This is a genomic window from Flavobacterium sp. FG19 (assembly GCF_057809475.1).
The window spans coordinates 115,344-173,014 of record NZ_JBMDKA010000014.1 but is presented as its reverse complement, the minus strand read 5'-3'; the positions used below and the strand labels follow the sequence as shown (position 1 = coordinate 173,014).

The following is a 57,671-nucleotide window of genomic DNA, read 5'->3' as shown; positions in this document are numbered from 1 at the left end:
GGATTTTACAGCAACCTCAACAACAAGGACAAAGAAGATATTATCAACCAATTGACAGCACATGAAATGTCGCACGAATGGTGGGGAAATGCGCAGATAAGTCCGGAACAAAAAGAAGGAAGCTGGCTTTTGACCGAAATGCTCGCGCAATACACCGAATTAATGCTTTACGAAAAAGAACATGGTTTGGAAAAAGCTTTGGAAACTTTAAAAATTCATCTCGATTTGTATTTAAGCAGCCGCAGTTACGAGCCTGAAACACCTTTATATAAAACCAATTATGAAACTCCACATCTGCCTTATGATAAAGGTATGCTGGTGATGCACCAATTAAGAGTTTTGATTGGGGAAGAAAAAGTGAATCTGGCTTTGCGAAATTTTCTAAATCATTCGAAATATCCAAATCCGATTCCTGATGCTGAGAGTTTATTAAAGGAAATTTATGCTGTTGCAGATGTTAAACCGCATCCTAAATTGGATGAAATGTTTAAGCAGATTATTACGTATTCTTCTAAAATAAATTCGGTTGAAAGTCAGAACAAAAATGGTTTTTATGAAATTTCTTTTAAAGCTGTTTCTGAAAAATTCAGAGAAAATGCTACTGGAAAACGTACTTTAATAGTAAATGATCCAACAATAGATATTGGAATTTATGATGAAAATGGTAAGCTGTTTCGTTATCCTTTCGCAGTAAAAAACAATAAAATTGAAGGAAAGATTAAACTGAAAACAAAACCTCAGCGAATTGTAATTGATCCGTATTTAATGAATATCGATACTTTTATAAAGGACAACGAGAAAGAGATTAATTGATTTTTTTTTTGCCACTAATTCCACGAATTTTCACGAATTATTTTTTTTAAGCCACAGATTAAAAAGATTAGAAGGATTATTTATTTTGAGAGATGAATCTTTGTGATGATTTTTAGCACAAGCCAAAAAATCATTTTAATCCTTTTAATCTGTGGCTAAACTTTTATTTCAATTGGATTAAAATCTGTTTATGAGTTGTTTTTCCGTCGTCTTTTATATTCAAATCTTTGGGTGATTCGATTTCAAATTTCGATGGTGTTTCTATATTTAATGAAATATCTCTGTGTCGAAACACTTCTGGAATTTCAGGAATTATAATTGTAACTTCTATTTCTTTTTTGTTTTGTTTATATTCGATTTTGATTCGGTCTCTTAGCCAAATGTATTCGTAAACTTCCTGCCACGGTGCCATCCAGATAGAATCATTTCCTTTTGCACCATATTTATCTGCTAGTGTTGTCATATAATATTTGAAATCTGGGAAACGCATGCTTAAATTCCACAAATTTCCGTTTCCTGTTCCGTGTGTAAAATCATTGAACCAAACATTTTCTGGTTGTTTTACAATCGAATCTATGGTTTTTAAATAACGATCCATCGTTTTAAAACTCGTTGTATCTTTTGAACTCAAGACAAAAGTTCTGGCCGAAATCAATTTATCTAAATCGACTTTAGAATTTACCTTATAAACTGGTCCTTCACCTTTATAGGAAGCAACAGAAAGATGTCCGTTTGCCAAAGCTTCCTTTTCATATTCTAAATGATAATCAGGATCGCCTTCTCCACCCGGAACTACAAAATGAGACATCGTAAAATCTAAATTTTGTTGAATTGAAGCTTTATTGTCAATTACTTCTGTCTTATAATTTGTTCCGTGTTTGGTCGCATGATGAAAACTATGATTCAGAATATCCCAGCCCGCGTTGTACATTTCTTTTATTTCTGTCCATGAAAGATGCCCACGATTTTCCGGAGAATCATGAATAGATGCGCCATTGATAGCTAATGCCAATTTAAACGGAATTTCATTTCCAAATCCGTCCGAATAAAAAAGACCTTTTGAAGTTGTTCCGTCTCCTCCCTGATCGACTTTCCATTCGTTCTTATCCGGATTACTGATTTTTCCGCCATTCAATAACGGGAAAGCGGTTAAGTAAGCTGAACGATAACCATCATCAAGCGTAAAACTGTAAGCAAAATGTTTATTGAATTTTAATGGAGAAGCTTTTATTTCTACTTTACTTTCTGATTTTAGTTTTATTTTAAAGGAAATCTTTTGCGAATAAACAGTATTGAAAAAACATTGAAGTAAAAGAACCAAAATGAATAAAAGTGTTTGTATTCTGAAATGTGGTGTTTTCATTTTTTAGGTTAGTTAGATTTTTTAAAGGTACATTTTCTTTAAAAACAAACTACTAAATGCTGTAGAATCGCACACGGATGAAGCAGATTTGCTATCGCAAAGACACGGATTTACACGGATTTTTTTTAAGATGCGAATGAAAAACCCGTTTTTATCCGCGTTTTCGCAAAGCGAATCCGTTTCATCCGCGCCTAATTTCCCATTGTGAACATTCAAAAAAATGATATTTCAATACATTAAAAAGTATTTAACGAAATATAATAATTCCAATTGAGTCAAAACCTCATCAGCTCAGTAATAATAAGACTTTTTCAAACAGGCATATAGATTGTATTTTAAAATATAACGTAAAAATTCCTGCTATGTATCTTTCTAATACAAAAACGATTGTGTTTATTTCGGGAGCTTTTGTGAGTCATTTTTATTGGGAAGCATGGCTTGCTTTTTTTGAAAACAAAGGATACAAAGTGGTCGCTCCGCCCTGGCTTCATAAAAATGATTCGGTAGAAAATTTAAGAAAACAGAATCCGTGCGTAAAAATTGGATCGATTACTTTATTTGATCTTTTGTGTTATTATACGGAAATCATTGAAAAACTTCCTGAAAAACCTATTTTAATAGGACATTCTTATGGCGGACTTTTAGTGCAATTACTCATTCAGAAAGATTTGGCCGAAGCTGGAATCTGCATCAATTCTTTTCCTCCAAAAGGTTTTACGGCTTTCCAATTTTCGTTTTATAAAACTATTTTAGGTTATACGTGGAATGTTTTCTCTCCTAAAAAAACAGTGATTCTACCTTATAAAGACTGGCAAAATAACTTCTTTATTAATGTACCTGCCAAAGAACAGCAAAAAGAATACGAGAAATTAATTATTCCGGAATCTAAAAAAGCGCTTCGAAATCTATTCTCAAAAAATGCTCAAATCAATTTCAGGAAAAAACATGTTCCGCTCTTTTTTATTTCTTGTTCAGAAGATCAAATTATTACTCCAAAACTCGTTTTGTGGAATTTCAAAAAACACAGAAATGTGCATTCTATAACTTGTTATAAGGAATTTAAAAACAAAAATCATTTTGTAATTCTACAGTCTGAATGGGAGGAAGTCGCAGAATGTATTTCAAAATGGATTGAGAAAGTTACTTGATTATTTTTTTAAACACATAGAAACATAAATATTTCTTTACAGTGAAAAGATAACTAAAAGAAACTAGTTTCTAACACATAGCTATGTGTTTTATTAAAAGTGAAATGCCTTTCAGCAGTAACAAAAGCTATGTTTCTATGTGTTTAAAAACATTCGTTACTATAAATCAAACTAACTGATTTCTCTTTTAATTTCTAATTTCTTGATTTTCGAATTTAAAGTCGAAGGATGAATGTCCAGAATTTCGGCGGCACCGCCTGCTCCTGAAATTTTTCCATTACATTTTTTTAGTATATATAATATGTAGTCACGCTCATTTTCCATGATGGTTTTAATCGAAAATGAATCGGTGCTTTGCTGTTGTGCATGTATTTTGGAGGAAGGCGAAAACTCGATATTTTTAATCGTATTGCCTTCGGTGAGTAAAATGGTGCGTTGAATAAGGTGTTCTAATTCCCTGATATTTCCGGGCCAGTCGTAATTCATAATCTGCTGTAAAGCGTTTTCTGAAAGTACAGGAGCTTTTCGGTTCATTCTTTCGCTGTAGATATTTATAAAATGGTCTGTCAATTCCGGAATATCTTCTTTTCTTTTTTTTAGAGACGGAACCATTATAGGGAATACATGAAGTCTATAATACAAATCCATTCTAAAGCGTCCTGCTGCGACTTCTTCTTCCAGATTTTTATTGGTTGCCGCGATAATTCGGACATCAATTTTTATCGGCATTAATCCGCCGACACGTTCAATTTCTCGTTCCTGCAAAACACGCAATAATTTTACCTGAAGTTCCAGAGGCATCTCTCCTATTTCATCTAAGAAAATTGTTCCGCCGTTTGCAAGCTCAAATTTCCCAATTCGTTTTTCAGTTGCTCCTGTAAAAGCACCTTTTTCATGTCCGAAAAGTAACGATTCAGCCAGATTCTCAGGAATGGCTCCGCAGTTTATTATAATAAGCGGTTTATCTTTTCTTGGAGATAAATCGTGAATGCTTTTGGCAATTTTTTCTTTCCCTGTTCCGCTTTCTCCTAAAATCAAAACAGAAGTATCCGATGGTGCCACTTTTTTGATGTAATTAAAAACCGTTACCATTTGCGAACTGTTTCCAATTATACCTTCAAAACCTGATTTTATGTTTTCTGCTTTTTCTTTTTTTACAGGAATCTCTTTAGGTTCAGTACGAATTATTGGCTCAGTCAGATAAAAACGGGAAATAAACTGAGAAAAAGTATTTTCAAGATTGGATAATAATTTCAGATTTTCATCTGAATACACATTAAAATTACGACTGTAGAATGTAAAGCAAAAACGCTGTGAAACAGCAATAGAAAGTGGGAAAACCAAATACGATTTGATTCCGAAATTATGCGAAATAATTCCTTTTATCGGCGCAGCCTGAAAATTATTTATCAGAGATTCTTCGCTGTAAATAATTGGTTTAATATCAATTTGCGATTTTATATAGGTTTCGTTCAATTCCCGAATGGATATTTCGGCAATCTGCGAAAGCTTTTCTACATTGATAATTTGGTATTGATTGATATTTTTTCGGATGATTCCGAGGTTTGAATATTTTTCTGCATTTACAAATCCGGCTTCCAGATAATCAAAAGAGATAAAAGTCTGAATGATTTTAGCGAAAGCTAATAAAGCATCTTCTAACTTTAGATTGGAATTGATCAATTCCGTTATCTCATTTTTCAATTCCAATTGTTGCATTAACTGCGATTCCAAGCTATACTTTTGTCTGTAAAAAGCAATTTCCAGCGTCGTTAAAATATCTTGTTCCCGAAACGGTTTTACGATAAATCCGTATGGATGAGTTGTCTTCGCCTGATCTAAAATTCCTTTACTTGAATTGGCCGAGACAAAAATGAAACCAATATTTTTTTCTTTTAAAATATGAGCAAGCTCAATTCCGGTTTGGCTTCCCTTCAGCATAATATCTACAAATATCAAGTCCGGTTTTTGGATCTGAATTACTTCCAAAGCCTGATCAACAGAACGTACAATTCCAATGACATTATAGTTTGCCTTTTCGAGAATTAATTGCAGATCATGCGCTTCAATAAACTGATCTTCGACAATTAAAATTTGCTTTTGTAAGTTGTTATTTTCAGATTGGGTGCTTTTTTCAGACACAGTTCCCATAAATGTAGTATTTGTAATATTATATTTTTATAATTATCTGGTATAAAATTAGTTAAATAACACCAGTAATTTCAGTATTTCCGAAATTTTATATCAAAAAAATCATATTTAATGTGAATTTTCTTGATATTTTTTAAAAAAGTCAGACTTCTTTCTTTCTATATTTGTTTACCAAAACCAATCCAAAAAACTAATTTATAACCTGTTATGAAACGAATCATTTTCTATTTGATTTTGCTTGTAAGTTATTCTTCACATGGTCAATTATCTCCAACTGTTGCCAAATATAATCTTCCTAAAAAAAGATTACTTATTCAAGCTTGTTCTATGTATTTGTTTAATGCCAACCAAGGCGCTATTGATGTAGACAGCTCGGTAGTTTTAGCTTGTAAAGCTTATAAACTTCCTGTTTCTTTAGCATACGATGAAGGTTTTAACAATGGTTCGTATATTATTGGAAAAGATTTAATTGAAAAAGAAGATACTAATTCTGTTAAAAAACTACTTCCAAAAACAAAAAATGAAGATCGAATCTTATTATCGCTTCAATTAGCGAATTTTTATCTTTTTAAAACTGGGACAAAATTAGAAGATCTTCAAAATGCTAAAATTTATATTGACGATGCTTTGCGCACAAGCAATCAGCTTAAAAATAAAAAATGGAAGCAACAGAGTTTAATTCTTTTAGGCAAATATTATTATCAGGCCAATAATCAAACAGAAGGCAAAAAAATATTTTTAGAAGTCATAGCTGAATGCCGAAAACAGAATGACAAAAAAGATCTTGCTGAAGCTCTTGATGCTTACGGAACGCTCCTGTTTAATCTGGATCCCGAAAAAGAAAAAATACTTCAGGAAGTCGTTTCGCTTTATGCATCCTTAAAACTAGAAGAAAAAAGAATCGAAAATTACATGAAGATTACTACTATCTATTTTTGGGGAGGAAAAATAAATGAGGCCAAAAAAAGACTCTATCAAAATTTAGTTGATTTACGAAAAATAGGTTTTGAACATCAGCAATATGCTGAAACTACTATTTCTTATATTGAAGCGAATCAGTTCAATTTAAAAAATTCTCTTTATTACGCACAAAAAAGCGTTAACAGAATAGAAGAGACAAACGATTATACTTTTGCAGATATCTTTTATATGCGTTTGGCAATGGTATATCTAGGTATTGGTCATTTTGACGATGCAATGAAACTGGCACAGAAAAGTATTGAATACGGTAAAGACAATATTGTAAACAGCGGAAGCTGGTATAAAAGTTTTATAACTTCTGCCGCTTCATTATCTATTCGAGGACAAAATAAAGAAGCTATTACTTATATCAATTCGATTATAAAAGTGTATCCGCCTAAAAATACCTTTGACCAAATGTTGGTTGCTTTTGCACTTGGAAACTGTTATTGGGAATTAAAAAATTATGTAAAAGCCGAAAAATATTTCCTAGAAATGGATTTTTATGCTTCCAAATTAGATTCTCCCGAAACTTTTAGAGATGTTGCCAATTGCTATTCTGCAATTGCCTCTTTCTACGCAGGAAGAAAAAATCTTGAAAAAGCTACTTATTACACTAATAAAGTTTTAGCCCTTTCTAATAAATACGACAAAAATTACAACTCTCAAACTTTGATGACTGCTTTGTATCGAATTGATTCTTTAAAAGGTGATTTTCGTTCTGCTCTTTCTAATTATAAAATATTTAAAAAGTTAAGTGATTCTCTTTATAGTATTTCGAAAAACAGACAAATCGAAGAATTAAAAATTCAGTACGAAACACAAAATCAAGAACACGAAATCAAATTATTAAATCAGGAATCGAATTTAAAAGGTCTTGCATTAAAGAAATCCAAAATGTTGAACAGTGTTTCAATATGGAGTTTAGTTTTGCTTCTCATTACGATTGGATTATTGTACAATCGTTATCGTTTGAAACAACGAAATAATGTCAAATTAGAATTAAAAGAAAAGGAAATCAGCAAAGCAAACGCCAACCTGAGACATTTATTGGACGAAAAAGAATGGCTTTTGAAAGAAATTCATCATCGTGTAAAAAATAATCTGCAGACTGTAATTAGTCTTCTCAATTCACAATCAGCTTATTTGGAAAACGATATGGCTTTGTCGGCAATTAAAAACAGTCAGCACCGAATTCATTCGATGTCTTTGATTCATCAGAAATTGTATAATTCTGAGAATATTTCGACTATTAATATGCCGAATTATATTAAAGAATTAGTCGAATATTTGCGTGAATCTTTTTCACTTGGGCAGAGAATTCGTTTTGAAGTAAAAATCGATCCGTTAGAATTAGATGTGGCGCAGGCTGTTCCGCTTGGATTGATTTTGAACGAGGCGATTACCAATTCTATTAAATATGCTTTTCCAAATGACCAAACCGGAATGATTTATATTACGCTTGAAGCGAAAGACGAAAATCTGTATGAATTGACGATTTCTGATAACGGAATTGGGTTTGATCCAAATGGCAGCGATAAAAAAACAAACTCTTTCGGAATGAGTTTAATAAGAGGTTTGAGTGATGATATTGACGGAAATTTGACCATGGAAAATAATAACGGAACAATCCTGAAAATTGAATTTGCACAAGAATTTCCGCTGAATCCAAAAAGGAAATCGATTTAAAGCTAAATTTGTACATCAAATACCGATTCGGTTTTAGCTTATCTGCAAATGACACACAAAATTTTAATTATAGACGACGAAGAGAAACTGAGAAGTCTGCTGGCACGAATTATAAAATCGGAAGGATTTGAAGTTTTTGAAGCGAAAGATTTGAAATCGGGTTTCAAAAAACTGGAACAAACCGAAATTGATGTTGTTTTGTGTGATGTAAAACTGCCTGACGGAAATGGCGTAGATTTTCTTCAAAACATAAAAAGCCATTTTCCTTTAGCTGAAGTAATTCTTTTGACCGCTTTCGGAAATATTCCCGACGGCGTTCAGGCAATGAAAAATGGCGCTTTCGATTATATTGTAAAAGGCGACGATAACGATAAAATTATTCCGCTTCTTTATAAAGCTGTAGAAAAAGTACAATTGCAGAAAAAAGTGCAACAGTTAGAAAAACGCATTAATGATAAATATTCTTTTTCTACCATTATAGGAAAATCGAAAGGAATCGAACAAGTTATCGATTTGGCTCAAAAAGTAGCTAAAACCGATTCGACTGTTTTATTAACTGGCGAAACGGGAACCGGAAAAGAAGTTTTTGCACAGGCCATTCATGAAAACAGCAATCGTGTTGGAAAATCTTTTGTGGCACTAAACTGCAGTACTTTCACAAAAGAGATTTTAGAAAGTGAACTTTTCGGTCATAAACAAGGCGCTTTTACCGGAGCTTTAAAAGATAAAAAAGGTTTTATTGAAGAAGCGAATGGCGGAACTTTATTTCTCGATGAAATTGGAGAAATGCCAATTGATCTTCAGGCTAAATTATTGCGTGTTTTAGAAACCAGCGAATATATTCCCGTTGGTGACACGACTCCAAAAAAATCAAACTTCAGATTAATTGCAGCTACAAATCGTGATTTAAAAACAGAAAGCGACGAACATCGTTTCCGTTCTGATTTGTATTTCCGTTTAAATATTTTCGAAATTAAATTGCCTTCTCTGCGAGAAAGAGTGAAAGATATTCCGCTTTTGGCTAATTATTACGTGAAGCAATTTTCGGAAAAAACGAATAAAAAAGCCTTGCAGATTGGTGATGATTTTCTTCAGAAATTAGAAAATTATTCCTGGCCGGGAAATATTCGTGAACTTAAAAACGTTATCGAAAGATCGGTTATTTTGAGTAATGGCGATATTTTGACTTCAGATGTTCTGCCTTATGAAATGCAACATCAATCGGAAAATAATTCGAAACCAATGTCGGCTTTCTCGATGCAGAGTGTTGAAAAACTGCACATTCAGAAAGTTTTAAATTATACGAAAGGCAATAAAGCGGAAACGGCTAGATTGCTGGAAATTGGGATTGCGACTTTGTATAGAAAATTAGAGGAGTACAATATTCAGCCGTAATCCTGCAAGGTTTTCAAAACCTTGTAGGTTTAGATTTTTAATAATTTAAATATTGCGTTTAATAGAATACCTACAAGGTTTTGGAAACCTTGCAGGAAACGTAACAACCTTATCATTTCAATAAAAGCTTATCATTTTGATAGGCTTTTTTTATGGCTAATTTTTGGCACAAAAACTCATTCCTTTTATTTACAACACCTTACATACATCTTCATTTTTTCGGAACATCTTTTGGCATAAGGAGAGAGAACATTAAAAATTCATTCCAAATGAAAAATCAAGTAACCTCAATCTACAAACAAGCCGAACGGTTTGCTGAGATAACCAAAAAATCTATTATATCTGGAAATATCGTTCGGGCTAAAAAATGCCTGGCCCTTGCCGAACGGTTATTTATCACCGGAAGCATCGAAACTAAAAACGCCATTTCTAATGTGTATGTTTTCTCGGTTTCGTCTTTTATGGAAATGCGTCATTGCAATATCTCGCATCTTTTTCCACAAACACTTAAAGCAGAATATATCAAACAGGTTAATACCTCTGGTGTTTAGAAAGTTTAATCGGTTAACTGTTTAATTGTTTAATCGAAACAAATCTATCCCGAGGCTTCGGGACTAAAATCTTAAATCTAAAAATAATTATGATTACCATTCTTCTTCTCGCTTTGGCAGTTTTACTGTTTGCGATTTGTTTTTTATCAGTTGAATTCTTTGAAAAAATCTAAATCATGACAGCACTCTTTATTATTTCAATCGCCGTTTTCGTGTATTTGGTTTATGTATTAATCAAACCTGAAAAATTCTAATGTGAAAAGTTAGGAGTTATAAGTTAAGGGTTAAAAGTTTATTCCTTGCTTGTTCCATTTTACAAATCACATCAAAATCTAAAAAATAATCTCAAAATTATGAATACAGAATTAATAGGCGTCATAGGTATTTTTATCCTCACTGTTATTTTAGCCATACCGTTAGGAAAATATATTGCTAAAGTTTTCCTGGGAAATAAAACACTTCTTGACCCAATTTTCAATCCAATTGAAAAATTTATTTTTAAAATCAGCGGTATTAATCCAGCTGAAGAAATGAACTGGAAACAACACCTAAAAGCACTTTTAAGCATCAATATGCTTTGGTTCTTTCTCTGCTTCTTTGTTTTACTGTTTCAGGGTTCTTTACCATTAAATCCAGATAATAATCCATCCATGACACCCGATTTGGCTTTTAATACTGCTATTTCGTTTTTAGTCAATTGCGATTTACAGCATTATTCAGGCGAAAGCGGTGTTTCTTATTTGTCTCAAATGGTTTTAATGTTCTTGCAATTCGTTTCGGCTGGTGTCGGAATCGCTGCTGCGGTAATGGTTTTTACTGCAATGAGAGAAAGAACCACAGACAAACTGGGGAATTTTTACAACTATTTCGTTAAAAGCTGTACACGTATTTTATTGCCACTTTCAGCAATCGTAGCTATTGTTTTAGTTTTCAGTGGAACACCTATGACTTTTGAGGGGAAAGATACTATCACAACTTTACAAGGCGAGAATGTTGAAATTTCTCGCGGGCCTGCTGCTGCCTTTATTGCGATTAAACATATTGGTACAAACGGAGGCGGGTTCTTCGGCGCTAACTCAGCACATCCATTAGAAAACCCAACTTATTTTACTAATGCGGTTGAACTTTGGGCACAAATGATTATTCCGTTTGCGATGATTTTTGCCCTTGGATTTTTCTTAAACAAAAGAAAGTTATCCTATATCATCTTCGGTGTTATGACTGTTGGATTTTTACTCTTGGTAATTCCGACAATCTCAAGTGAAATCAACGGAAATCCTGCTATTGCAAAAATGGGAATCGCACAGACAACCGGAGCGATGGAAGGAAAAGAAGTTCGTTTTGGTCCAGCCATTTCAGGTTTCTGGAGCATTGCTACAACTGTAATTTCTACAGGTTCTGTAAACAGTATGCACGATAGTTCGATGCCCGTTTCTGGAGCAATGCAGTTATTAGCCATGATGGTAAATGCATTTTACGGCGGATGTGGTGTGGGTTACCTCAACTTTTACATCTTTATTATTCTGGCTGTATTTATTTCTGGTTTAATGGTCGGACGAACTCCCGAATTTTTAGGAAAGAAAATCGAAGCTCGGGAAGTTAAGATTGCTGCTTTTATCGCGATCATCCACCCATTATTGATTTTAGCTGGAACTGCTTTAGCTTCTTATTTTGCCGCACATGATACTGCGATGGGTTATTGGTTCAGCGGAAATGCCACTGGCTGGTTGAACAATTCTGGAAATCATGGTTTCTCGGAAATGTTATATGAATATACTTCAAGTGCTGCCAATAACGGTTCTGGTTTTGAAGGTTTAGGCGATAATAATCCGTTTTGGAATATCACAACTGGAATTGTTTTACTGTTAAGCCGTTTCATTCCAATCATTGGACCTCTTGCAATTGCGGGTTTACTAGCCAATAAAAAATACATTCCTGAAAGCGCCGGAACTCTTAAAACGGATACTACTATTTTCGGAATTATGACTTTTGCTGTGATTGCTATTATTGCGGCTTTATCATTCTTTCCTGCATTGGCACTTGGACCATTGGCGGAGTATTTTACACTGAAATAATAAATCATTTTTCAATGCTTAAATTATTTTAAACACATAGAAACATAGTTTTTTCTTTTCCTAAAAAAGATGAATAAAAAGAAACTAGTTTCTAACACATAGTTGAAATAACAAATTGTTCATTCCTATTTTAAATATAGCCCGTGGTTTCAACCACGGGAAACGTATTGTGGAGATACCGAATGTGATATACGTGGCGTCCCAATGGTTGAAACCATTGGCTATGTTTCCATACTATGTCAATATTGTTTAAACGCATAACATCTAACAAATAACATTTAACTTTTTACAAGAAAATGACAACTAATAAATCCACATCATTATTTGAAAGTCAGCAGGTAAAAGAAGCATTTGTGCAGTCTTTTGTGAAACTGAATCCAAAATTGATGATCAAAAATCCGGTAATGTTTACCGTAGAAATTGGAACTGCCATTATGTTTGCAGTCTGCATTTCAATCTTAATGGGCGCAACCGATCAGGGAAGTCTGGCTTATAATATAATTGTATTCTTAATTTTGTTCGCTACTCTTTTGTTTGGAAATTTCGCCGAAGCTATTGCCGAAGCCCGAGGAAAAGCACAAGCAGACAGTTTAAGAAAAACACGTGAAGAAACTCCAGCAAGACAGATTCTGCCAAATGGAGAAATTAAAAACGTAAGTTCTTCAGCATTAAAAAAAGATGATATTTTTATCTGTGAAGCCGGTGATTTAATTGCAGCCGACGGAGAAATTATCGAAGGTCTTGCTACCATCGACGAAAGTGCTATTACAGGAGAAAGTGCTCCAGTAATTCGCGAAGCGGGCGGTGACAAATCTTCGGTTACAGGAGGAACAAAAGTACTGTCTGATAAAATTAAAGTACAAGTGACTTCTGAACCTGGCGAAAGCTTCTTAGACAAAATGATTGCTTTGGTTGAAGGGGCAAGCCGTCAGAAAACACCAAACGAAATTGCTTTGACAATTTTATTAGCTGCTTTTACTTTAATCTTCATCATTGTCTGCGTAACCTTAAAACCTTTTGCTGATTATGCTAATGCTCCTATTACTATTGCAGCTTTTATTTCTCTTTTTGTCTGTTTAATTCCAACTACAATTGGAGGTTTACTTTCTGCTATTGGTATCGCAGGTATGGACAGAGCTTTGCGCGCCAACGTAATCACTAAATCTGGTAAAGCGGTTGAAACTGCTGGAGATATTGATGTATTGCTTTTAGATAAAACTGGAACCATTACAATTGGAAACAGAAAAGCGACTAATTTTTATCCAACAAAAGGAATTTCTTTTGATGATTTTGTGAAATCGGCTGTTTTGAGTTCGCTTGCCGATGATACGCCTGAAGGGAAAAGTATTTTGGAATTAAGTGAAGCTATTGATGTGAAAAGTGAATCAAAAGCAAGTAATTTAAAAAACACTTCTGAAATATCACACACCATCAAATTTACTGCCGAAACCAGAACTTCTGGTGTTATTTTAAAAGACGGAACAAACATCAGAAAAGGAGCTCAGGACGCTGCCAGAAAAATTGCAGAACAAGCCGGAAATACTTTTCCTAAAGATACAGCTGATCAAGTTGTAGCGATTTCATCTAACGGAGGAACACCTTTAGTAGTTATCAAAGACAACGAAATTCAAGGTGTTATTGAACTTCAGGATATTATCAAAACCGGAATGAAAGAACGTTTTGAACGTTTACGCCGAATGGGAATCAAAACGGTTATGGTTACAGGTGATAATCCACTGACAGCTAAATTTATTGCCGAAAAAGCTGGTGTTGATGATTTTATCGCTGAAGCAAAACCAGAAGATAAAATGAATTACATCCGAAAAGAACAAGCCGAAGGACGTCTAGTTGCGATGATGGGTGACGGAACAAATGATGCTCCTGCCCTTGCGCAAGCCAACGTAGGTGTTGCCATGAACAGTGGAACTCAAGCCGCTAAAGAAGCCGGAAACATGGTCGACCTTGACAATGACCCAACGAAACTAATCGAGATTGTTGAAATTGGAAAACAGCTTTTAATGACTCGTGGAACTTTGACTACGTTCTCAATTGCTAATGACGTTGCTAAATATTTCGCTATCGTTCCTGCCTTGTTTATTACAGCAATTCCAGCGCTTCAAGGTTTAAATATTATGCATTTGCACAGTCCTGAAAGTGCGATTTTATCGGCTGTTATTTTTAATGCGATTATCATTCCGATCTTGATTCCGCTTGCACTGAAAGGTGTTGATTACCGACCAATTGGAGCAAGTGCGATTCTTAAAAGAAACCTTTTAATTTATGGTTTAGGAGGAATTATTGTTCCATTTATCGGAATTAAAATTATTGATTTGATTGTTGCTCTATTTATGTAAAAAAAAGGTGCTAAGGTTCTGAGACACTAAGGTGCTAAGATTTCTTAGTCCTCAGAACCTTAGTCCCTTAGAACCTCTAAAAATAAAAGAAATGAAAAATATATTCTCACTCATAAAACTTACAGTTGCTCTTTTGCTTCTATTCATTGTCATCTACCCTTTAGCCATTTACGGGATAGGTCAGCTAGCTCCAAATCAGGGAAAAGGAGAAACTATCACCGTTAACGGCAAAGTTGTCGGTTATCAAAAAATCGGACAAAAGTTCGATAAATCAAATTATTTCTGGGGAAGACCTTCGGCTGTTGATTATAACGCTTCCGGAAGTGCAGGAAGCAACAAAGGCCCAAGCAATGCTGATTATCTGGCTTTAGTTCAAAAAAGAATTGATACGCTTTTACTAGTGCATCCATACTTGAAAAAATCTGATATTCCTTCAGATATGGTAACAGCTTCAGGAAGTGGCTTGGATCCGAATATTTCTCCTCAAGGTGCTTTAATGCAGGTAAAACGAATTGCTAAAGAAAGAAAACTAGATGAAGCTAAAGTAAAAGCTTTGGTAGAATCTAAAATTAATACTGCTGTTGTTGGACCTGAAACGGTTAATGTTTTGGAATTGAATGTGGCTTTGGATGCGCTTCGCTAAAGATGCTAAGGTTCTAAGATTCTGTCCCGATAGCTATCGGGACTAAGTTTTTCTCCTGCAAGGTTTTCAAAACCTTGTAGGTATGAATATGCATCAAGTATTATCATGAAGTAATACATATTATTTGTCATTTCGACGTAAGGAGAAATCCTCGTTGCTAAATCGACACAGATTGATATTCTTTGTGGAGCTACTTGCGAAGATTTCTCCTTACGTCGAAATGACAAACTAAACGATAAAAACTAAACTTTAAAATTAAATACCTACAAGGTTTTAAAAACCTTGCAGGAAGACAAAACACCTTTTTACCCCAAATGTCATAGCCCCGATAGTAGTGGAAATCCTTTTGCTTTTTTCTTTAAAAAGCAAAAGATTGAAACGGATAGCGGGATTAGCTCCTAAAAAATCTACTAAATAAATAATTGAATACCACAAAAATGAAAAAAATAATACTTACAGCTTTAATCGCTTTTGGTTTTAGCAATTTACATGCACAAGAAGAATCCAAAAGTCCATTGACATTTTCGGGATATGTAGACGCTTATTACAGTTATGATTTCGGGAAACCGGAAAATCATACACGGCCAGAATTTTTTTACAGTTATAATAAAAGTAATGAAGTCAACCTGAATTTGGGAATGGCAAAAGTGAATTACGCAACAGAAAATGTCCGTGGAAATTTTGCTTTGATGGCAGGAACTTATCCGCAGTATAATATGTCGGCTGAACAGGGTTTATTGCAAAATGTTTATGAAGCTAATGTTGGCGTTAAAATTTCGAAAAACCATAATTTATGGATTGATGCGGGAATTATTCCTTCACACATTGGTTTTGAAAGTGCAATTGGGAAAGACTGCGCCAACTTAACCCGAAGCATTCTGGCGGAGAATTCTCCTTATTATGAAGCGGGAGTGAAAATTGGTTATACGTCTGAATCTGGAAAATGGTATTTGGCTGGAATGTATTTGAATGGCTGGCAAAGAATTGAAAAAGTGGAAGGCAATCAAACGCCGGCTTTCGGAACTCAGGTTACGTTTAAACCATCTCATAATGTGACATTAAACTGGAGTACTTATGTTGGAAATGAACAGCCGGATATTGATAAAAAATGGCGTTATTTCAATAACTTTTACGGACAATTTAAAGTGGCTGAAAAAGTAAACTTAACGACTGGTTTTGATATTGGTTCACAACAATCGGCTAAAGGAAGCGATAAATATGATGTTTGGTTTTCGCCTGTTGTGATTCTGCAATACAAACCGATAGATAAGATTCAGTTATCGGCAAGAGGTGAATATTACAGCGACGAAAAAGGTGTAATCATCGCAACAGAAACGCCAAACGGATTTAAAACTTATGGTTTTTCAGCTAACTTTGATTACTTAGTTACTGATAATGTAATGTTTAGAATTGAAGCGAGAAATCTGTCAAGCAAGGATGAAATTTTTACCCAAAACAATCAGCCAACGGACACAAATACGTTTGTAACGACTTCGCTGGCGATTAGTTTTTAATTTTTACCATTAAGATATTAAGTTAATTAAGTACTGGGCTTAATTTTCTCTTTGGAAGCTTCATTAAGTTCAAATCTTAATTAACTTAATATCTTAATGGTTCGTTTATAAAAAAACTTAGCGCCTTTGTGGCAAAACAAAAAAACATGGAAAACGAAAACAACGCACAGCATTTTCTGGATTTGATTCAGAAATCACGGAAAGGAAAGTTTAAAATCTACATTGGAATGAGCGCCGGTGTGGGCAAGACTTTTCGTATGCTTCAGGAAGCGCATTCGTTATTGAAAAACGGAATCGATGTGAAAATCGGCTATATCGAAACGCATATGCGGAAGGAAACGCATGAACTGCTGGCTGGTCTTCCGATTATTCCGAGGCGGACTATTTTTTATAAAGGAAAAGAACTGGAAGAACTCGATGTTCAGGCGATTATTAACCTTAGACCAGAAGTTGTTATTGTAGATGAATTGGCACACACCAATGTCGAAGGAAGCAAAAACGAAAAACGTTGGCAAGATGTTTTAGAAATTTTGGAAGCTGGAATTAATGTAATTTCAGCGGTTAATATTCAGCACATTGAAAGTTTAAATGAAGATGTAAAACGGATTACAAACATTGATGTTCAGGAACGTATTCCTGACAATGTTTTGCGATTGGCGGATGAAGTCGTAAATATCGATTTGACTTCTGAAGATTTGATTGCGCGTTTGAAAGAAGGAAAAATTTATACGCCAGATAAAATTCAGACTGCTTTGGCGAACTTTTTTAAATCGGAACAAATTCTGCAATTGCGTGAATTGGCTTTAAAAGAAGTGGCGAGTCAGGTAGTTCGGAAAGTAGAAAATGAAGTCCCGAATCTTCATGCTTTACGGCATGAAAAATTGCTGGCGTGTATTAGCAGTAACGAAAAAACGGCTAAAATTATAATTCGGAAATCGGCACGTTTGGCAAGCTATTATAATGGTTCATGGTATGTTTTATATGTCGAAACGCCAAAAGAAAGCAGTAACCGAATTGCACTTGACAAACAAAGACATTTAATTAATAACTTTAAACTCGCGGTGCAATTGGGTGCGGAAGTTATTAAACTAGAAAATTCAAATATTACAGATGCTATTTTGAAAACGGTAGAAGAAAAACAAATTACAACGGTATGCATCGGGAAACCGCATTTTAATTTGTTTAAAGTAATTTTGTCTACAACAATTTTCAGGCGTTTGCTGAACAAATTGTCTTTGTCAAATGTTGATCTTGTTATCCTATCATGAAAAATATTAAACCATATAAGTAATATAAGTTCATTTAATACGGGACGTTGAAGTATTAACCGCAAAGGCGCAAAGGTTTACGCAAAGCACACAAAGATAAAATTAAAAAACTTTGTGTCCTTACGACTTTGCGAGCAAAAACTCTAGCGAACTTTTCGTAAAAACTTTGCGCCTTTACGGTTAAAAAACGAATATTTCCTTATATCACTTATATGGTTTCAAAAAACTAAATGTTTTATAAAATGAGAATTAAAACCAAATTGAATCTGGGTGTTGGATTGTTATTTTTAATGATCATTATACTTTCGCTGGTTAGTGGATATTCTGTTTTTTTGATCAAAGCAGATACAGAGAATATTCTGAAAGCCAATTATAATACGCTGGAATATTCCCGAAATATGATTTTGTCTTTGGACGAAATTAAAGCCAGTCCTAATAGTAAGATTCATGTTTTCAAGGAATATCTTGAAAAACAAACGCAAAATGTTACCGAACCAGGAGAGAAAGAAGCTACAGCGAATCTTGAAAAAAACTTCGCTCTCTTAGAAAAAAATGGTTCTAATGATGCTTTAAAAGCACAAATCAGACAAGATATTTTTGCTATTATGAAGCTGAATCTCGATGCCATAAAACAGAAAAGCGATATTGCCAAACTTACTGCCGAAAATGCCAATTTATGGATTGCCATTGTGGGAAGTTTATGTTTTTTGATAGCTTTTAATCTGCTGGTTAATCTTCCGAATAATATTGCGAATCCTATTAAGGAACTAACGCTTAGTATTAAGGAAATTGCGAATAAAAATTATTCTGAAAGAGTTCATTTTACGAGTCACAGCGAATTTGGAGATCTGGCAAAATCGTTCAATACGATGGCGCAGAAACTTCAGGAATATAACGACAGTAATTTGTACAAACTCTTTTTTGAAAAGAAACGACTTGAAACGCTTATCAACAATATGAATGATCCAATTATTGGTTTGGATAATGAGGGAATTATTTTGTTTGCCAATGATGAAGCTTTGAAAATTATTGGTTTGAAGCTGGAAGAGGTTATTGGAAAATCGGCTTCGGAACTGGCTTTATCGAATGATTTGATTCGTTCTCTGATTTTAAAAGAAGCTTCAGATGCTCCTAAAAAACAGCCTTTAAAGATTTTCGCCCACGGAAAAGAAAGTTATTTCGAAAAAGAAATTCTCAATATTACGATAGTTCCAACTGGAGAAGAAAAAGAAATCAATATTGGCGATGTCATTATTCTGCGAAATATTACGCTTTTTAAGGAATTGGATTTTGCCAAAACCAATTTTATTGCCACCGTTTCACACGAATTAAAAACGCCAATTGCTTCTATAAAGTTAAGTCTTCAATTGCTTCAAAATGCCAAAACCGGCGATATGAATGACGATCAGAAACAATTGGTTGAAAGTATCAAAGATGACAGTCAGCGATTGTTGAAGATTACAGGCGAATTACTGAATTTATCACAATTGGAAACTGGAAATATTCAGTTGAATATCGAGAAAAGCAATCCGCATCAAATCGTAAATTATGCCGTTGAAGCGGTAAAAGTTCAAGCCGATCAAAAACAGATTCAGTTAATTGTTGATGCCGATGAAAACCTAAACGAAGTAAAAGCCGACAGCGAAAAAACAGGTTGGGTTTTAATTAATTATTTATCAAATGCGATTCGGTATTCTTCTGAAAAAAGTACAATTCATATTAAACTGAAAAAAGAAAATAATCAAATCGTATTTCAGGTTATCGATACTGGAAAAGGAATTGATACCCGATACAAAGACCGTGTTTTTGATAAATATTTTCAGGTTCCAGGGAGCCAAAAATCCGGAACGGGATTGGGGTTAGCGATAAGCAAGGAATTTATTGAAGCTCAGAATGGAAATGTTGGGGTTGAGAGTAATTTGGGATTGGGAAGTACATTTTGGTTTTCGTTAAAAGTATAAATGATTTAACAGTATTTTGAAAATAAATCTTTAATTTTGAGCATTAAAAGAATCTGATATGGATATGACAGCGCAAATAAAAGAAAATTTAATCTCCAGAATTAGAGATTCTAAAGACATGAACTTTTTAAAAGCACTTCAAACTATTTTTGATTCTTCTGAACAATCTTTATATGAATTAAATCTTGAACAGCAATCTTCTATCGAAACAAGCAGAAGTCAAATAAAAAATGGCGAGTTTCATAAAAATGAAGATGTAATTTCAGAGATGAGAGAATGGCTAAAAAAGAAATAATCTGGTCTGATCTTGCCAAACTTGAATTTTCCAATATTCTTGAATTCTATGTTCTTAGAAATGGAAATTCAGACTACAGTTTAAAAATTCTTGAAGAAGTTGAAGACTTATTGGAAACTCTTTCCAACAATGAATTTATAGGAAGGCTTACATCGAATAAAGTCACCCGTGTTATCCCTATGAAAATCTATTTGATTTTTTATGAAATTAATAATGATCAGATAGAAATATTGTCTTTTTGGGACAATCAGCAAAATCCAAAAAAAAGGAAAATAAAGTAAGGCTTTTATTTAGACAATCTTAATCCAATTACCCTATTTAAAACCAACAGATTAAAGTTCGCTTAAGGTTCAATTAAGACCAAAATACGGGCTTGGAACATTCGTTACTATTGCAAAATATAAACGACAAAAACAATGTTCCACAAAGCGGTTTCTCTGGTATTTCTATTCGGATTATTTTCTGCAAATGCACAACAAAACGATTCGATCACAAAAATTGACAGTACTTCACACCAACTAAAATTCAATTACAAACAATTGATTATTCCGTCGGTTTTAATTGGTTATGGCGTGATTGGTTTAGAAAGCGATCAGCTTTTGAGTTTTAATCACCAAATTAAGGCTGAAGTTACGGAAGACATCGACGAGAAAGTTACCATTGATGACTTCTCTCAGTACGCCCCTGCAGCATCTGTTTATGCATTGAATGCATTTGGCATAAAAGGCAAGAATAATATGCGGGACCGTTCGGTAATATTTGTGACTTCGTATGCAATTATGGCAACAACGGTTTTAGGATTAAAATCGATTTCACACGTAGAAAGGCCTGATGGAAGTTCAAACAACTCCTTTCCTTCCGGACATACTGCCACAGCTTTTGCCGGAGCCGAATTTTTATATCAGGAATATAAAGACAAATCTATTTGGTATGGAATTGCGGGTTATGCCGTTGCTACAGGAACGGGATTATTTAGAATTTACAACAACCGTCATTGGCTTACCGATGTCGCTGCCGGAGCCGGAATAGGAATTTTGAGTACCAAAATTGCGTATTGGATCAATCCGTATATCACTAAAAAGTTATTCAAGTCTTCATCAGAAGTTAAATCAACTTCTATGGTTGCGCCTTTTTACAACGGACAGCAGTATGGATTAAGTTTTGTAAAAGTTTTTTAGGTTAGTTCTTCATTTATAGCTTAAGTTTGTTGAAAACATTAAGCCATACATTAAAATGAGTTATATAGTTGTAGATATAGAATCAGACGGACCAATTCCCGGGGACTATTCCATGATCTCTTTTGGAGCTGTTCTTGTAAATGAAAAACTGGATAAAACATTTTACGGACAATTAAAGCCTATTTCTGATCAGTTTGATCCGGTAGCTTTGTCCATTTCAGGTTTTGACAGAGAAACCACTTTAGGTTTTGATGATCCAAAAGAAGTAATGCTCAATTTTGAAGAATGGATAAAAGAAAACTCAAAAGGAAGACCTATATTTATTAGTGATAATAATGGCTTTGACTGGATGTTTATCTGCTGGTATTTTCACCATTTTCTAAACAGAAATCCTTTTGGTTATTCCTCCCGAAGAATCGGTGATTTATATTGCGGTCTGGTAAATGATACTTTTGCCCAATGGAAACATCTTCGAAAAACCGTGCATACACATCACCCTGTTGATGATGCTATGGGAAATGCCGAAGTATTGTTATATCTGAAAAATGAGATGCAGTTAAAAATTGACTTGAAATAAATAAAAGAGATTGCTTTTAATACGAATATTTCGTGATTAACTACTTATTTCTTTTCAAAGTTATTCAACCCGATAGAATGTATCATATAAGGCCACATTTCGGTTCCTTTTGCTCCTTTAAATGTTCCCATATTTGAGGTTTTTTCATATTCTCCGTCTTCTTTTCTTTGAATATCCGAATCGTAACTCATAGAATATTTAGATCGGTTTTTTAGGAGCAAAACTACTTTCATATTCTTTTGCTTTTCATCTTCTGTTTTCCCATTTGTTGCTAAACAGAAATAAAAATCAATCGTATCATTTTCTCCATTTTCAGCAAACAATTTGTCATTTTCCCAAGTGTCAATAATTTCTGTAAATGGCTCAAACTTTATAATAGAGAAATTAAACTTAACAGAATCAATTGGAATCAATTTTATAGTAAATTTTGATCCTATCGGAAAAGCAAACCCATTTGCAGGTTCGCTAGGCAAATCCTGAGCTGATCCAATAAAAGCTGCAAATACAAGGAGAATAAATAAATATTGCTTCATAAAAATCTTGTTTATCTCAGCTAATATAAACTTTTTATGTATTCGAAGTATTATTTTTAATCTCTCGAACTTCACGTTTCAATTCTAAAAGCAAATCTTTCATTGCTCCGGTTTCCGTCGTTTCCTGTTTTTTATCCGAACGGCCGATATTACATTCGTACTCCCAAATCTCCAGAATATCAGAAGCTTTCACTTCATAATTCGGATAAAAACTATTGTCTGATTCTAAAACTAAAGAATTCTTTTTGTTTTTATTGAGACGTTTGTAAACCATTCCTTCACTTTTGGTAATCAGAATATAGGTTTTGCCGTCCATCACCTCTCCCAGTTTTTCTACATAACGGCCAATAATAATCGAACCATCTTCGTGCGGAGGCATTGAATCGCCTTCAACAGGAAATCCGCGATGTTTTCCAGGTCCTAAAAAAGGAAGTGTAATCTGCTGTAAACTTTCAATATATTCCGGATCAGCATATCCGTTTAGATAACCTGCTTTTGCTTTTTGAGATACAATTTCGATATAATTTTCTCCAAAACTATCTACCTGGATTGGTAAAATCAATCGGTTCCCTTCCAGTTTGATCAAATTTTGCACATCAATTTTGCGTATATCGACAGATAATATCAAGTCAATACTCATATGAAAATATAATGCAATCTTCTTTAAAATGTCATACGGTGCTTCCGAAGTTCCATCTTCGTATTTCACGTATCTTCCTCGGGTAATGCTCAGGTTTTCAGCTAATTTCTCCTGCGATATTTTATGCTTAACCCTTAATGCTCTGATGTTGTCTGAAAATAAGGACATAATTAATTTGTTACGATTTAGAACAGCAAATATACTAAAAATGTTATTATCTGTACTAATTTTGTTTCATACAAAAATCAAAGGAAAATGGCACGGGCAATTGTACATATGGATCTGGATACCTTTTTTGTATCCTGCGAAAGACGCACCAACTCAGAACTCAACGGAATTCCGCTTATTATTGGCGGAGGCGACCGGGGCGTTGTAGCATCTTGTTCGTATGAAGCCCGCAAATTTGGAGTTCGTTCTGCTATGCCGATTCGTATGGCATTAAGACTTTGCCCAGACGCAAAAGTGATGAAAGGTGACATGGAATTGTATTCTCAATTGTCTCATGATGTTACTGAAATTCTTCAGGAAAAAGCGCCTGTTTTAGAAAAAGCAAGTGTCGACGAATTTTACCTTGATATTACCGGAATGGATAAATTTCATGGCAGTTACAAATGGACAAATGAATTGGCTCAAAAAGTCATTAAAGAAACCGGACTGCCAATTAGTTTTTCTTTATCTATCAATAAAACAGTTTCTAAAATTGCAACCGGAGAAGGCAAACCTGTCGGGAATCTTCAAATTCCGGAACAAGAAGTTCAGGACTTTTTAAATCCGCTTTCGATTCAGAAAATACCGATGGTTGGGGCTGTAACTTTCCAGCTTTTATCCCGAATTGGCGTTCGTAAAATTCAGACTTTAGCCGAAATGCCTGCCGAAGTTTTACAGCAAATGATTGGCAAAAATGGTTTGGAACTTTGGAAAAAAGCGCACGGCATTGACCACACACCTGTTGAACCTTATACAGAAAGAAAATCAATTTCGACCGAAACTACTTTTTCCCAGGATACTATTGATCTTGCCAAACTGAGAAGAGTATTATTAGGAATGGTAGAAAAACTGGCTTTTCAGCTTCGTGCGGAACAATGGCTGACTTCGACTGTTACAGTCAAAATACGTTATGCCAATTTTGATACCGAAACCAAACAGTGCCGAGTGGCCTACACCTCAGCAGATCATGTGCTGACAAAAAATGTAATCGAGCTTTTTGAGAAAGTCTATCAGCGTCGTATGCGTTTGCGTTTGATTGGTGTTCGCTTTAGCGGATTGGTTCGCGGAACGTATCAAATTGATCTATTCGAAGATACTCAGGAAATGCTGTCACTTTATGAAGCGATGGATAAAATGAAAAGCCGTTATGGTTTTGATGCCGTAATGCGCTGTGCAGGAGCCCACATTAAACCCAATACGAAAGACGAAATTTTAAAAAGAAAAAAATAATGTATCTCAATTGTCATTCATACCATTCACTACGTTACGGTACGATTCCACTTAAGGAATTGATTGCCGAAGCTGTTACATGCGGTATAAAAACAATGGCATTGACGGATATAAACACGGTTACAGGAATTTACGATTTTATAAAAGCATGCCAGGAAAAAGAAATCAAACCTTTGGTTGGAATCGAATTTCGATGCAATCACGAATTCCGATATATTGGCTTGGCGAAAAATGCAGAAGGTTTAGCGGAAATGAACAGATTCTTAACAGAACATAATTTCAGCGGAGAAGCTTTGCCATTACGAGCTCCAAAATTCGAATCGGTTTTTGTGATTTATACTTTAGAAAATGCTCCTGAAACACTTTTGGGAAATGAATTTATCGGGGTTCGTCCTGAAGAAGTTTCAGGTCTTCTGACTTCAAAACATAAAAATAAAATCTCCAAAATGGTGATTTTACAGCCTGTAACTTTTAAAACTAAGGTTGAATACAATCTGCATAAAATTCTTAGGGCAATTGACACCAATATTATTCTATCGAAACTCACAGAAACGGATTACTGCAAAGTTTCGGATGTAATGAAACCTGTAGAATCTCTTTTGCCTTTTTATGAAAAATATCCTGAAATCATTTTAAATACACAACGTATCATTGACGATTGTAATTTTCAATATGATTTTTCGGCTAAAAAAAATAAAGAATTCTTTACCAAAAACCGGGAAGAAGATATCAAAATGCTAACAAATTTGGCTTGGGAAGGATTTGAAAAACGTTACGGGAACGAAAATATTGAGGCAAAAAAACGGGTAGAAAAAGAACTAAAGGTTGTTGATGAATTAAAATTCAGTGCTTATTTTTTAATTACCTGGGATATTATCCAATACAGCAACAGTCAGGGATTTATGCACATTGGTCGCGGAAGTGGTGCCAACAGTATCATTGCTTACTGTCTCGGAATTACCGATATCTGCCCGATCGAACTGGATTTGTATTTTGAACGTTTCTTAAACCTCAACCGAAAAACGCCTCCTGATTTTGATATTGACTGGAGCTGGCAGGAACGTAATGTAATTTTAGAATATATCTTCAAAAAATACGGTCGGGATCATGTTGCATTTTGCGGTACAAATGTGGAATTTAAATACCGGTCAATTTTTAGAGAAGTCGGAAAAGTTTTTGGTCTTCCGAAAGAAGAACTGGATATGCTCGCGAAAAATCCAATGGCTTTGCATGAAACCAATAAAATCGTGAAAATGGTTCAGCAATACGGAATGCTGCTTGAAAAATATCCAAACCAACGCAGCATGCATGCCTGCGGAATTTTGATTTCTGAAGAACCGATTACCAATTACACTCCTCTGGAAATGCCTCCAAAAGGCTTTCCGATCGTGCTTTTTGATATGCATATTGCCGAAGAAATTGGTTTTGACAAATTTGATATTCTAAGTCAGCGCGGCATTGGACATATTGATGACAGCGTAAAACTGATTGCTAAAAACCGGGGCATAAAAGTGAACATTCGCGATACTTCGATTTCTAAAGACGAAGCCGTTTGCAATTCTTATTTGGCCAAAGGAAATACAATTGGCTGTTTTTATATCGAAAGTCCCGCTATGCGTGGATTACTGCGTCGTCTAAATTGTGACAATTACAAAATTCTTGTCGCCGCGTCGTCTATCATTCGTCCCGGAGTAGCACAATCCGGAATGATGAAAGAGTATATTTTTCGCCATAATAACCCTACTCAGTTTGAATATTTTCATGAGGTTTTCAAAGAACATCTTGGCGAAACTTATGGCATTATGGTGTATCAGGAAGATGTAATTAAAATCGCCCAGCATTACGGCGGACTTCCTGCACCAGACGGAGATATCCTTCGTCGTGCCATGTCCGGAAAAGGACGATCACTGGAAGCTCTGCAAAAAGTAAAAGATAATTTCTTTGCGAGTTGTGCTCAAAAAGGTCATCCATTACCGTTGAGTCAGGAGATTTATCGTCAGATTGAATCTTTTGCAGGCTATTCTTTTTGTAAAGCACACTCGGCTTCTTATGCGGTTGAAAGTTATCAGAGTTTATATCTGAAAGTCAATTATCCTGTTGAATTTATGACGGCGGTAATTAACAATCAGGGCGGATTTTACAGAACTGAGGTTTATGTGCACGAAGCACGAATGTCTGGCGGAACGATTCATAATCCGTGTGTGAACAAAAGCGAATATCAGACTACTTTGTACGGAACTGATATTTACCTTGGTTTTATGCATATTCAAAGTCTGGAATCTAAAATCGCACATTTAATTGAAGAAAACCGAAACAAAAACGGCGATTATATTTCTTTAGAAGATTTTATCAACCGAATTCCAATTGGGATTGAAGGCGTTAAAACCCTGATTTTTATTGATGCTTTTCGCTTTACAGGAAAAACCAAAAATCAGCTTTTGGTAACGGCCAGTCTGTTATTGAATAATTTTAAGCCTGAAAACAGAGATTTAAAATTACTGCAGGAACCCGTTAAAGAATACAAGCTTCCAACATTGGAACGTTCTGTTTTTGAAGATGCCTTTGACGAAATAGAGCTTTTGAGCTTTCCCGTTTCCTGTACTGTTTTTGATCTTTTGCAAACGAAACATCGCGGAGATGTTATGGCGAAAGATTTGGTTCAATATCATAAAAAACAAGTCAGAATGCTGGCGTATCTGATTTCGAGAAAACACGTTCCGACAAAAAAAGGCTCCATGTATTTTGGAACCTGGATCGATCATGAAGGGACTTATTTTGACACCGCTCATTTTCCGGACAGTCTGGCGGAACATCCTTTTCAGGGCGGAGGCTGTTATTTGTTGTTAGGAAATGTCGAAGTCGATTATCATTTTCCGACGATTACGATCACCAAAATGGCCAAAATGCCTTTTATTCCGGATCCACGATATATGGATGCTAAAGATCAATACAGAACACAAAACCAAATTAAAGAAGATATAAGCCTTACACATAGAAAACCATATCCATCAGGACATGAAATTAATCTGCCGAGACACCGAATGAAGTTTTAGTTTTCAGTCTCAGTCTCAGTATTCAGAAATACTGAAAACTTAGGCTGAAAACTGAGACTGAATACTGAGACTGAATACTGAGACTGAATACTGAGACTGAATACTGAGACTGAAAACTTAAAAGAAGAACTTACGTTATATAAAGATGAAAAATACGGAATATGCTATAGTCGATATTGAGACCACAGGCGGGAATGCCAGTGGCAGCCGCATTACTGAAATTGCGATCATTATTCATGATGGTAAAAATGTGCTGGATCGTTACGAAACACTTGTAAATCCTCAACAGGACATTCCTCCTTCTATTTTTGGATTAACAGGCATTAATAACGAAATGGTAGCCAATGCACCAATCTTTGATGACATTTCAGAGAAAGTTCTCGAAATGCTTACAGATCGTATTTTTGTAGCACATAATGTCAACTTTGATTATTCATTTGTTCATCATCAATTGGAACAAGCTGGTTTTAAATGGTCGGCGAAAAAGCTTTGTACTGTTCGCGCTGCGCGAAAAATCAAGCCGGGATTAGGTTCTTATAGCTTAGGAAATCTTTGCAATTCGTTGAATATTTCTTTAGAAAACCGACACCGCGCCGGCGGAGATGCCGATGCTACTGCTCTATTATTTTCTCTTTTAATGGAATGGGATGATGCAGGTGAAATCGAAAAAATGATCAAAAAAACGGCGCAAGATCAACGTCTTCCTCCTAACCTTCCGCCAGATGATTTCAATAATTTACCTGACAAACCCGGTGTCTATTATTTTTATAATCAGGCAAAAAAAGTGATTTATGTTGGAAAGGCTATTAATTTAAAGAAACGTGTGGCTTCGCATTTTAGCGGCAATAATATCAATCCACAGAGACAGCATTTTTTAAGAGATATCCACGGAATCTCTTTTGAAGTCTGTGCGACCGAGTTAATGGCACTTCTTTTAGAATGCACCGAAATCAAAAAATTATGGCCGACTTATAACAGAGCCTTAAAACGTTTTGAATCTAAATTTGGCATTTACCAATACGAAGCCCGAAATGGTTATAAATATCTTGCTATTGGGAAAGTGAGCAAATTTCAGGTCTGTCTTCATGAATTTAGCAGTTTGTATGAAGGCACTAATATTCTTAGAAGTTTGGCTGAAAGATTTGAAATTGACCATCGTTTCTGTAAATATACAAGACCTGAAGAAGGAGAGTTTTTCCAGAATAACAATCCGCAAAGTCTGCCCGATGTTTTAATGCATAATACACAAGTTGATAATGCAATTGATTATTTGTTAAACAACAGACCTTCTTTTGCCATTATCGATAAAGGAAAATCAAAAGAAGAACGCAGTTGTGTCTGGATTGAAAACGGACATTTTTACGGTATGGGATATCTTCCCTCCGATGTTTCCATTCATGAACCATCTGACGTAAAAAATTATGTTACACCTTATAAAAGTAATCAATACATCGAACAGTTGATTTTTTCTTATGCAGAAAAACATCCACGAAAAGTATTCTTTAAAAAGCAGTTTTTAGACTAAGATTAAATTTGAGAAAAATAGAGCTGTAAAAATCAAAATTATGACACTATTTAGCGACACCGAATTATTTACTACCGGACAAGCTGGCAAAAAAATATTTGACCTGCCAGACTGTGAACTGATTTTAATCGAAAATTTCTTTAGCAAAGAAGAATCTGATACTTTTTATGAAAGAATACTTCGTAAAACCAAATGGCGAGAATATGAAATGGAAGTTTACGATAAGACTTACACTGTTCCCAGAATGATTGCCTGGTATGAAGATAAAGACAACGCAGGCGCAGATCCCAAAGGCCCGGACTGGACGTATGAATTATTAAAAATAAGAAGTCGTGTGGAGAAAGAAACCCAGCTTGATTTTAACAGTCTATTGTTAAATTTATACCGAAACGGGAAAGATGGCGTTGGCTGGCACAGCGACCGCGAAGACAATTCAGGCAAAGATCCAATCATAGCTTCTGTTACTTTTGGAGAAACGAGAATGTTCAAACTTCGTCATAAATTCAGAAAGGATATTCCGCTGGTTGAAATTCCGCTTCATCATGGTTCTTTTCTGCTAATGGCGGGCACTACGAATAGTTTTTGGCAGCATCATGTTCCCAAAACCGCTCGCAAAGTTTTACCCAGAATAAATTTAACTTTCAGGCAAACGCAACGTAATGCGTAAGTCATTAGGAACTAAAAACTAGCTGATTTATTAGCTAGATTCCAATGAGGAAAATTCTTTCGAAAAAAGTTAAAATACTGATTGTATGAACGTTTTATTAGGCTGAACCTTCCTTTTTTACTATTTTTGCAAACTTTTAAAAAACTATAATACCGTAATGGCTTATTCAAACAACGATTTAGCGCGCTTCTTAGATGCGCAGAACAAACTTTATCTTACTGCTCTTTCTGAAATCGGAAAAGGGAAAAAAGAGACGCATTGGATGTGGTTTATTTTTCCTCAAATTAAAGGTTTAGGAAAAAGTGATACTGCAAATCTTTATGCCATTAACGATTTAAAAGAAGCTTCAGATTATTTGGAACATCCTATTTTAGGGAAACATTTAATTGAAATTTCAGAATTGTTATTAACCTTTAAAATGAAATCGGCTGACGGAATTTTTGGTGACTTAGATGCCCGCAAATTACGTTCCTGCATGACTTTGTTTTCTTTAGTAGAAAATGCAAATCCAATCTTTCAGGAAGTTTTGGAAGCTTTTTTCTCGGGAGAATCAGATCCGCTCACCTTATCAATTATTAATTCAACTATAGAATCATCGCTTGAGCCTGCTGTTGTATAAATAACAGTCTCATTGATTTTAACATTCTAACACTGCCTTACCGCAGTGTTTTTTTGTTTTTAAAAGTAAGAGTCCAAATGTAAAACTTTATATTTGTATATACCTGATCTTCATCATCCTCAAAAAACAAAATCATGAATGAAAAAATCAAAACCTTACAAATTATCCATCTTGCCATTTGTGCCGGAACTTTGGCTGCTTACTTCTTTCTAATAGACTTTTCATTGAAAACACTAGAAATTCCAAACATAGATTCATCGTCAGCTATCTATGTACTAATACCCGTATTGGCCTATATCCTGAGCACCTTTTTATTTAGATCCCAGCTAAAACAAATCGACCCTAAATTGAAGTTAGAAGAAAAAATGCCCATTTATCAAGCCGCTTCTATTATGCGATGGGCAGTTTTAGAAGGTGCCGCATTTTTAATATTATTTCTAAAACCTGACTTTGTACTTTTTGGAATACTAGTCATCATTTATCTTATTTTTCTAAGACCTACAGAAGAAAAAATTAATACTGATTTGAATTTATAATATGCTGATTCTATCAGCGAAATTTCACTAAATAAAACTCAATTTACGATATATAACATCTTATTTAAAACCATAAAAGCTCTAAAACCCTTGTTTTTAGGGCTTTTTTTTATGTGGCATGTGCATTGTTTTTTTTAAAGCAATTAACATTAAACCACATACATCATGAAAAAATCAATCCTTATTTTACTAGTCATCTTTTTTAACCACACTATTTCAAAAGCCTGCGATAAATGCGGTACTTATAACAACAGTGACTTCAAGATAAAATCGGCCGCTATAACACATAAAGCCGATTTAGGCATTACCGTGTGGGATATTAAAGTAGAAGGAACGGCAGGCAATACAATGCCAAAGCCTGTCGGACAGTTAAACGGAGCTCCTGTTCTCGCCTATGTTTTTCCAACAACTTTAAAATCCTCTGATATTGGTTTCGGTCAGGTTGAAGGAATTGTCGCTTTGGGATTAACTTCCCATCCTGACTTTGAAGATACACCTTTGTGGGATGAAAACCTGGACGGAAATTATCTTAACGATGGTCTCATCTGGCATGCGCACTGGGTTCTTCTGGTAGAAGACAAACGTGTTGGCGGCGGACTTTCGGTTAAAGAATTTACAAAAGGGGATCCAAATGTCGTGCTTCCTCCTACAAATCCCGGAATGGCGATGTATATGGACAGCCCTGGTTTTAATATTATTACCAAGGGAAACTCTATAAAAGTGATTGTTCCGGATTTTCGAATTAACAATAAAACCAATTTTAAATTCGATGCCGTGACCTGTTATATGGAAGTTAGTACGGGGGCAGGAAGCTCGCATGAAGGCAGCGGAGCTAAACCAATGCTGGGGGTTTACAAGGTTTATAACGTTGCCAGCGGGAATCTTTCGCTCCCTTATTCTGTTAAATAACTAAAACTTTTTTACAATGAAAATTTTTAATATGCTATTAATTAGTCTGTTTATCACTTTAGCCAATACTACTATGAAAACTTATGCACAAATAGATTACGCATCAGATCCTCATCTGACTCCTGCCGTAAAAGCATTTTTAAAACCCTTAAATGGCGGCGGGGCTCCTCTTGAATCACTTCCTGTTACTGAGGCCCGAAATATTCTGGCAGGCGCTCAAAATGCTTTTAAAGTTGACTTATCCGGAATTGAAGAATCTGAAAAAGAAATTACTGCTGACGGATATAAAATCAAACTAAACATTGTTCGTCCAAAAGGAGCTAAAGGCAAGCTGCCGGTTTTTATGTTCATACATGGCGGCGGCTGGGTTTTGGGCGATTACCCAACACATAAACGTATGGTTCGTGACTTAAGCGTACTTACAGGTTACGCTGGTGTTTTTGTGAATTATTCCTTATCACCGGAACATAAATATCCACAACCTGTAAACGAAGTGTATGCGGCTGCAAAATGGATTGCAGCACACGGAGATGAAATTAATGTAGACGGCAGCAAACTGGGAATCGTGGGCAATAGTGCTGGTGGTAATCTTGCCACAGCAAGTGCTTTAATGGCCAAAGAAAAAGGAACATCATTATACAAAGTGCAAATTCTATTCTGGCCCGTAACAGATGCTGATTTTGAAACAGAATCGTACAAATTATATGGAAAACAACGTTTTTTAACCGATACACTAATGCAGTGGATGTGGGACCAATATGTAGACAAATCCAAAAGAAAAGAGATCTACGCTTCTCCTCTTCAGGCCAGTTTATCGCAGTTAAAAGGTCTTCCACCTACTTTGATTCAGGTAGCTGAAAATGATATTTTAAGGGACGAAGGCGAAGCTTATGGCCGAAAACTAAGCGATGCCGGTGTGGTAGTAACTACTGTTCGTTACAATGACGTCATTCATGATTTTGGTTTGTTAAATGGCCTGGCCGAAATCCCGCAGACTAAAGCATTGTTTTTACAGGCTGCAGCTGAATTGAAAAAGTATTTACAATAATTTTCTCTAAATCTAAATCGCATGAAAACAAATTCTAAATATGTACTGTTTATAACAGGGGCTTTTGTAAGTCACACCTGCTGGGATGGCTGGGTAAACTATTTTGAAGAAAAAGGATATACAGCCGCTGCCCCGCCCTGGCCTTTTAAAGATACTTCGGCAAAAGAGCTCCGTGACCGTCAGCCTAACGATATTGGTCTAGCCACTTTAACCCTGACACAATTAATTGACCATTATGCCGCCATTGCCAGATCTTTTCCCGAAAAGCCGGTTATTATCGGACATTCTCTGGGCGGCTTAATAACGCAGATTTTAGTGAATCGTGATCTGGCTTCGGCAGGAGCTGCTGTACATTCGGTTCCGCCTATGGGCGTAATTCCGTATGAATTTACTTTTCTGAAATCTGGCTGGAAAGTTCTGGGACTTTTTACTTCCTTAAAGAAAACCTATTTAATGTCGTTTGAAAAATTTCAGTATGCTTTTGTAAACGGCCAGCCTTTAAGCATACAAAAAGAAGCATATGAAAAATATGTAATTCCGGAATCTAAAACGGTCGCACGAGGCGGTTTAACCTCAGCGGCGGCCGTAGATTTCAAGAAAGACCATCCGCCTTTATTATTTATGGCCGGAAGTGAAGATCAGTTTTTATCTCCTCATTTAAATACCCGTAATTTTAAAAAGTACAAGCGAAACCAATCTATTTTAGATTATAAAGAATTTAAAGGCCGAAACCACAATGTACTGCTTCTGGATACCTGGAAAGAAAATGCTGATTTTATTCTGAATTGGGTTGATAATGCCTTATCTGATAAAGATTACGGTAAAGGAAAAGTTCTGACCAATTCCATCTATTAAAAATTCAGTCTGCAGATCAGACAAATTAGAAGCTATTTAATCAAACCATATAGTTAATCCGTCTTAACTGGTTAGATCTGGTGACCGTTTGAATACTGTTCTGTTATCGTTTTTGGAATATTTTAGTTTTAATTTTTGGCGGATAAAATAGTCTGCACAAAAAAACGCCCTGAGATTATCAGGGCGTCTTTTGTTTATTGGCAATGATCACAAAGTGAAACATTCATTATTTTATGCTTTAGATTTGGTAAGATAATATACAGGAATACCTGTTAACATAATCAATACGCCCCATCCGCAAGTTGAAAATTTTGTAATAAGCAAAGAAATACAAATAGCCGAAGCTGTAATAATATATAACAAAGGTAAAAATGGATAACCAAAAGCTTTATAGGGTCTCTCTGCATTCGGCATTTTTTTACGCAGAATGAAGATTCCGTAGATCGTTAAAATGTAAAAAATTAAAACTATGATGATGACAAAATCTAATAAGTCACCATATTTCCCTGTCAGACACAAGGCCGAAGCCCAGATACATTGTGCCCATAATGCCCAGGCCGGAACACTGGAACTATTTAAGACAGCTGCCTTTTTAAAGAAAAGACCATCTTTTGCCATAGTATAGTAAACCCTTGCCCCCGCCATAATTAATCCGTTGTTACAGGCAAAAGTCGAAATCATAATCATAACGGCAATGATTAATGCCCCGATATTTCCAAAAATATACTGCGAAGCTACTACTGCAACACGATCAAATTTGGCTGTAGCAATTTCGTCTAACGGAATTACAGCCAGGTACATGATATTCGTTAAAACATAAATAATGGTTACAATAAAGGTTCCGAGAAACAAACTCAATCCAACATTGCGCTGTGGATTTTTAATTTCTCCGGCAATAAAAGTTACCCCGTTCCAGGCATCGCTAGAGAATAACGATCCTACCATTGCTGCTGAAATTCCGCTGATCAAAGCTGTTCCGGCAATTGGAAACCAGGATCCGCTGTCTTTATCAAACGAGCGGGTAGTCCAGGCATTAGTCCAATTGGCATCCCAGACAGAAGCTTTTGCTGCCAGTGTTAATCCAAAAACCACTAATCCCAGTAATGATAGAATTTTGATAATGGTTAAAACTGTTTGAAGAATTTTACTGTTTTTTACCCCCTGCTGTTAATATAACTTAACAAAACGATTGTAAAAATAGACACCAATTGCGCTGCATTTAGCTTAAACGATCCTAACTGGTACAGTATATTTTCATCGCTTAAAGGTTCATATAAATAAGCTGCAAATTTTGAAAAAGCGACTCCAACCGCTGCAATGGTTCCGGTTTGAATTACAGCAAAAAAACTCCAGCCATACAAAAAGGCAATTAATTTGTTGTAAGCTTCCTTTAAATAAACATACTGTCCTCCCGCTTTAGGAAACATGGCACTAAGTTCACCGTAACTCACCGCAGCGATAATTGTAATTAATCCCGATACGAGCCATATGAGTGTCAGCCATCCTGCCGATCCTACCTGCCGGGCTATATCGGCACTTACAATAAAAATTCCGGATCCAATCATAGAGCCCACCACAAGCATGGTGCCGTCTAATAATCCGAGTTCTCTCTTAAAATGTTCTTGTTCGTTCTCTTGCATTTTTTTGGTTTTAGGTTGGTTAAAGATATATATTTTTTCAACATTTCAGATTTCAGAGTGCAGATTTTAAAGTATTAAAACTTTTGGTCTTCTTCCTCCGTTATCAGACCATCTTATCTGTCTTTTACGGTTTAGGAAACTATAAAAGGATGCTGTTTTATCTCTTACTTAAGTCTTTTTCAAAAGATTTTTACTAATTATTTATACTTTAGTAACATTAAAAAACTAAATTCAATTTTTAACTATTTAGTACAGTATTGCACTTATCAACTTAAAAACAAAAATAAATCTATACTGAATGAACGCTCAAGAAATACTAATCAATAAGATCGCACAAAGTAAAATTGATTTTACACTTGGTATACAGCTTTTATTAGAAGATAATCAATATGAATTTGAGAAACTTCATAGTACTTTATATAATTATATCATTAACGCTATTCCCAACAAAACGGATTATAACTCAGAAGCATATCAAACCGCAATACGTACAATTCCTTTAAAACCGACTTATACTCCAATTGTACTTCTTAAAACTTATCCAACAATAATGGCATTGCGAAAACTAACCGCTCTTCCAAAATCCGAAAACAAAAAAACAATAACAGCATTGCTCTGGATTTTCAAAATAACAGACACTGAAAGACGTAATACAGAATGTAAAAATGGATGCGGGCATTTCTGGCATAAACTTACCTGATAGTCCAAATAATTGCCTTTTTTAACTTATACCCCAAATTGTTCCGACTTTTCTCAACAGTGAACAATACTTATTACTACATTAAGTTTAAGATTACAAAAGTTAAACAAAACAAATCAAATTAAATACTATTGATCAGGAAGTATTTAAACAATATTATTTGAAAAACTTTTTAACAAAAAGATAAAAAAAATCCACACTAAACAATCAACTCATTAAAAATCAAATCATTATACTTATTTCAATTTCAAAACAAAAAATATTTTCGTACTACATAAAGATTCGTCTTTTTTTATTAAATTTGATTAAAGGCTACACAAGTCTTAAAAAAAAGCTGCATTTTCATTAACAATTGTTCATTTTCTTCATTCTGATAATCAGCCTCAAAATTACAGATAAGAAGCAAAAAACAGCTATACAAAAGGCAGGAAGCTAATATTAACCTACTAATATTAAAATTATGCACAAGAAGATTCGGTCTTTAAAAAATCTGCGTCTGCCAAATGTTTTCATACTCATTTTAATTGTATTTATTTCATGTGCCCTACTCATCTGCATTAATTTTTTTACAATCAAAATATTATCTGCAAACAGAGCTTATGCAAACGGGGAGTCCCATTATTCCAAAGCACAAAAAGACGCTTCCCGCCATCTTATTACCTATCTTTACAACAAGGATCCGTATCAATGGAAATTATACAAACAAGAATTAAAAGTACCTCAGGGTGACGGAATCGCAAGAAAAACACTTTTAAAGGCCGGAGACAACGAAGCTGCCAGACAGGGTTTTCTTGCCGGACGCAATCACAAAGACGATCTTAATGATGTAATATGGCTGTTTGTAAATTTTAAAAATGTTCCATTTCTGGCAAAAGCAATTCACGAATGGGAACAGGGTGATCTCTTAATAGATCAGCTTTTTATAGTGGGAGCACAAATCAATGCCAAAATTCGGCTCAATACCCTCACCATTACTGATCAGAGAAAATTTCTTTCGCAGATAAACTACATTAGCGGAAAACTCAATACTAACGAACGTAATTTCTCAAACACCTTAGGCGAAGGAACACGAAAAATCAAAAGCCTGCTGATTGTTGCCAATATTTTTTTTATCCTGGTAATTGTTCTAAGTGTCTGTTCGTACTATTCGATAATGGTAAAACGACTCACGATTTCAAAAAAAGAAATTGAAGCTAAAAACGAGAATTTGACCCTTGTAAACCATGAACTGGATCGATTTGTTTACAGTGCCTCTCATGATTTGCGCTCTCCTATAACATCCTTAAAAGGACTAATCGAAATTACGCAGCTGGAAGACGATATCGACCAGATAAAAGAATATCTGCAGCTGATGCACAAAAGCCTCACCAAACAAGACCAATTTATAAGTGACATTATTGATTATTCCAAAAACAAACGAAAACAAATCATTATTGAACCTGTAAGTCTGAAAGAAATTTTTAACGAAGCAATTTCGCAGCTAATGCATATTGAGAACGCCAACAAAATCACTTTTAATCAGGAACTGCAAATAGACGAAATCCAAAGTGACGGATTACGTTTAAAAATAATTATCAGCAATCTTATATCAAATGCCATCAAGTATGCCGACAGCAGCAAACAGGAAATGTTTATTACTATTAAAACCTATATTTCAGAAGGATTTAACAGAATTGAAGTTTCAGACAATGGTATCGGTATTAAAGACGACTGTAAAGATTACATTTTCGAAATGTATTTTGGAACTAATAAAAACAAAGGATCCGGCCTAGGCCTTTACATTGTAAAAGAAGCCGTAGAAAACATTAAAGGAAACATTTCTGTTATTTCAGAAATCAATATTGGAAGTAAATTTATAGTCGCCATCCCAACTTCTTATGGAACATAACCCTGCCATACTATTAATTGAAGACAACTTAATCGATCAGCTCGTTACCACAAAACTGCTAAAAAAAGTTTTGAACATAGAGACGGTTTTTGTTGCGAACAACGGTTTAGAAGGTTTACAATGGATTATAAAAAACAAGGATCCCAAGCAAAAACTGGTTATTTTACTAGACATTCAGATGCCGGTAATGAACGGCTTTGAGTTTCTGAATATATTTCAGACACTTAACGAGGAAATAAAAAAAGAAATTCAGATATACGTGGTGTCTTCCACACTGGATTCTGATGAAATTAATCAAATCCAAAAAAACGAATCTGTGATAAATTTTCTAAGCAAACCTATTCCAATTGAGGAACTAAAGAAACAGCTATTAAAAAGCCGGCTATTGTAAAACCCTGTTTACCTGAGAAAAACTTCTTTGATAATACGGCTCCTTAGTTGAAGAAATTATAACTCCGCCATGAGTTGAAGAATGCACAAATTTAATTTCCCCATCCTGATTTTCAACAACCATTCCCACATGATTAATATGACGCCTGCCATTTGTCCTGAAGAAAATCAAGTCTCCTTTCTGCGCTTCAGAGGATGTTATTTTTGTTCCTATGCGGGATTGTTCAATAGAACTTCTTGGCAGTTTTATATCGAAAATTCCAAAAGTACAGAACATTAAACCAGAACAATCAAAACCTGCTTTTGTTGTACCGCCCGAACGATACCGTGTACCTATATTTTCAGTTGCACTTAAAACTAACTGATCTATTAATTCAGAATTAGTACCGAGCCTGACCATTGTAGAATCTTTTTCAATCACCGGATTCTCCGCAATCTGCACCGGGGGATTTTGAGTTTCTAAAATCTGAGGTTCAGAGACATTCAAAGCATTTACAGCATCCGCTTTTTCTTTTGTTGTTTTAATTTTCAGCACTGTCCCTACAGAGAGTTTTCTTTTTTTAACTGAAGGATTCTGCTTCTCCAATTGCGCAACCGTTATTCCGTATTTTTTAGCTATCGCATATTTTGTTTCTTTAGGCTGAACCTCGACGACAACCTCAACAACTGTTGAAACAGCAGTTTCTGTTTGCGGAGTTTCTGCTTTAGCGAGTACATTATCTACTGCAGCCGGAATTGGAGCATTATTGTTTGACGGAATTGTAATCTGCTGTCCAATTTTCAAACCTTCATTTTCAAGAGAAGGATTTGCTTTTTTGAGTTCATCAACAGAAACATTATATTTTTTTGAGATTCCCCAGAGGGTTTCTTTAGACTGAACTTCATGCTGTCCGGAATTAGTACTCACAACTACCTGAGAAGAAGACGGAGCCGGTTTTGCATTTTTGTCCGGTATCAACAAAACCGAATTCAGTTTTAATATTTTAGGCGTATTAGGATTGGCCGCCTGTATATCTTTAGCTTTTACTCCGTATTTTTTAGCAATTACAGTAAGGTTTTCTCCTTTTGATATTTTATGTTTGATATATTTTTCCTGAGAAAAAGCACCAACCGTGACAAAAAACAATACTATAATTAATCTAAAAACCATACTCACCTATTAAAGTTTATTACTCCTTTTTTAAGTTTAAACAACAATTTGAACTCAGAAAGCGTAAATATATTGCCTAAAAAGCGAATTTAACTTTTTAAACTAAAAAAAACACCTTTTTTAACAACTAATTTACTTCAATTTAACAAGTACGGTATGAAAATTGAGCCAACTTTTTGAAAAGCAGCCCCTTATAAAAAGCTTCAAAAATTGCAAAAACTAACTTCGATTTAACCTGGAAAACTTGTGAAAAAATTACTCTTAACGCTTCTTTTTATTCCCATATTTTCTATGGCACAAAATATAAACGGAATAGTTGTTTCTTCAGACAACCAGCCGGTTTCGAATGTAAATATTATGTGTTTTTCAAAAAAAATCAAGACAGTAAGCGATAAAAAAGGAAAGTTCAGCCTGCCAAAAGAATCAGGAATTAACGAAACCGATACTTTACAATTTTCACATATTGGATACAAGATTTACAAAATTTCTTTTAACGAATTCAGAAACCTTAAGTTTAAAATATCACTTGAAGAAGAAACAGAGAATTTGTCAGAAATAGCCATTCCCGCTAACAGGAAACTGAAACTAAAATCAAAGATCACTTTTAACAAATTATCTCCTTTAAAAAATGCAGCCTATTCTTTTGGCTCTTTGATCCATGATGATAAAATTTATGTTGCAGGCGGAAATGCTTCTTTTGAATCTGATGCTTTTTTAAGAGCCAAAGACAAAACGATAACAGATGACATGGCACTTTTTATGAATTTCTATTATGACGAACTCCGCCGTCAGGAAGGTTCACTCTCATACAAAGGCGATTTTTTAATTTACAACATTCAAACAAACTCCTGGCAGACTTCTGAAGTAAAATTTAAGAAAAGAGCCCATAATAAAATTCATTATTACAACAACAAGATTTATGTTTTGGGCGGTAAACGAATTTCTCCAAACGGAAAATTCGAATACCTGGAAAATGAAATTGAAGTGTTTGACTTTAATAAAAACGAAATTACAATCGATAAAACGAATCCGCATCAGGCTAGTAATTTTGCTTCATTTACATACAAAGACAATATTATTGTTATGGGAGGTTCAATAAAAACAACTCTAACAGGCAGAAAAACATTTACAAATAAAGTTCATTTTTACAACATCACTTCAGGTTTATGGTACGAACTTTCGGACATGCCAAAAGCAAAGGAAACCGATGGAATTTTGATAGGAGACAAAATTTATTTAATTGGAGGAAATGATGGAAAGCCATTATCAGAAATTGTGAGTTTAAATTTACTTGATGAAAAATGGAAAAATGAAGGGGAGCTATTTTCTGCATTAGAAAATCCTGCTATCACTTCTCAAAATAATACTATTTACATCTTTAGTGATCGAAAAATAAATGTATACGACACAGATTCCTGTCAATTAAAAGAATACCTAATTGACCTTGAACTAAAATCATCCGCAATGCATTTTTATGAGAACAAACTATATATAATTGGCGGTTATAAACAAAATGAATATCGTACAGAACCTTCTGCCGAAACCTACAGCATTGCCATTGAAGAATTCGAAAACACAAGACCACTCCGCATTAAAACATTAGCATCAAAAAAAACTTTACTTAAGAAAACCGAATAATCCTGTTCTTTTTTACAGATCTTTCACAATGCATACAACAAACACTTTTTACAAGAAGCGATATCAAAATTTAAGACAAACCCTCTACAAATAAAACAAAAACGCCCTGTTTCCACAGAGCGTTTTTAACATCATTACATTATAGTCATTAAGCTTTTCCGGCCGCAATTAAGTTTAATGCGGATCCAGCTACAAACCAGCCAATCTGCCCGGCATTATAAGTATGGTTTGCCAGGATAATGTCTTTTGTTCCATTTACATGAACAAACTCTAATGTTAATGGTTTTCCTGGAGCAAACTCCGTTAAATCTAAGAAATTGATTGTATCGTCTTCTTCAATTTTATCATAATCTGCTTCGTTTGCAAAAGTCAATCCTAAAAGACCTTGTTTTTTAAGATTGGTTTCATGGATACGGGCGAAAGATTTCACCAATACCGCTTTTACCCCTAAGAAACGAGGTTCCATAGCCGCATGTTCGCGAGAAGAACCTTCTCCGTAGTTATGATCTCCCACAACAATAGAAGGAACTCCGGCTGCTTTGTAAGCACGAGCCACAGCAGGAACAGCATCGTATTGTCCAGTTAATTGATTTTTAACTGAATTTGTTTTTTGGTTATAAGCATTCACAGCTCCAATCAGCATATTGTTTGAAATATTATCCAAGTGACCACGGAAACGCAGCCAGGGCCCAGCCATAGAAATATGATCGGTTGTACATTTTCCGAATGCTTTGATCAATAATTTAGCACCCGTGATATTTTTACCGTCCCAGGCATCAAACGGAGCTAATAATTGCAAACGCTCTGATGTAGGATTTACTACGACCTGAACATTTGAACCATCTTCAGCCGGAGCCTGGAATCCTGGATCTTCGGCGTAAAAACCTTTTTCAGGAAGTTCGTCACCCGTTGGCGCATCCAGCATTACTTCTTCTCCATCTTCATTGATTAATTTGTCTGTTAATGGATTAAAGCTCAAATCACCCGCAATTGCCATAGCCGTTACCAATTCCGGCGAACCAACAAAGGCCAATGTATTGGGATTTCCATCGGCACGTTTGGAGAAGTTACGATTGAACGAATGAACGATAGTATTTCTCTCTTCTTTTTCTGCTCCTTCTCTATCCCACATACCAATACATGGTCCGCAGGCATTAGCAAAAACGGTTGCTCCGATTTTATGGAATGTATCGATAAATCCGTCTCTTTCTATTGTGGAACGCACTACTTCAGAACCCGGCGTAATAGTGAACTCTGCTTTTGTTTTTAAGTTTTTAGCAGCAACTTGCCTTGCCAAAGAAGCAGCACGGGAAATATCTTCGTAGGAAGAGTTCGTACAAGAACCAATTAGACCCACCTGAATTTGCAACGGCCAATTATTTTTGATTGCCTCCTCTTTCATTTTAGAAATCGGAGTAGCTAAATCCGGAGTAAAAGGTCCGTTTAAATGTGGCTCTAATTCTGATAAGTTAATTTCGATAACCTGATCAAAATATTGTTCCGGATTTGCATAAACTTCAGGATCTCCGGTTAAATACGGAGCGATTTTATCGGCAGCATCTGCCACATCAGCTCTGTTTGTAGAACGCAGATAACGCCCCATTGAAGCATCGTAACCAAAAGTTGAAGTTGTAGCTCCAATTTCGGCCCCCATATTACAAATTGTTCCTTTTCCTGTACAAGACATTGCTGTCGCACCTTCTCCAAAATATTCTACGATTGCTCCAGTTCCTCCTTTTACAGTCAGAATACCAGCCACTTTCAAAATAACATCTTTAGGAGCTGTCCATCCTGATAATTTACCCGTTAACTTTACTCCAATCAATTTAGGAAATTTAAGTTCCCATGCCATTCCTGACATTACATCTACAGCATCGGCACCACCAACTCCAATTGCCACCATTCCTAAACCACCTGCATTTACAGTATGTGAATCGGTACCAATCATCATACCACCCGGGAAAGCATAATTTTCAAGTACGACCTGGTGAATAATTCCTGCCCCTGGTTTCCAGAAACCAATTCCGTATTTATTTGAAACAGACGAAAGAAAATCAAAAACCTCATTACTCTGCGTTTTAGCTCTCGCCAAATCTGTTGCAGCGTCTATTTTTGCCTGAATTAAGTGATCGCAGTGCACGGTTGTTGGAACAGCAACTTTTGACTTTCCAGCGTGCATAAACTGCAATAACGCCATTTGAGCTGTAGCATCCTGACATGCAACACGGTCTGGTGCAAAATCAACATAATCTACACCTCTTTTAAATACCTGAGACGGTGTTCCGTCCCAAAGGTGATTGTATAAAATTTTCTCTGTTAGGGTAAGCGGACGACCAACAAGCTCTCGCGCTTTATCCACACGAGACGGCATGTTCTCATACACTTTTTTAATCATTTCAATATCAAAAGCCATAAGTCCTGTAATTTGTTTGTTTTCTGTTTTTTTTGAACTTTCTAAGTTACAAAAAATAGAGGAGCTATAAAAGAAAAAGCCCGAGTTTATCGCTCGGGCTTTTGATATATTAATAATCGTAAGATTACATTACTAATGATTTGTTTGAAGGTGCAAACTTAGTTAAGTTAATACCATCAACCGCAGCAGTATACTCTTCGATAGTAGGAGTTCTTCCTAAAATTGTAGATAAAACTACAACCGGAGTAGAAGAAAGAAGAGACTCTCCTTTTTTACCTTCTTTATCCTCTACAACTCTTCCCTGGAAAAGACGAGTTGAAGTTGCCATTACTGTATCTCCTTTTGCTGCTTTTTCCTGGTTACCCATACAAAGGTTACATCCTGGACGCTCTAAATACAACATGTTTTCATATTCAGTACGCGCTGCACCTTTTGGAGCATCATCATTAAATTCGAAACCAGAATATTTTTGTAAAACTTCCCAATCCCCTTCAGCTTTAAGTTCATCAACAATGTTGTATGTTGGCGGTGCCACTACAAGCGGTGCTTTAAACTCCACTTTACCTGTTTGTGCTTCAACATTTTTCAACATTTGAGCCAGGATTTTCATATCTCCTTTGTGAACCATACAAGAACCAATAAATCCAAGATCTACTTTTTTATCTCCTCCGTAGAAAGATAAAGGTCTGATTGTATCGTGAGTATATCGTTTAGAAACATCAGCATTGTTTACGTCCGGATCGGCAATCATTGGTTCAGCAATCTGATCTAAATCAACTACAACTTCAGCATAATATTTAGCATTTGCATCCGGAGTTAAAGCAGGTTTTTCAGAAGTTTTAATTTCTGTAATTCTCTTATCTGCTTTGTTGATCAATCCCTGAAGAACGTGTTTGTCGTTATCCATTCCTTTATCGATCATAATCTGGATTCTGCCTTTTGCAATTTCCAATGATTCAATCAAAGTATCATCTTCAGAAATACAGATAGAAGCCTTAGCTTTCATCTCTGCAGTCCAGTCTGTAAATGTAAAGGCCTGGTCAGCAGTAAGTGTTCCAATGTGAACCTCAATGATTCTTCCCTGGAATACGTTTTCTCCTCCAAATTGGTGAAGCATTTGCGCCTGAGTAGCATGAACCACATCACGGAAGTCCATATATCCTTTCATATCTCCTTTGAAAGTCACTTTTACAGATTCCGGAATTGGCATAGAAGCCTCTCCAGTAGCTAATGCAAGAGCAACAGTTCCTGAGTCAGCACCAAAAGCAACTCCTTTTGACATTCTGGTATGAGAGTCACCACCAATAATGATAGCCCACTCGTCAATCGTAATATCATTAAGTACTTTATGGATAACGTCAGTCATTGAGTGATAAACACCTTTCGGGTCACGAGCTGTGATCAAACCGAAATCGTTCATGAATTTCATCAATTTAGGAATGTTAGCCTGCGCTTTTTTATCCCAAACTGAAGCAGTATGACAACCTGATTGATAAGCACCGTCAACAATTGGAGAAATTACCGTAGCTGCCATAGACTCTAATTCCTGAGCAGTCATCAAACCTGTAGTATCCTGAGAACCTACAATATTTACTTCCACACGAACATCAGATCCGGCATGTAATACTTTCCCCGGAGTTGTTCCTACTGCATTTCTGTTAAAGATTTTTTCAACAGCAGTAAGACCTTGTCCTTCGATAGAAACTTCTTTAGACGGAGCAAATACAACCGGAGCTGTAACACCTAAAGTTTTTGCTGCAAATGTCTGTAGTTTTTTACCAAATACAATAGCATAAGAACCACCAGCTTTGATGAATTCCATTTTTTGAGGAGTAAAAGCTTTAGAAATGTCGATCAATTCCTGATCACCATTATAAAGTTTTTTCTCTTTAATGTTTATTGTTAAAACTGTTCCTGTAGCAACAGAATAAGCCTGCTCTAAAACTGGCTCGTCGTTTTCGTTACGAACAACATTCCCATTAGCATCCACTTTTTTAACCCAGTTTTTAAGGTCTAATCCAATACCTCCCGTTACGTCAACAGTTGTCAGGAAAATTGGAGAAATTCCGTTTGTTCCTCCAACAATTGGAGCAATATTTACAAATGGAATATAAGGACTTGCCTGTTTTCCTGTCCAAAGTGCTACGTTATTTACACCTGACATTCTGGAAGAACCAACCCCCATTGTTCCTTTTTCAGCAATTAACATCACACTCTTATCAGGGTGCTGCGCCTGTAACGCTCTAATTTCCTGTTGTGCCTGAGGCGTAATCATACACTGTCCGTGTAATTCACGATCTGAACGAGAGTGTGCTTGGTTTCCAGGAGAAAGTAAATCTGTTGAAATATCTCCTTCACCAGCGATAAAAGTCACTACCTTAATTTCGTCAGCTACTTCTGGTAATTTTGTAAAAAACTCAGCTTGAGCATAACTCTCAAGGATTTCTTTAGCAATTTCATTGTTGTTTTTGAATGCCTCTACTAAACGATCTGTATCTGCTTCGTAAAGGAAAACCTGTGTTTTAAGCACTTTTGCTGCTTCTTTTGCAATAGCAGCATCATTACCTAAAGCTAAATCTAATAAAACTTCGATTGAAGGTCCGCCTTTCATGTGTGATAATAACTCAAAAGCAAAAGCCAGAGTAATTTCATTCACTACAGACTCACCCAGTATAATTTCTTTTAAAAACTTGGCTTTTTCACCAGCAGCACTTGTCGTACCCGGTAATGTATTGTAAATAAAAAAGTTAAGAGAATCTTCTCTGTATGGATTGTTTAAATCTTTAATTTGCGCAATGATTTCGCTTAATAATTCAGCACTGTCAATTGGCTTTGGGTGTAACCCCTGTGTTTTTCTTTCTTCAATTTCTTGAATATAATCCTTATAAATGTTCATAATTAAGGCAGATTTATTTTTTTACGCAAATTTACGCATTAAAGCCGATAATTAAAAATAATATAACAGAACTCCCCTTTTCAAAAATTATTATTGCTAAAAAACGATTTTGACTGCTTGTTTTTGCTAAAATCTTAATTTTGAATTAAAAAAATGAATTATTGATATTTTAAAATCCTTTCTTTAACAAAGTCGAAATTTTATGTTACGAAGCAAGTAAGATTTTTACCCTTATTTCCGTAAAGAATAGTTCTAAATTAAAATTTATATCGTTATAGTAACATGTTTTGAGGTCCGTTAAGCCATTTTTTAATTCGTCAAAACTCTTACTTCTAAAACCTGAAAAAAATACCCAAATATTATTTGTAATTCAATTTTTATTATAACTTTGTTTTTCAAAGTACTTTTAAAAACACACTACTATGAAAGACAGATTAACTTCATTTAACGAGTATAAAGAAAAAACAGGTGTAAGCATCAGCATCATTTCAACTCTTTCACTTCTTCTTTTGCTTTGCATCATTTTAATAAACAATGCGTTCCAATCAGATGCATCAGCCCCCTTATCCATGATAGTCCTGATATTTGAATTTATATATGGCGTATCACTTAGTTTTTTACTCTTAAAAAAAAGAAGCGCATACATTCATTTACTGCCTTTTCTTTTTTTTAACTGGCTCATTGGCTGCTTTGCTTTAAACGCCCTTATCCCTGTTTTTGAAGATCTGCCAGTCTGGGTATATGGTCTTACCCTTATTTTCTGTCTTTCTAATTTTTTCATTTATACAGACCCTGAAAAAGACAATTTCACACTGACCTTTTGCTTTTTAAATGGTCTTTCGTACACTCTTATTTTATATTATGCCTTGTACCTTCTTCCCGTCACTCCTATTTCTGCTATTGGTATTGCGGCTTTGGGCCTCGGATTTTATGGTTTGGTGCCAGCTATAATTTCAGTTATACATCTCTTTAGGTCTGTCAGATTATTTCACGAAAACAAAAAGCAGTTTATGGCATTCGCCGGCGGCGCTTTAAGCATTTTATTCGCTTTATTTGTTTTTGTATACCGAATGAATATCGAAAACGAACGAATTGGAGAAGACTATATTACACAGTCATTCAATTATAACCAGGATTTACCCAATTACATCCTGATTTCGCAGCATTTTGAACCCAATTTCTTTAATGAGATTTTACTCAAAAAAGATATTGTTTACAAAAGCAGCGATGATTTTTTCAGCATGAGAGGCCTTGATTCTTTTGGGAGTACACAATACCACGAAAGAAAAATTCATAACCCTTTTATTAATATTGCCTATTTATTCTGCCGCGATCTTAATTTAAGCACAGATGACCGTATTAACATCCTGAAATCGAATTTTGATAAAAGACTGGAAACAGAAGAACAATTATGGAGTGGTGAAGATCTGTTTACCAAAGAAATTAAAGAAGACGTTAAAATCTATCCCGCCTCAAGATTGGCTTATACAGAAATCACTATGAAAATTGCATGCGAAAAAGAATCCTGGCAGGACAAAGAGGCTATTTACTCCTTTCAACTTCCTGAAGGCTCAGTCGCTACTTCACTTTCTTTGTGGGTAAACGGAACTGAACGAAAGGGAGTTCTAACCACAAAAGAAAAAGCCGAAAAAGCATACAAACAAATTGTTGGTGTCGAGAGCCGTGACCCATCTTTAATGCAGTGGAAAGAAGGAAACAAAATTGTAGTCCGCGTTTTTCCTGTAAATTACAAAACCCCCAGAACCTTTAAATGTGGTTTTACTACTCCTTTACAAGCAGGTCAATCCGAAATGAAATACAAAAGCATCTCGATAAAAGGCCCCAATATCTCAAACGCCTCTACTCTTTCGCGAATTCAGGTTACAGACGAAACAAAAGTCAGAACCAGTAAGAATTTTGAATTAAAAAACAATTTCTACAGCAATACTTCAAAAGGACTGGATGATTGGGAAGCCGTTATGCCTTTAAGTAAAAAATTCCGGACGAGCTCTTTTACCTGGAAAGATAAAACATATAAAATAGAAGAAATTCAAAAAGCAGTTGTTCCATTTGCTCCATCAGAAATTATTTTAGATCTCAACAGCAGCTGGACTTTACATGAAATAGAATCCTTTGTCAACTTAAATGGAAAATCAATTTATGTATATCAGGACAACGAAAAAACAGCTATTAACCGGGACAATTTTAAAACCATCCAATCAGAGTTTAAAAACCTCCACTATTCTTTACTGCCGCTTTACAAGATTACCAAAAACAGTTTAGTGGTCACAAAATCAGGTACGTTTTCTGCCAATTTTGAAGAACTGAATGAATCTGAATACTTAAATAAAATCAGAACCGGAACCCAGCAGCAGAATTTGAAAGTGATTAATTTTTCTCCGGAAACCAATCCGTTTTGGCAGACTGTCAAAGAGCAGAAATATGTTGATTATTATCAGACTACACTTCAAAATTGCTTAAAAATGATCCAACAGCATCAGTTTGCCATTTATAAAACAGAAGAAAACTCGGTAAACATTGAACCTGCAGGCATTTCAATTCAGGAAACCACTAAAGACAGTATTTCCAAAAATGATGGTCCCAATCATATATACCGAATGTATGCTTTTGGAAAAGTTTTAGAGGAACAGGTCAAAATCCAGAATGACACATTAGCTTCAAACCAATATGTCTCTCTGGCTAAAGATGCTAATATTGTAACTCCAATTTCATCTTTAATTGTTCTGGAAACGGATGAAGATTATAAAAATAACGGAATCGAGAAAAATGTTGATACTTTAGGAAATGCTTCTATTAAAAATGACGGTGCAGTTCCGGAACCTTATGAGTGGGTACTGATTATTATTGGTTTGACCGCAATTTTATTTTATTACCGAAAAAACAAAACCCAAAAAGCATAATGACTGTATTACTGCAATCTTATCAAAAATCAATCGTTCTTCTGGCTATTACAATTCTGTTAGCTATAAACTATACTATTGTATTAGCCGGACTGGACAATAATTTCTTTGGGATTATATTTTCTGTTTTATTATTCCTGTACACAGGGAGAGAAACCACTTTAAAACTGAGCTATCCTCTCCTTGGTATGATTTGTTTATTGGAATTCATCAGCTACAGACTTCATACAAAGTCATTACATTTTTATGCCCTACTATTACTGATATGTTTTATTTATTACAGTTTCACCAAAAAGTTCTCCTTTATCGCTTTTATCTGCCTCTTTTTATTTTCCTCCATTTTTGATCAGTTTTTTAATTATTTAACGGTTGAAATAAAACAAACACTTTGTTATGGAGTCTATCATACCTTAAAAAACTTTCTTCCGATAACAAAAATCGAGGGAGTTAATTTTTATATTAACGATGCAAAAGTTTCTATTGATACCGCCTGCATGGGTTTGTCGATGTTTAAAACGGGATTACTTTCGGGAGCATTTTTACTAACTTTAGAAGAACGAAAACAACAAAAATATTTCAGCATACTGCAAATTTTAGTTTTTTGCAGTGTTTTAGTTATTCTGAATATTATTTCTAATTATTTCAGAATTATCACTTTGGTGTTATTCAATTGCACCGAAGAAAATATCCTGCACCATACCATCGGCATTGTGTGTTTTGTCTTTTATCAAATAACTCCCATTTTATTTCTCATCCGATTTTTTATTCCAAAAAAAGATGAAATAAGCGGAGGCAAGATTCAGCTAAAATTTATACCGATACTATTTGCTGCCGGAATTTTATTTATTACCAGTTTCGAAATCAAAAAAGAGCAAAACCATTCTTTGTTAGAAAATCTAAATCCTGCTTACAATATTAAAAATGGTATTTGGGTAAACAATGAAGTTTTTAAGATTACAACTCCTGAAACTTTAACCTATATAAAAACACCTATTCATAAACCTTTAATCTGCTGGACAGGAAACGGATATAAAATTATTGAATCTAAAGAAATCAGCAGAAACAATGAAAAAATATGGCTGACCAAAATGGAAAAGAATAACATCCGGTATTTCTCTTATTGGTGGTACGAATATGACAATAAAAAATACACCTCACTCACAAAAGTTTTACTATTGAAGCTTTTTCAAAATAAAACGGTGCGTTTAATAAATGAAACCAGTATTCAGGAACTGAACTAAAAAAAGCCTGATCAAAAAATCAGGCTTTTATATCTTACATCAGCTTTTTAATAATAACTTCTTCGGTTATTCCTTCAGCATCTGCTTTATAGTTTTTAATAATTCGATGGCGCAGAATTCCGGTTGCTACGGCCTGTACATCTTCAATATCCGGTGAAAACTTACCATTAAAAGCGGCATGGGCTTTTGCTGCCAGGATTAGATTTTGCGAGGCTCTCGGTCCTGCCCCCCAATCCAGATAATTTCTAACAAAATCATTTGTCAATGCATTATCAGGACGTGTTTTACTTACCAGCGTAACCGCATATTCGATTACATTATCTGCTACAGGAATTCTTCTGATTAAATGCTGAAAATCTATAATTTCCTTAGCGGTAAACAGAGGTTTTATTTCTACTTTGTTATCAGAAGTAGTCTGCTTAACCACTTTTACTTCCTCTTCAAAAGTTGGATATTCCAGCTTAATCGCAAACATAAAACGGTCTAACTGTGCTTCCGGTAGAGGATAGGTTCCCTCCTGCTCAATTGGATTTTGAGTCGCCAGTACGAAATACGGCAGATCCAGTTTATAATTCTGTCCGGCAATAGTTACAGAACGTTCCTGCATCGCTTCCAATAAAGCGGCCTGTGTTTTTGGCGGTGTTCTGTTAATCTCGTCAGCTAAAATAATATTCGAGAAAATAGGCCCTTTTATAAATTTAAAATGCCTGTTTTCATCCAGAATTTCACTTCCCAGAATATCCGAAGGCATCAAATCCGGCGTAAACTGAATTCTTTTAAAATCTAAACCTAACGCCTGAGAAAGGGTATTTATCATTAAGGTTTTGGCTAAACCCGGAACACCAATTAAAAGAGCGTGTCCTCCTGAAAATATACAAAGTAAAATTTGGTCAATTACGGCATCCTGCCCTACAATGATTTTGGCTATTTCGTTTTTTAATTCGGTACGTTTCTGAACTAAATTGTGAATTGCTGTTACGTCAGACATTTATGAAGGTATTTTAAATTAAAAAGAGTTAGTTTAATGAATTCATAAAACTAACTCTTTTTCTTTATTTAATAAAAATTATTTTTTCAACCAGTTATTAGCAAAGGCACAGTCTCTGTACTCTCCGATAATTTTAATATAAGTATCTTTAATTTTAGTATCAAACCATTTAGCAATAGCATTGATTTGTTTTTCTTTTAAGGCTAATTCTTTAATTTTGGTATAATCCTTAGCATAATCAGCTACGTGCTCGTCAATTCTGTTGGTAACCGTAATTAATTTATACGTTTTCTTTCCTTTATCATCAGTATTTAAAATAGGCTGAGAAACTTCATCGTCTTTTAAGTTTGAAACCTGGCTGTACAGGGAAGGATCCATTTTCGTCAGCTCAAAACGGGTATCCTGAGTATTTGGATTTATTAAAGTCCCTCCGTTTGCTCTGGTTTCTTTTTCGTCAGATTCTGTTCTGGCCGCATCTGCAAAAGTAATCTCTTTACTTAAAATTTTAGCTCTTACATTTGCCAGTCTTTCTTTAGCCTCTTTTAAAGCTGCATCAGAAACTACCGGAGCAATTAAGATATGTCTTAATTCAACTTCCTGTCCTTTTATTTTATCTACCATAATAATATGATATCCAAAAGTAGTTTCAAACGGTTGAGAAATCTCCCCTTCCTGCAGACTAAAAGCAACATCTTTAAACTCTTTTACGAAAGGTGTTTTACGGGTCATTTTATAATATCCCCCGTTTGGAGAAGATCCCGGATCCTGTGAATATAAAACTGCTTTTGTTGCAAAACTTGATCCGTCCAGAACATCTTGTCGGATAGCATTTAAACGGTCTATTACTTTCTGTTTATCTTCTTTTGAAACTTTAGGTTCTGCTACAATCTGTGCTACTTCCATTTCGGCACCAAAAGTAGGCAGTTCATCTTTAGGGATTTTTTTAAAGAAATTACGAACTTCTTCAGGTGTTATCTCTACATCTTTTACAATTTTTTCTCTCATTTCTGAAGCTAATTTCTGCTCTTTCAGGATGTCAGAAAAATAGGTTTTAAATTCCTCTACAGAACTCTTTTTATAGTATTCCACTACTTTATTGATATCTCCAACCTGCTGAACCATATAATTCAAACGCTCTTCCATCATACTTCTGATCTCAGCATCACTTACAATAATACTGTCCTGAATAGCCTGATGGGCATATAACTTATCTTCTAACAGTTTTCCAAGCATCTGGCATCTTGTAATATCTTTAATACTACCACCCTGACTTGTTATTTCCAGATATCCCTTATCAATATCAGAGTCTAATACGATATAATCTCCAACGGTTGCGATGATACCGTCAATTTTCTGTTTTCCATGAACAGGTTCTGCCGGTTTTTCCGCTACAACATCCTTAATAATTTCCTGAGCAGAAATCATTGAAGTGAAAAAAAGTAAAAAACACATTGTCAAGGCTAACTTATAATCAATTGTTTTTAGCTGTAGTTTTTTTAATAACATTATTTTAAATTTAATTTGGATGTTAAAGATCTGTTCTTTACAATTTTGCAAGCTGCTATTTCTTCTCTCAAAAACCATTCTGAAAAACGAAACAATCAGTCTTTGTTTTTTATATAAAACGAACAAAAATAACAATTCAATTACATAATACAACTATCCCCCATAGTATTAACAAAAAATTATGTGGATTGGAATTAAATTGGTGAGGGATTTTCCATTTTCTTGATGACACTCTTACAGGTTCACTTCGGGACAATATAGATATGGTTTATTTTCAGCTTAATAAAAAAAAGTTGTAAACACTACAACGTTTTCGTTGCAAAACTATTTTCCTACAAAAACAAACCGAATAGAAAAACTCCTACTTTAGATGCGTAATTGTTAATTTATCTGGTTAAAAAATAAGAATATCTCTATTTTATCACTTCAAAATTAACAATTACAAACTTTATTAATTTAACCTTAACCACATCTATTATGAAAAAACCTATTGCAAGAGCATGTTTTATGGCTGTAATGACAGCGTTTTTGTATTCATGCTCACAAAATGAGACCAATGAAACCGACTCTAAAGCGGAAAGCCGGCAGTTTAAAGTCATCGATGTTACACATCACGATGGAAAACCTTTCAGTACCGGAAAATCCTCATCTCTTACCGGAAAATATGTAGACAATCCCGGAGGAGGGGTTATGATGCAGGCTTTTTACTGGGACGTTCCTGCCGGAGGAAACTGGTGGAATACCGTAAGCAGTAAGGTAACTGCATGGGGCAATGCCGGAATTGGTTCTATCTGGCTGCCGCCGGCTTCAAAAGCACAAAACGGAGCTTTTTCTATGGGATATGATCCTACCGATTATTTCGATTTTGGAGATTATAATCAAAACGGAAGCGTTGAAACCCGATTTGGTTCTAAAACTGAATTAGTAAATTTAATTACAGCTGCTCATAACGAAAACATCAAAGTTTATGCTGATATTGTAATTAATCACAACAGCGGCGGGCAATCTGAAGCGAACCCTTATACCGGAACCAATACATGGACTAATTTCAGCGGGGTGGCTTCGGGAAAATTTACCCGAAATTATAACGACTTCTACAAAAACAGTTACGGTAATAATGACGAAGGGGCTTTTGGCGGTTTCCCTGATTTATGCCATGCCAATCCTCATGTTCAGGACTGGTTATGGATTAGAGCCGACGGAGTGGGTAAATACTATAAAAACACCATGAAATTTGATGGATGGAGATTCGATTATGTAAAAGGCTTTGGTCCCTGGGTCGTAAATGCCTGGAATGCAAATGTCGGAGGATTTTCGGTTGGGGAATACTGGGATTCTAACGTAAATACACTGGAATGGTGGGCTAATAACGCCAACAGTTCTGTTTTTGATTTTGCCTGTTATTATAAAATGAATGATGCTTTTGATGGCAATAATCTGGCATTATTAAATGATGATATGATGTGGAAACGAAATCCGTACAAAGCGGTAACTTTTGTAACCAATCATGATACCGATGAAATCTGGAGTAAAATGTTAGCGTACTCCTATATATTAACTCACGAAGGTTATCCAACCATTTTCTACAGAGATTATGAAGAATGGCTGGATAAAAATAAACTGAACAATTTAATCTGGATTCATAACAATAAAGCGACCGGAACGACTTCTATTTTATATTCTGACAATGATGAATATGTAGCCAGAAGAAATGGTTATAACGGAAACCCTGGGTTAGTAGTTTATATCAATAACTCCGATGTTTGGCAGGAAAGATGGATTCAGACGAATTGGGCCAATACTCAAATTAAAGATTTCACCGGAAACTCTTCCTGGTATCCTACAACTCAGGCAGACAAATGGGTAAAAATACAATGTCCTCCAAAAGGATATTCAATTTGGTCAATTAATCAGTAATTTTAAAAATGACTATTTTAAGGCTGTCGCAAAACAGCCTTATTTTTTTCTAAAAATCTCCTAATAAGAAAGACTTCCCAAATTTACGAACTGAATATTTTTATAAAGCCGTATTTAATAGTACTTTTGCAACCTATTTATACGAAATATGAGCTTTTTAAAAGAAATACAACGCAGAAGAACATTTGGAATTATCTCCCACCCCGATGCCGGTAAAACTACATTAACGGAAAAATTACTGTTATTTGGAGGGGCTATTCAGGAAGCGGGAGCGGTAAAGAATAACAAAATTAAAAAAGGAGCAACGAGTGATTTTATGGAAATCGAACGCCAAAGAGGTATCTCGGTTTCGACTTCTGTACTTGCTTTTAATTATAAAGACAAAAAAATCAATATCCTTGATACTCCTGGACACAAGGATTTTGCCGAAGATACTTTTAGAACTTTAACTGCTGTTGATAGCGTAATCGTTGTGATTGACGTTGCAAAAGGGGTTGAGGAGCAAACTGAAAAACTGGTTGCCGTTTGTAGAATGCGTAACATTCCTATGATTGTATTCATCAACAAATTAGATCGTGAAGGTAAAGATGCTTTCGATCTAATGGATGAAGTGGAGCAAAAATTAGGTTTAAAAGTTACGCCGTTAAGTTTTCCTATCGGAATGGGTTATGATTTTCAGGGAATTTATAACCTTTGGGAAGAAAACATTAACCTTTTCAGCGGAGACAGCCGTAAAAATATCGAAGAAACAATTGCTTTTTCTGATGTTCAGAACAATCCGGAATTAGATAAAATTGTGGGAGAAAAAGCAGCAAATAAACTTCGTGAAGAATTAGAATTGATTGATGAAGTTTATCCAAAATTTGAACGTCAGGATTATTTGGATGGAAAAATTCAGCCTGTGTTTTTTGGTTCAGCTTTAAACAACTTTGGAGTTCGCGAATTATTAGATTGTTTTATAACAATCGCTCCGTCTCCAAGAGCAAAAGATTCTGAAACTAGAACAGTTGAGCCTACAGAAGAAAAAATGTCTGGATTTGTTTTCAAAATCCACGCAAACATGGATCCAAAACACCGTGACCGTTTAGCATTTATCAAAATTGTTTCGGGAACTTTTGAAAGAAACAAACCTTATTATCACGTTCGCCAAAAGAAAAATTTAAAATTCTCTAGTCCGAATGCATTCTTCGCAGAGAAAAAAGAGATTGTTGACATTTCGTATCCAGGAGATATTGTTGGTCTACACGATACTGGAAACTTTAAAATTGGAGATACATTAACTGAAGGCGAAATCATGAGCTTTAAAGGTATTCCAAGTTTCTCTCCGGAACACTTCAGATATATCAACAATGCCGATCCGATGAAAGCTAAGCAATTGGAAAAAGGAGTGGATCAGTTGATGGACGAAGGGGTTGCACAGTTGTTTACTTTAGAGATGAACAACCGTAAAGTAATTGGAACGGTTGGAGCGCTTCAGTATGAGGTTATTCAATATCGTTTAGAGCATGAATACGGGGCAAAATGTACTTACGAAAACTTCCCTGTTCATAAAGCCTGCTGGGTTAAGCCGGATGATGCTAAAAATGAGGAGTTCAAAGAATTTAAACGTATCAAACAAAAATTCCTGGCTCATGATAAATTCGGGCAGTTAGTATTTTTAGCAGATTCTGATTTTACCATTCAAATGACACAGAGCAAATATCCTACTGTGAAATTGTACTTTACTTCTGAATTTGATTAATTCTTTTACAAGAACATACTATATAAAGGCTGTCATATTAAAATTGACAGCCTTTTTCATTTACATTCCCCAAAATGTAAATTTGATTATTATCGCGTATAATTAATTCCTAATCCACCTGCGATATAAATTCTGTTAAGCTCTTCTGCATCAATAATTATGTTTTTTATCAAAACATTATTTTTAGCTGATTTTACATCTAACGCTATTTCTTTTGAGAGATAATAATCATTAGCTGTAATTGTTATCATTATCGTTTTACTATCCTTAAAAACTTTGGTTTCAATACAAAATTCACCTGTTTTAGGATTTACTTTTACAGAACTTTGTGAGTTATTAAAAGCAATCATTAAATTAGAGTATGCTTCTTTATCAAATGGCCTGTTTGTTTTTGCTTCTAACAGTTTTCCTTTTATGATTAATGAAACTTCTTGATTTCGAGTTTGATTATAAGCTATTTTACCTATTTTGTAAGGATTCGGTTTTGGGCAGTTTACTTCTGTTTTAACAACTTCTTTCTCTTGTGCTGAAAGATTTGATGCAAGTAAAACAGATGCTGCAACAGCTGCATATTTTAAATTACTGATTTTTGAAGTTTCATTATAAACAAATTCTTCTTCCAACTGAGTCGTTTTTAATCGTGCACATATACTTTTATCCTTATTTTTAGCAATAAATTTAGCTACTTCAGCATTCGTTTTTTTACTTAAATCAATTACATTTTTCATACACGAATTGCAAAATGAACCCTGTGAATTTGGAATCATTTTATCAAAATTTTCAGAACAAGGATTTGCTATTTCTAAGGTGAATTTCTTTTTCATACTCTATTCTATTTATAAGTTAAAAAACTTTCAAGATGCTTTCTTACTTATCTAGAGTATC

The 57,671-nt window shown here is 35.0% G+C and carries 43 protein-coding genes and 1 pseudogene (1 of these 44 only partly in view); 33 read left to right on the top strand and 11 right to left on the bottom strand.

Features of this window, described 5'->3' with window-relative positions; genetic code table 11:
- Positions 1-813, top strand: the final stretch of a protein-coding gene (locus ACODST_RS15500; RefSeq protein WP_488933006.1) for an ABC transporter permease/M1 family aminopeptidase. The gene continues 2,727 nt to the left of window position 1, outside the view; only the last 813 of its 3,540 coding nucleotides appear in the window; its start codon lies off the left edge, out of view; it ends in the stop codon at positions 811-813.
- A 163-nt stretch (positions 814-976) separates the two neighbouring features.
- Here ACODST_RS15500 and ACODST_RS15495 read toward each other — a convergent pair whose 3' ends face one another.
- The gene (locus ACODST_RS15495) at positions 977-2,176 is read right to left on the bottom strand and encodes a polysaccharide deacetylase family protein (RefSeq protein ID WP_488933005.1); all 1,200 of its coding nucleotides are present in this window, start codon (positions 2,174-2,176) and stop codon (positions 977-979) included.
- A gap of 362 nt (positions 2,177-2,538) precedes the next feature.
- Between ACODST_RS15495 and ACODST_RS15490 the strand changes: the two genes are divergently transcribed.
- Positions 2,539-3,324 (top strand): alpha/beta fold hydrolase, encoded by a 786-nt coding sequence (locus ACODST_RS15490; RefSeq protein ID WP_488933004.1) that lies wholly within the window; start codon positions 2,539-2,541, stop codon positions 3,322-3,324.
- A gap of 171 nt (positions 3,325-3,495) precedes the next feature.
- Here the strand turns inward: ACODST_RS15490 and ACODST_RS15485 are convergent, their stop codons facing one another.
- Positions 3,496-5,475, bottom strand: coding sequence for a sigma 54-interacting transcriptional regulator (locus ACODST_RS15485; RefSeq protein ID WP_488933003.1), 1,980 nt, complete (start codon positions 5,473-5,475; stop codon positions 3,496-3,498).
- A 207-nt stretch (positions 5,476-5,682) separates the two neighbouring features.
- On the opposite strand from ACODST_RS15485, the gene ACODST_RS15480 reads away from it, so the two are divergent.
- The 14 genes from ACODST_RS15480 (at position 5,683) to ACODST_RS15415 (ending at position 21,935) form a co-directional block, all read left to right on the top strand.
- Positions 5,683-8,124 (top strand): tetratricopeptide repeat-containing sensor histidine kinase, encoded by a 2,442-nt coding sequence (locus tag ACODST_RS15480; protein ID WP_488933002.1) that lies wholly within the window; start codon positions 5,683-5,685, stop codon positions 8,122-8,124.
- A gap of 48 nt (positions 8,125-8,172) precedes the next feature.
- Positions 8,173-9,519 (top strand): sigma-54-dependent transcriptional regulator, encoded by a 1,347-nt coding sequence (locus ACODST_RS15475; protein WP_488933001.1) that lies wholly within the window; start codon positions 8,173-8,175, stop codon positions 9,517-9,519.
- A gap of 269 nt (positions 9,520-9,788) precedes the next feature.
- A complete protein-coding gene (locus ACODST_RS15470) occupies positions 9,789-10,070 on the top strand; it encodes a DUF7674 family protein (protein WP_264552011.1) in 282 nt (93 codons plus the stop codon).
- Positions 10,071-10,246: 176 nt separating this feature from the next.
- Positions 10,247-10,324 carry a K(+)-transporting ATPase subunit F gene (kdpF, locus tag ACODST_RS15465; protein ID WP_081909388.1) on the top strand — a complete coding sequence of 26 codons (78 nt, stop codon included), beginning with the start codon at positions 10,247-10,249 and terminating at the stop codon, positions 10,322-10,324.
- 99 nt (positions 10,325-10,423) lie between these two features.
- Positions 10,424-12,145, top strand: coding sequence for a potassium-transporting ATPase subunit KdpA (gene kdpA / locus ACODST_RS15460; protein WP_488933000.1), 1,722 nt, complete (start codon positions 10,424-10,426; stop codon positions 12,143-12,145).
- Positions 12,146-12,441: 296 nt separating this feature from the next.
- Positions 12,442-14,499: a potassium-transporting ATPase subunit KdpB gene (kdpB, locus tag ACODST_RS15455; RefSeq protein WP_488932999.1), complete on the top strand. Its 2,058-nt coding sequence runs from the start codon at positions 12,442-12,444 to the stop codon at positions 14,497-14,499.
- 91 nt (positions 14,500-14,590) lie between these two features.
- Complete coding sequence (locus ACODST_RS15450; protein ID WP_488932998.1) at positions 14,591-15,142, top strand: K(+)-transporting ATPase subunit C; 552 nt, start codon at positions 14,591-14,593, stop codon at positions 15,140-15,142.
- A gap of 437 nt (positions 15,143-15,579) precedes the next feature.
- Complete coding sequence (locus tag ACODST_RS15445; protein ID WP_488932997.1) at positions 15,580-16,656, top strand: porin; 1,077 nt, start codon at positions 15,580-15,582, stop codon at positions 16,654-16,656.
- A gap of 146 nt (positions 16,657-16,802) precedes the next feature.
- On the top strand, positions 16,803-17,924 hold the full coding sequence (locus ACODST_RS15440; RefSeq protein ID WP_488932996.1) for a sensor protein KdpD: 1,122 nt from the start codon (positions 16,803-16,805) through the stop codon (positions 17,922-17,924).
- A gap of 242 nt (positions 17,925-18,166) precedes the next feature.
- On the top strand, positions 18,167-19,885 hold the full coding sequence (locus ACODST_RS15435) for a sensor histidine kinase (protein ID WP_488932995.1): 1,719 nt from the start codon (positions 18,167-18,169) through the stop codon (positions 19,883-19,885).
- Between the two features lie 58 nt (positions 19,886-19,943).
- Positions 19,944-20,180 carry a hypothetical protein gene (locus ACODST_RS15430; protein ID WP_263524557.1) on the top strand — a complete coding sequence of 79 codons (237 nt, stop codon included), beginning with the start codon at positions 19,944-19,946 and terminating at the stop codon, positions 20,178-20,180.
- Positions 20,162-20,461: a type II toxin-antitoxin system RelE/ParE family toxin gene (locus tag ACODST_RS15425; RefSeq protein WP_488932994.1), complete on the top strand. Its 300-nt coding sequence runs from the start codon at positions 20,162-20,164 to the stop codon at positions 20,459-20,461. The genes ACODST_RS15430 and ACODST_RS15425 overlap by 19 nt, the downstream gene beginning before the upstream one ends.
- 135 nt (positions 20,462-20,596) lie before the next feature.
- Positions 20,597-21,358, top strand: coding sequence for a phosphatase PAP2 family protein (locus tag ACODST_RS15420; RefSeq protein WP_488932993.1), 762 nt, complete (start codon positions 20,597-20,599; stop codon positions 21,356-21,358).
- Positions 21,359-21,413: 55 nt separating this feature from the next.
- Positions 21,414-21,935: a 3'-5' exonuclease gene (locus tag ACODST_RS15415; RefSeq protein WP_488932992.1), complete on the top strand. Its 522-nt coding sequence runs from the start codon at positions 21,414-21,416 to the stop codon at positions 21,933-21,935.
- Between the two features lie 44 nt (positions 21,936-21,979).
- Here ACODST_RS15415 and ACODST_RS15410 read toward each other — a convergent pair whose 3' ends face one another.
- A complete protein-coding gene (locus ACODST_RS15410) occupies positions 21,980-22,468 on the bottom strand; it encodes a hypothetical protein (RefSeq protein ID WP_488932991.1) in 489 nt (162 codons plus the stop codon).
- Between the two features lie 34 nt (positions 22,469-22,502).
- Positions 22,503-23,276 (bottom strand): XRE family transcriptional regulator, encoded by a 774-nt coding sequence (locus ACODST_RS15405; RefSeq protein ID WP_488932990.1) that lies wholly within the window; start codon positions 23,274-23,276, stop codon positions 22,503-22,505.
- 87 nt (positions 23,277-23,363) lie between these two features.
- Between ACODST_RS15405 and dinB the strand changes: the two genes are divergently transcribed.
- The 9 genes from dinB to ACODST_RS15360 all read left to right on the top strand — a co-directional run bounded on the left by dinB (position 23,364) and on the right by ACODST_RS15360 (position 33,757).
- Positions 23,364-24,545 carry a DNA polymerase IV gene (gene dinB / locus ACODST_RS15400; protein WP_488932989.1) on the top strand — a complete coding sequence of 394 codons (1,182 nt, stop codon included), beginning with the start codon at positions 23,364-23,366 and terminating at the stop codon, positions 24,543-24,545.
- Positions 24,545-27,598 (top strand): DNA polymerase III subunit alpha, encoded by a 3,054-nt coding sequence (locus tag ACODST_RS15395; protein WP_488932988.1) that lies wholly within the window; start codon positions 24,545-24,547, stop codon positions 27,596-27,598. The genes dinB and ACODST_RS15395 overlap by 1 nt, the downstream gene beginning before the upstream one ends.
- 145 nt (positions 27,599-27,743) lie before the next feature.
- Positions 27,744-29,123, top strand: coding sequence for an exonuclease domain-containing protein (locus ACODST_RS15390; RefSeq protein ID WP_488932987.1), 1,380 nt, complete (start codon positions 27,744-27,746; stop codon positions 29,121-29,123).
- Between the two features lie 40 nt (positions 29,124-29,163).
- Positions 29,164-29,790, top strand: coding sequence for an alpha-ketoglutarate-dependent dioxygenase AlkB family protein (locus ACODST_RS15385; protein ID WP_488932986.1), 627 nt, complete (start codon positions 29,164-29,166; stop codon positions 29,788-29,790).
- 157 nt (positions 29,791-29,947) lie between these two features.
- Positions 29,948-30,409 carry a DUF1810 domain-containing protein gene (locus ACODST_RS15380; RefSeq protein ID WP_488932985.1) on the top strand — a complete coding sequence of 154 codons (462 nt, stop codon included), beginning with the start codon at positions 29,948-29,950 and terminating at the stop codon, positions 30,407-30,409.
- A gap of 134 nt (positions 30,410-30,543) precedes the next feature.
- The gene (locus ACODST_RS15375; protein WP_488932984.1) at positions 30,544-30,945 is read left to right on the top strand and encodes an MFS transporter; all 402 of its coding nucleotides are present in this window, start codon (positions 30,544-30,546) and stop codon (positions 30,943-30,945) included.
- A 165-nt stretch (positions 30,946-31,110) separates the two neighbouring features.
- The gene (locus ACODST_RS15370) at positions 31,111-31,854 is read left to right on the top strand and encodes a hypothetical protein (protein WP_488932983.1); all 744 of its coding nucleotides are present in this window, start codon (positions 31,111-31,113) and stop codon (positions 31,852-31,854) included.
- A 16-nt stretch (positions 31,855-31,870) separates the two neighbouring features.
- Positions 31,871-32,902 carry an alpha/beta hydrolase gene (locus ACODST_RS15365; RefSeq protein ID WP_488932982.1) on the top strand — a complete coding sequence of 344 codons (1,032 nt, stop codon included), beginning with the start codon at positions 31,871-31,873 and terminating at the stop codon, positions 32,900-32,902.
- Positions 32,903-32,923: 21 nt separating this feature from the next.
- Positions 32,924-33,757, top strand: coding sequence for an alpha/beta hydrolase (locus ACODST_RS15360; RefSeq protein ID WP_488932981.1), 834 nt, complete (start codon positions 32,924-32,926; stop codon positions 33,755-33,757).
- A gap of 231 nt (positions 33,758-33,988) precedes the next feature.
- Here ACODST_RS15360 and ACODST_RS15355 read toward each other — a convergent pair.
- A pseudogene (locus ACODST_RS15355) lies at positions 33,989-35,397 on the bottom strand (APC family permease).
- Positions 35,398-35,695: 298 nt separating this feature from the next.
- Between ACODST_RS15355 and ACODST_RS15350 the strand changes: the two are divergent.
- From ACODST_RS15350 to ACODST_RS15340, 3 genes are all read left to right on the top strand, one after another.
- Complete coding sequence (locus tag ACODST_RS15350) at positions 35,696-36,097, top strand: DUF5958 family protein (RefSeq protein WP_488932980.1); 402 nt, start codon at positions 35,696-35,698, stop codon at positions 36,095-36,097.
- A gap of 460 nt (positions 36,098-36,557) precedes the next feature.
- Entirely contained in the window at positions 36,558-37,985 is a 1,428-nt protein-coding gene (locus tag ACODST_RS15345; RefSeq protein WP_488932979.1) for a sensor histidine kinase, read from the top strand.
- Positions 37,975-38,376, top strand: coding sequence for a response regulator (locus ACODST_RS15340; protein WP_488932978.1), 402 nt, complete (start codon positions 37,975-37,977; stop codon positions 38,374-38,376). Before ACODST_RS15345 ends, ACODST_RS15340 begins: the two co-directional genes overlap by 11 nt.
- Here the strand turns inward: ACODST_RS15340 and ACODST_RS15335 are convergent.
- Positions 38,368-39,525 carry a C40 family peptidase gene (locus tag ACODST_RS15335; protein WP_488932977.1) on the bottom strand — a complete coding sequence of 386 codons (1,158 nt, stop codon included), beginning with the start codon at positions 39,523-39,525 and terminating at the stop codon, positions 38,368-38,370. The two genes, ACODST_RS15340 and ACODST_RS15335, sit on opposite strands and share 9 nt — an antisense overlap.
- A 246-nt stretch (positions 39,526-39,771) precedes the next feature.
- On the opposite strand from ACODST_RS15335, the gene ACODST_RS15330 reads away from it, so the two are divergent.
- Positions 39,772-41,163, top strand: coding sequence for a Kelch repeat-containing protein (locus ACODST_RS15330; RefSeq protein ID WP_488932976.1), 1,392 nt, complete (start codon positions 39,772-39,774; stop codon positions 41,161-41,163).
- 148 nt (positions 41,164-41,311) lie between these two features.
- On the opposite strand, the gene ACODST_RS15325 is transcribed toward ACODST_RS15330, so the two are convergent.
- Positions 41,312-43,576, bottom strand: coding sequence for an aconitate hydratase (locus ACODST_RS15325; protein WP_488932975.1), 2,265 nt, complete (start codon positions 43,574-43,576; stop codon positions 41,312-41,314).
- Positions 43,577-43,700: 124 nt separating this feature from the next.
- A complete protein-coding gene (locus ACODST_RS15320; RefSeq protein WP_488932974.1) occupies positions 43,701-46,472 on the bottom strand; it encodes a bifunctional aconitate hydratase 2/2-methylisocitrate dehydratase in 2,772 nt (923 codons plus the stop codon).
- Between the two features lie 422 nt (positions 46,473-46,894).
- Between ACODST_RS15320 and ACODST_RS15315 the strand changes: the two genes are divergently transcribed.
- A complete protein-coding gene (locus ACODST_RS15315) occupies positions 46,895-49,393 on the top strand; it encodes an XrtN system VIT domain-containing protein (protein WP_488932973.1) in 2,499 nt (832 codons plus the stop codon).
- The gene (gene xrtN / locus ACODST_RS15310) at positions 49,393-50,634 is read left to right on the top strand and encodes an exosortase N (protein ID WP_488932972.1); all 1,242 of its coding nucleotides are present in this window, start codon (positions 49,393-49,395) and stop codon (positions 50,632-50,634) included. The genes ACODST_RS15315 and xrtN overlap by 1 nt, the downstream gene beginning before the upstream one ends.
- Positions 50,635-50,668: 34 nt before the next feature.
- Here xrtN and ACODST_RS15305 read toward each other — a convergent pair whose 3' ends face one another.
- Positions 50,669-51,622 (bottom strand): AAA family ATPase, encoded by a 954-nt coding sequence (locus ACODST_RS15305; RefSeq protein ID WP_488932971.1) that lies wholly within the window; start codon positions 51,620-51,622, stop codon positions 50,669-50,671.
- Positions 51,623-51,700: 78 nt separating this feature from the next.
- Entirely contained in the window at positions 51,701-53,128 is a 1,428-nt protein-coding gene (locus tag ACODST_RS15300; RefSeq protein WP_488932970.1) for a peptidylprolyl isomerase, read from the bottom strand.
- A 477-nt stretch (positions 53,129-53,605) separates the two neighbouring features.
- Here ACODST_RS15300 and ACODST_RS15295 point away from each other — a divergent pair, with 477 nt between their 5' ends.
- On the top strand, positions 53,606-55,045 hold the full coding sequence (locus ACODST_RS15295; RefSeq protein ID WP_488932969.1) for an alpha-amylase: 1,440 nt from the start codon (positions 53,606-53,608) through the stop codon (positions 55,043-55,045).
- A 148-nt stretch (positions 55,046-55,193) separates the two neighbouring features.
- Positions 55,194-56,786 carry a peptide chain release factor 3 gene (locus tag ACODST_RS15290; RefSeq protein ID WP_488932968.1) on the top strand — a complete coding sequence of 531 codons (1,593 nt, stop codon included), beginning with the start codon at positions 55,194-55,196 and terminating at the stop codon, positions 56,784-56,786.
- 89 nt (positions 56,787-56,875) lie between these two features.
- Here ACODST_RS15290 and ACODST_RS15285 read toward each other — a convergent pair whose 3' ends face one another.
- A complete protein-coding gene (locus ACODST_RS15285) occupies positions 56,876-57,610 on the bottom strand; it encodes a hypothetical protein (protein WP_488932967.1) in 735 nt (244 codons plus the stop codon).
- Positions 57,611-57,671: the final 61 nt, after the last annotated feature.

Coding starts and splice junctions, on each gene's coding strand:
- ACODST_RS15495 (WP_488933005.1), bottom strand. CDS start 2,176: ATGAAAACACCACATTTCAGAATACAAACACTTTTATTCATTTTGGTT.
- ACODST_RS15490 (WP_488933004.1), top strand. CDS start 2,539: ATGTATCTTTCTAATACAAAAACGATTGTGTTTATTTCGGGAGCTTTT.
- ACODST_RS15485 (WP_488933003.1), bottom strand. CDS start 5,475: ATGGGAACTGTGTCTGAAAAAAGCACCCAATCTGAAAATAACAACTTA.
- ACODST_RS15480 (WP_488933002.1), top strand. CDS start 5,683: ATGAAACGAATCATTTTCTATTTGATTTTGCTTGTAAGTTATTCTTCA.
- ACODST_RS15475 (WP_488933001.1), top strand. CDS start 8,173: ATGACACACAAAATTTTAATTATAGACGACGAAGAGAAACTGAGAAGT.
- ACODST_RS15470 (WP_264552011.1), top strand. CDS start 9,789: ATGAAAAATCAAGTAACCTCAATCTACAAACAAGCCGAACGGTTTGCT.
- kdpF (WP_081909388.1), top strand. CDS start 10,247: ATGACAGCACTCTTTATTATTTCAATCGCCGTTTTCGTGTATTTGGTT.
- kdpA (WP_488933000.1), top strand. CDS start 10,424: ATGAATACAGAATTAATAGGCGTCATAGGTATTTTTATCCTCACTGTT.
- kdpB (WP_488932999.1), top strand. CDS start 12,442: ATGACAACTAATAAATCCACATCATTATTTGAAAGTCAGCAGGTAAAA.
- ACODST_RS15450 (WP_488932998.1), top strand. CDS start 14,591: ATGAAAAATATATTCTCACTCATAAAACTTACAGTTGCTCTTTTGCTT.
- ACODST_RS15445 (WP_488932997.1), top strand. CDS start 15,580: ATGAAAAAAATAATACTTACAGCTTTAATCGCTTTTGGTTTTAGCAAT.
- ACODST_RS15440 (WP_488932996.1), top strand. CDS start 16,803: ATGGAAAACGAAAACAACGCACAGCATTTTCTGGATTTGATTCAGAAA.
- ACODST_RS15435 (WP_488932995.1), top strand. CDS start 18,167: ATGAGAATTAAAACCAAATTGAATCTGGGTGTTGGATTGTTATTTTTA.
- ACODST_RS15430 (WP_263524557.1), top strand. CDS start 19,944: ATGGATATGACAGCGCAAATAAAAGAAAATTTAATCTCCAGAATTAGA.
- ACODST_RS15425 (WP_488932994.1), top strand. CDS start 20,162: ATGGCTAAAAAAGAAATAATCTGGTCTGATCTTGCCAAACTTGAATTT.
- ACODST_RS15420 (WP_488932993.1), top strand. CDS start 20,597: ATGTTCCACAAAGCGGTTTCTCTGGTATTTCTATTCGGATTATTTTCT.
- ACODST_RS15415 (WP_488932992.1), top strand. CDS start 21,414: ATGAGTTATATAGTTGTAGATATAGAATCAGACGGACCAATTCCCGGG.
- ACODST_RS15410 (WP_488932991.1), bottom strand. CDS start 22,468: ATGAAGCAATATTTATTTATTCTCCTTGTATTTGCAGCTTTTATTGGA.
- ACODST_RS15405 (WP_488932990.1), bottom strand. CDS start 23,276: ATGTCCTTATTTTCAGACAACATCAGAGCATTAAGGGTTAAGCATAAA.
- dinB (WP_488932989.1), top strand. CDS start 23,364: ATGGCACGGGCAATTGTACATATGGATCTGGATACCTTTTTTGTATCC.
- ACODST_RS15395 (WP_488932988.1), top strand. CDS start 24,545: ATGTATCTCAATTGTCATTCATACCATTCACTACGTTACGGTACGATT.
- ACODST_RS15390 (WP_488932987.1), top strand. CDS start 27,744: ATGAAAAATACGGAATATGCTATAGTCGATATTGAGACCACAGGCGGG.
- ACODST_RS15385 (WP_488932986.1), top strand. CDS start 29,164: ATGACACTATTTAGCGACACCGAATTATTTACTACCGGACAAGCTGGC.
- ACODST_RS15380 (WP_488932985.1), top strand. CDS start 29,948: ATGGCTTATTCAAACAACGATTTAGCGCGCTTCTTAGATGCGCAGAAC.
- ACODST_RS15375 (WP_488932984.1), top strand. CDS start 30,544: ATGAATGAAAAAATCAAAACCTTACAAATTATCCATCTTGCCATTTGT.
- ACODST_RS15370 (WP_488932983.1), top strand. CDS start 31,111: ATGAAAAAATCAATCCTTATTTTACTAGTCATCTTTTTTAACCACACT.
- ACODST_RS15365 (WP_488932982.1), top strand. CDS start 31,871: ATGAAAATTTTTAATATGCTATTAATTAGTCTGTTTATCACTTTAGCC.
- ACODST_RS15360 (WP_488932981.1), top strand. CDS start 32,924: ATGAAAACAAATTCTAAATATGTACTGTTTATAACAGGGGCTTTTGTA.
- ACODST_RS15350 (WP_488932980.1), top strand. CDS start 35,696: ATGAACGCTCAAGAAATACTAATCAATAAGATCGCACAAAGTAAAATT.
- ACODST_RS15345 (WP_488932979.1), top strand. CDS start 36,558: ATGCACAAGAAGATTCGGTCTTTAAAAAATCTGCGTCTGCCAAATGTT.
- ACODST_RS15340 (WP_488932978.1), top strand. CDS start 37,975: ATGGAACATAACCCTGCCATACTATTAATTGAAGACAACTTAATCGAT.
- ACODST_RS15335 (WP_488932977.1), bottom strand. CDS start 39,525: ATGGTTTTTAGATTAATTATAGTATTGTTTTTTGTCACGGTTGGTGCT.
- ACODST_RS15325 (WP_488932975.1), bottom strand. CDS start 43,576: ATGGCTTTTGATATTGAAATGATTAAAAAAGTGTATGAGAACATGCCG.
- ACODST_RS15320 (WP_488932974.1), bottom strand. CDS start 46,472: ATGAACATTTATAAGGATTATATTCAAGAAATTGAAGAAAGAAAAACA.
- ACODST_RS15315 (WP_488932973.1), top strand. CDS start 46,895: ATGAAAGACAGATTAACTTCATTTAACGAGTATAAAGAAAAAACAGGT.
- xrtN (WP_488932972.1), top strand. CDS start 49,393: ATGACTGTATTACTGCAATCTTATCAAAAATCAATCGTTCTTCTGGCT.
- ACODST_RS15305 (WP_488932971.1), bottom strand. CDS start 51,622: ATGTCTGACGTAACAGCAATTCACAATTTAGTTCAGAAACGTACCGAA.
- ACODST_RS15300 (WP_488932970.1), bottom strand. CDS start 53,128: ATGTTATTAAAAAAACTACAGCTAAAAACAATTGATTATAAGTTAGCC.
- ACODST_RS15295 (WP_488932969.1), top strand. CDS start 53,606: ATGAAAAAACCTATTGCAAGAGCATGTTTTATGGCTGTAATGACAGCG.
- ACODST_RS15290 (WP_488932968.1), top strand. CDS start 55,194: ATGAGCTTTTTAAAAGAAATACAACGCAGAAGAACATTTGGAATTATC.
- ACODST_RS15285 (WP_488932967.1), bottom strand. CDS start 57,610: ATGAAAAAGAAATTCACCTTAGAAATAGCAAATCCTTGTTCTGAAAAT.